This is a genomic window from Cellulophaga baltica (assembly GCF_018861125.1).
GTDB lineage: Bacteria > Bacteroidota > Bacteroidia > Flavobacteriales > Flavobacteriaceae > Cellulophaga > Cellulophaga baltica_A.
The window spans coordinates 594,270-651,940 of record NZ_JAHKQN010000013.1 but is presented as its reverse complement, the minus strand read 5'-3'; the positions used below and the strand labels follow the sequence as shown (position 1 = coordinate 651,940).

The 57,671-nt window shown below is 30.0% G+C and carries 48 protein-coding genes and 1 tRNA gene; 18 read left to right on the top strand and 31 right to left on the bottom strand.

What is annotated here, in order from left to right; all coding sequences use genetic code 11:
* The first annotated feature begins 32 nt into the window (after positions 1–32).
* From rpiB to KO500_RS05575, 3 genes are read left to right on the top strand one after another with little or no spacing between them, the layout of a single operon-like run.
* Positions 33–461 carry a ribose 5-phosphate isomerase B gene (rpiB, locus tag KO500_RS05585; protein WP_215955513.1) on the top strand — a complete coding sequence of 143 codons (429 nt, stop codon included), beginning with the start codon at positions 33–35 and terminating at the stop codon, positions 459–461.
* A 16-nt stretch (positions 462–477) separates the two neighbouring features.
* The gene (locus tag KO500_RS05580; protein ID WP_215955512.1) at positions 478–927 is read left to right on the top strand and encodes a GNAT family N-acetyltransferase; all 450 of its coding nucleotides are present in this window, start codon (positions 478–480) and stop codon (positions 925–927) included.
* Entirely contained in the window at positions 927–1,700 is a 774-nt protein-coding gene (locus KO500_RS05575) for a hypothetical protein (protein WP_215955511.1), read from the top strand. The genes KO500_RS05580 and KO500_RS05575 overlap by 1 nt, the downstream gene beginning before the upstream one ends.
* A gap of 78 nt (positions 1,701–1,778) precedes the next feature.
* On the opposite strand, the gene KO500_RS05570 is transcribed toward KO500_RS05575, so the two are convergent.
* Entirely contained in the window at positions 1,779–2,153 is a 375-nt protein-coding gene (locus tag KO500_RS05570; protein ID WP_215955510.1) for a hypothetical protein, read from the bottom strand.
* A 127-nt stretch (positions 2,154–2,280) separates the two neighbouring features.
* Here KO500_RS05570 and KO500_RS05565 point away from each other — a divergent pair, with 127 nt between their 5' ends.
* Positions 2,281–3,510 (top strand): C40 family peptidase, encoded by a 1,230-nt coding sequence (locus tag KO500_RS05565; RefSeq protein ID WP_252732429.1) that lies wholly within the window; start codon positions 2,281–2,283, stop codon positions 3,508–3,510.
* Here the strand turns inward: KO500_RS05565 and KO500_RS05560 are convergent.
* The 27 genes from KO500_RS05560 to KO500_RS05430 all read right to left on the bottom strand — a co-directional run bounded on the left by KO500_RS05560 (position 3,503) and on the right by KO500_RS05430 (position 31,690).
* Positions 3,503–4,222: a hypothetical protein gene (locus KO500_RS05560; protein ID WP_215955509.1), complete on the bottom strand. Its 720-nt coding sequence runs from the start codon at positions 4,220–4,222 to the stop codon at positions 3,503–3,505. The genes KO500_RS05565 and KO500_RS05560 overlap by 8 nt on opposite strands.
* A gap of 94 nt (positions 4,223–4,316) precedes the next feature.
* Positions 4,317–4,955, bottom strand: a complete 639-nt coding sequence (locus tag KO500_RS05555) for a toxin-antitoxin system YwqK family antitoxin (RefSeq protein ID WP_215955508.1) — start codon at positions 4,953–4,955, stop codon at positions 4,317–4,319.
* Positions 4,956–4,972: 17 nt separating this feature from the next.
* Positions 4,973–5,629 carry a peroxiredoxin-like family protein gene (locus KO500_RS05550; RefSeq protein WP_215955507.1) on the bottom strand — a complete coding sequence of 219 codons (657 nt, stop codon included), beginning with the start codon at positions 5,627–5,629 and terminating at the stop codon, positions 4,973–4,975.
* A 79-nt stretch (positions 5,630–5,708) separates the two neighbouring features.
* The gene (locus KO500_RS05545) at positions 5,709–6,704 is read right to left on the bottom strand and encodes an MBL fold metallo-hydrolase (protein WP_215955506.1); all 996 of its coding nucleotides are present in this window, start codon (positions 6,702–6,704) and stop codon (positions 5,709–5,711) included.
* Positions 6,705–6,787: 83 nt separating this feature from the next.
* Entirely contained in the window at positions 6,788–7,261 is a 474-nt protein-coding gene (locus tag KO500_RS05540) for a GNAT family N-acetyltransferase (protein WP_215955505.1), read from the bottom strand.
* Positions 7,262–7,835: 574 nt separating this feature from the next.
* Positions 7,836–8,852 carry a M56 family metallopeptidase gene (locus KO500_RS05535; protein WP_215955504.1) on the bottom strand — a complete coding sequence of 339 codons (1,017 nt, stop codon included), beginning with the start codon at positions 8,850–8,852 and terminating at the stop codon, positions 7,836–7,838.
* Positions 8,853–9,020: 168 nt separating this feature from the next.
* Entirely contained in the window at positions 9,021–9,386 is a 366-nt protein-coding gene (locus KO500_RS05530) for a BlaI/MecI/CopY family transcriptional regulator (protein WP_215955503.1), read from the bottom strand.
* A gap of 341 nt (positions 9,387–9,727) precedes the next feature.
* Entirely contained in the window at positions 9,728–10,531 is an 804-nt protein-coding gene (locus tag KO500_RS05525; RefSeq protein WP_215955502.1) for a tetratricopeptide repeat protein, read from the bottom strand.
* A gap of 5 nt (positions 10,532–10,536) precedes the next feature.
* A complete protein-coding gene (locus KO500_RS05520; protein WP_215955501.1) occupies positions 10,537–11,034 on the bottom strand; it encodes a hypothetical protein in 498 nt (165 codons plus the stop codon).
* 226 nt (positions 11,035–11,260) lie between these two features.
* The gene (locus KO500_RS05515) at positions 11,261–12,274 is read right to left on the bottom strand and encodes an NAD-dependent epimerase/dehydratase family protein (RefSeq protein ID WP_215955500.1); all 1,014 of its coding nucleotides are present in this window, start codon (positions 12,272–12,274) and stop codon (positions 11,261–11,263) included.
* Positions 12,275–12,335: 61 nt separating this feature from the next.
* Positions 12,336–12,905: a Crp/Fnr family transcriptional regulator gene (locus KO500_RS05510; RefSeq protein ID WP_215955499.1), complete on the bottom strand. Its 570-nt coding sequence runs from the start codon at positions 12,903–12,905 to the stop codon at positions 12,336–12,338.
* 123 nt (positions 12,906–13,028) lie between these two features.
* The gene (locus KO500_RS05505) at positions 13,029–13,844 is read right to left on the bottom strand and encodes a sialate O-acetylesterase (RefSeq protein WP_215955498.1); all 816 of its coding nucleotides are present in this window, start codon (positions 13,842–13,844) and stop codon (positions 13,029–13,031) included.
* 26 nt (positions 13,845–13,870) lie between these two features.
* Positions 13,871–14,785 carry a sialate O-acetylesterase gene (locus tag KO500_RS05500; protein WP_215955497.1) on the bottom strand — a complete coding sequence of 305 codons (915 nt, stop codon included), beginning with the start codon at positions 14,783–14,785 and terminating at the stop codon, positions 13,871–13,873.
* 101 nt (positions 14,786–14,886) lie between these two features.
* Positions 14,887–16,515, bottom strand: a complete 1,629-nt coding sequence (locus tag KO500_RS05495) for a S41 family peptidase (protein WP_215955496.1) — start codon at positions 16,513–16,515, stop codon at positions 14,887–14,889.
* A 34-nt stretch (positions 16,516–16,549) separates the two neighbouring features.
* Positions 16,550–16,984: a ribonuclease P protein component gene (gene rnpA, locus KO500_RS05490; protein ID WP_215955495.1), complete on the bottom strand. Its 435-nt coding sequence runs from the start codon at positions 16,982–16,984 to the stop codon at positions 16,550–16,552.
* Positions 16,985–17,088: 104 nt separating this feature from the next.
* On the bottom strand, positions 17,089–18,936 hold the full coding sequence (locus KO500_RS05485) for a M1 family metallopeptidase (RefSeq protein WP_215955494.1): 1,848 nt from the start codon (positions 18,934–18,936) through the stop codon (positions 17,089–17,091).
* Between the two features lie 98 nt (positions 18,937–19,034).
* Complete coding sequence (locus KO500_RS05480; protein WP_215955493.1) at positions 19,035–20,675, bottom strand: S8 family peptidase; 1,641 nt, start codon at positions 20,673–20,675, stop codon at positions 19,035–19,037.
* Positions 20,676–20,750: 75 nt separating this feature from the next.
* A complete protein-coding gene (locus KO500_RS05475) occupies positions 20,751–21,617 on the bottom strand; it encodes an MBL fold metallo-hydrolase (protein ID WP_215955492.1) in 867 nt (288 codons plus the stop codon).
* 101 nt (positions 21,618–21,718) lie between these two features.
* On the bottom strand, positions 21,719–22,756 hold the full coding sequence (arsB, locus tag KO500_RS05470) for an ACR3 family arsenite efflux transporter (RefSeq protein ID WP_215955491.1): 1,038 nt from the start codon (positions 22,754–22,756) through the stop codon (positions 21,719–21,721).
* A gap of 6 nt (positions 22,757–22,762) precedes the next feature.
* On the bottom strand, positions 22,763–23,386 hold the full coding sequence (locus KO500_RS05465) for a low molecular weight phosphatase family protein (protein WP_215955490.1): 624 nt from the start codon (positions 23,384–23,386) through the stop codon (positions 22,763–22,765).
* 10 nt (positions 23,387–23,396) lie between these two features.
* Positions 23,397–23,888, bottom strand: a complete 492-nt coding sequence (locus KO500_RS05460; protein WP_215955489.1) for a GNAT family N-acetyltransferase — start codon at positions 23,886–23,888, stop codon at positions 23,397–23,399.
* 1 nt (position 23,889) lies between these two features.
* Positions 23,890–24,357 carry a DUF6428 family protein gene (locus KO500_RS05455; RefSeq protein ID WP_215955488.1) on the bottom strand — a complete coding sequence of 156 codons (468 nt, stop codon included), beginning with the start codon at positions 24,355–24,357 and terminating at the stop codon, positions 23,890–23,892.
* A 40-nt stretch (positions 24,358–24,397) separates the two neighbouring features.
* Positions 24,398–24,730, bottom strand: a complete 333-nt coding sequence (locus KO500_RS05450) for an ArsR/SmtB family transcription factor (protein WP_215955487.1) — start codon at positions 24,728–24,730, stop codon at positions 24,398–24,400.
* 78 nt (positions 24,731–24,808) lie between these two features.
* A complete protein-coding gene (locus KO500_RS05445; RefSeq protein WP_215955486.1) occupies positions 24,809–25,213 on the bottom strand; it encodes a response regulator in 405 nt (134 codons plus the stop codon).
* A 157-nt stretch (positions 25,214–25,370) separates the two neighbouring features.
* Complete coding sequence (locus KO500_RS05440; RefSeq protein ID WP_215955485.1) at positions 25,371–28,466, bottom strand: PAS domain S-box protein; 3,096 nt, start codon at positions 28,464–28,466, stop codon at positions 25,371–25,373.
* Positions 28,467–28,620: 154 nt separating this feature from the next.
* Positions 28,621–30,828, bottom strand: coding sequence for a SulP family inorganic anion transporter (locus KO500_RS05435; protein WP_215955484.1), 2,208 nt, complete (start codon positions 30,826–30,828; stop codon positions 28,621–28,623).
* Positions 30,812–31,690, bottom strand: a complete 879-nt coding sequence (locus KO500_RS05430) for a universal stress protein (protein ID WP_215955483.1) — start codon at positions 31,688–31,690, stop codon at positions 30,812–30,814. Before KO500_RS05430 ends, KO500_RS05435 begins: the two co-directional genes overlap by 17 nt.
* Positions 31,691–31,888: 198 nt before the next feature.
* Between KO500_RS05430 and KO500_RS05425 the strand changes: the two genes are divergently transcribed.
* Positions 31,889–33,769: a cation:proton antiporter gene (locus tag KO500_RS05425; protein WP_215955482.1), complete on the top strand. Its 1,881-nt coding sequence runs from the start codon at positions 31,889–31,891 to the stop codon at positions 33,767–33,769.
* Between the two features lie 179 nt (positions 33,770–33,948).
* Positions 33,949–36,321 (top strand): outer membrane beta-barrel protein, encoded by a 2,373-nt coding sequence (locus KO500_RS05420; RefSeq protein ID WP_215955481.1) that lies wholly within the window; start codon positions 33,949–33,951, stop codon positions 36,319–36,321.
* A 58-nt stretch (positions 36,322–36,379) separates the two neighbouring features.
* Here the strand turns inward: KO500_RS05420 and lepA are convergent, their stop codons facing one another.
* Positions 36,380–38,176: a translation elongation factor 4 gene (gene lepA, locus KO500_RS05415; protein WP_215955480.1), complete on the bottom strand. Its 1,797-nt coding sequence runs from the start codon at positions 38,174–38,176 to the stop codon at positions 36,380–36,382.
* A gap of 201 nt (positions 38,177–38,377) precedes the next feature.
* Here lepA and KO500_RS05410 point away from each other — a divergent pair, with 201 nt between their 5' ends.
* Positions 38,378–40,804, top strand: coding sequence for an outer membrane beta-barrel family protein (locus KO500_RS05410; protein ID WP_215955479.1), 2,427 nt, complete (start codon positions 38,378–38,380; stop codon positions 40,802–40,804).
* A 96-nt stretch (positions 40,805–40,900) separates the two neighbouring features.
* The gene (gene dusB, locus KO500_RS05405) at positions 40,901–41,893 is read left to right on the top strand and encodes a tRNA dihydrouridine synthase DusB (RefSeq protein ID WP_215955478.1); all 993 of its coding nucleotides are present in this window, start codon (positions 40,901–40,903) and stop codon (positions 41,891–41,893) included.
* Positions 41,894–41,898: 5 nt separating this feature from the next.
* On the opposite strand, the gene KO500_RS05400 is transcribed toward dusB, so the two are convergent.
* Both KO500_RS05400 and rbfA read right to left on the bottom strand, forming a co-directional pair.
* A complete protein-coding gene (locus KO500_RS05400) occupies positions 41,899–43,101 on the bottom strand; it encodes an ABC transporter permease (protein WP_215955477.1) in 1,203 nt (400 codons plus the stop codon).
* A 2-nt stretch (positions 43,102–43,103) separates the two neighbouring features.
* The gene (gene rbfA / locus KO500_RS05395; RefSeq protein ID WP_215955476.1) at positions 43,104–43,496 is read right to left on the bottom strand and encodes a 30S ribosome-binding factor RbfA; all 393 of its coding nucleotides are present in this window, start codon (positions 43,494–43,496) and stop codon (positions 43,104–43,106) included.
* 303 nt (positions 43,497–43,799) lie between these two features.
* Here rbfA and KO500_RS05390 point away from each other — a divergent pair.
* The 10 genes from KO500_RS05390 to KO500_RS05345 all read left to right on the top strand — a co-directional run bounded on the left by KO500_RS05390 (position 43,800) and on the right by KO500_RS05345 (position 57,597).
* Positions 43,800–43,873 (top strand) — tRNA-Ile (locus KO500_RS05390).
* Between the two features lie 311 nt (positions 43,874–44,184).
* Positions 44,185–44,850, top strand: coding sequence for an RNA polymerase sigma factor (locus KO500_RS05385; protein ID WP_215955475.1), 666 nt, complete (start codon positions 44,185–44,187; stop codon positions 44,848–44,850).
* Positions 44,851–44,985: 135 nt separating this feature from the next.
* Positions 44,986–46,032 (top strand): FecR family protein, encoded by a 1,047-nt coding sequence (locus tag KO500_RS05380; protein WP_215955474.1) that lies wholly within the window; start codon positions 44,986–44,988, stop codon positions 46,030–46,032.
* Between the two features lie 134 nt (positions 46,033–46,166).
* Positions 46,167–49,499 carry a TonB-dependent receptor gene (locus KO500_RS05375; protein ID WP_215955473.1) on the top strand — a complete coding sequence of 1,111 codons (3,333 nt, stop codon included), beginning with the start codon at positions 46,167–46,169 and terminating at the stop codon, positions 49,497–49,499.
* 15 nt (positions 49,500–49,514) lie between these two features.
* Positions 49,515–50,924 (top strand): RagB/SusD family nutrient uptake outer membrane protein, encoded by a 1,410-nt coding sequence (locus KO500_RS05370; RefSeq protein ID WP_215955472.1) that lies wholly within the window; start codon positions 49,515–49,517, stop codon positions 50,922–50,924.
* Between the two features lie 93 nt (positions 50,925–51,017).
* Positions 51,018–52,160 (top strand): FG-GAP repeat domain-containing protein, encoded by a 1,143-nt coding sequence (locus KO500_RS05365; protein WP_252732428.1) that lies wholly within the window; start codon positions 51,018–51,020, stop codon positions 52,158–52,160.
* Positions 52,161–52,183: 23 nt separating this feature from the next.
* Entirely contained in the window at positions 52,184–54,217 is a 2,034-nt protein-coding gene (locus KO500_RS05360; RefSeq protein WP_215955471.1) for an amidohydrolase family protein, read from the top strand.
* 15 nt (positions 54,218–54,232) lie between these two features.
* Entirely contained in the window at positions 54,233–55,192 is a 960-nt protein-coding gene (locus KO500_RS05355; RefSeq protein WP_215955470.1) for an MBL fold metallo-hydrolase, read from the top strand.
* 60 nt (positions 55,193–55,252) lie between these two features.
* On the top strand, positions 55,253–56,119 hold the full coding sequence (locus KO500_RS05350; protein WP_215955469.1) for a creatininase family protein: 867 nt from the start codon (positions 55,253–55,255) through the stop codon (positions 56,117–56,119).
* Positions 56,120–56,148: 29 nt separating this feature from the next.
* Positions 56,149–57,597 carry an SLC13 family permease gene (locus KO500_RS05345; RefSeq protein WP_215955468.1) on the top strand — a complete coding sequence of 483 codons (1,449 nt, stop codon included), beginning with the start codon at positions 56,149–56,151 and terminating at the stop codon, positions 57,595–57,597.
* The last annotated feature ends 74 nt before the right edge of the window (positions 57,598–57,671 follow it).

Here is a 57,671-nt window from a genome sequence, read left to right as displayed (position 1 = left end):
GTATTATTACTAATATTTTAAAGTCAAATAAAATGAAAATAGCTATAGGTAATGATCATGCAGGAACAGAATATAAAATTGCTGTTGTTGATCTTTTAAAATCTATGAATATAGAAGTTATTAATCATGGTACAGATAGTAATGACAGTGTTGATTATCCTGATTTTGTTCACCCAGTGGCAAAAGATGTTGAAGAAGGTACTGTAGATTTTGGTATTATTATATGTGGTAGTGGTAACGGTGCTTCTATTACTGCTAACAAACACCAAAAAGTACGTTCTGCTTTATGTTGGACAAAAGAGATTGTTGAACTGGCTAGACAACATAATAATGCAAACATATTAAGTCTTCCGGCACGTTATATTGCGTTACCACAAGCTTTAGATATGGTAAAAACATTTTTAGAGACTGATTTTGAAGGTGGCAGACACGAAAGAAGAGTTGAAAAAATACCTTGTTAATAACATATACCTTTAAATGATTGAATTTGTTACTAAAACTTTTGATGATTTAACAACTACCGAATTGTATGCGATATTACAATTACGAAGTGAGGTTTTTGTTGTTGAACAAGACTGTGTTTATCAAGATTTAGATTATAAAGACCAAAAAGCTTTACATGTTATTGGTTATAAAAATGATAAAGTAGTTGCCTATACTCGAATTTTTAAATCAGGTATTTATTTTAAAGAAGCTAGTATTGGTAGAGTAGTAGTGGCTAAAGCTGAACGTGAATTTAGTTATGGTAAGTTATTAATGAAAGCTTCAATAACTGCTATAGAAAAGGAGTATAACGAAACTTTAATACGAATATCTGCTCAAAAATATTTACTTAAATTTTATAATTCTTTAGGTTTTAAAGAAGAAGGTGAGGAATATTTAGAAGATGGTATTCCGCATATTAATATGTTGTATAATTTTAAGTAATGTATAATCCGTATAAAAATTATCTAGATAGTTTCTTTGAAACCATAACAGAGTTTAAACACACTTCAAAACGTCTTAATACAGTTCTTCAAGGTGATGCTAAAAAATATACAGAAGATGGAGCTCGATATTTTTCAGGAACTAAATTATTTATCAGTGACTGGACTGGTCCTTTAGATAATGGATGGAAAATACCTTTTTCAACTGGTGTAAAAAGAGAAACTTTTAAAGAAAATTATGCTATTGAAATTGATAAAATACTTTCTCGTGAATTTGGATTAGCTTATGCGCAATGTTATGAGGCATTTGAAACTGTTTTAAAAGATTTTATTGATATAAAAATCAAAACTGATCAAAATTTTAAAAAATCTTTACCTATTGATAAAAATTATTCAAGAGAATATTTAAGAGGTAGTTATGAAATTTTTAAAATTGTTAAAAAAGCAGGTGGTAATAAATTTAAAGAGTATTCTAATCAGAATAATAATAATTTTAAATTTAGTGAATTATTCAAAATATTTACTGAAATAAGACATGCCATTACTCACTCTAAGGGAATTTTGAATTCATCAAAAATTCCGAAAGATGAATATTATCAATCACTTTTTGAGCACCTACTAAAACTAAATAATTTTGAAGGGGATTTAATTCAACTAAGATTTGATTATGTAACCCTTGAAAAACTTTTGATATATCTTTCTGAGTTTGCTTATCAGATATTTAAAATATTAAGTGAAGAAGATAATTATGAATGGAATTATAAGTTACTCTGAGAGTAATAAAATATAATTAAACTAAAAAAGAGATGCATTTTGCATCTCTTTTTTATTATTTCAAATTTTTATTTTTTACTATAGTTTAATAGGTTCTTTGTTCATAAGATTAATATCTTCTAACATAGATTCTGTGAACTTATAATGTCCTTTAGTAGTTATAATTCTAAATCGGTCTGATTTCATTCTACTTATTGTATCTAAAAACAACCATTTACTTTTTAATAACTTAGGTTTTGCCGATTTTAAACTGATTTCAAAAAAATATTTTTTACCATTTTTTAAAGCAACAATATCTGGTGTAATTTTAGAGTCACTTCCCTTTTTTAAATACGATTTAGGAGTTTCATATCCTTTCATATCCGCTTTAATATTTTCGAAACCAGTGGCTTCTAGGTGTTGGACAGACTTTTCAATTAATTCGGTATTTTCAATTTTTTCAGATGCTATCATAGATTATAGTATATAAAATAGATTTGTATTTTACAAATAAAAACTATTGATTAACAATACTTTAGCGTTATTTAATGCCGTATTATCTTTAAAATTTCTTACATTTTTAGCCATTAAATACTTTAAAATGTATAATTTACATTTTCTTATAAATACATTAGAAATGGTAAAGCATCTCACTAAAATATTTTCAATACATACAATTTTATTAATAGTAATATCTTGCTCTTATACCCCAAAAAATAATGCTGTTTTAATTGATGAAATTATAAATATTAAATCAGAATTTGCACCAGATAAACGTGTTGCATTGTTTAATATTGAAGCAACAAAAAGTGGAGATTTATATATTCTTCGTGGCGAAAGTAATTTACCTGATGCTGTTGATAAGTTAAAGAAAGATTTAGAAAAACAAAACATAAACTTTATTGATAGTGTTCAAATACTACCATCAAACAAGTTAAACGGCGCTACTAAGGGATTAATATCTAATTCAGTTTCTAATTTACGTAGTAACCCAAAACATTCTGCAGAATTAGGGACTCAAGCAACTTTAGGCACACCAGTAAATGTTTTAAAACAAGATGGAGAATGGTATTTGATACAAACACCTGATATGTATTTATCATGGGTTGATCATGGTGGTATTACCTTGTTAACAACAGATGAATTTACCATATGGAAAGATGCAAAAAAAATAATTTATACCAATGTTAGCGGTAGTTCTTATGCAACTGCTACTGAAGATGCTCAAATAGTATCTGATTTGGTTGCTGGTGATGTTTTAGAATTAATATCTGAAGATGAAGATTTTTATGAAGTAAAATACCCAGATGCGCGTACAGCTTTTGTTAATAAGTCTGAAGCTATAGACTATTCAAAATGGTTGCAATTGGTTAATCCGTCAGCAGAAAATTTAATAGCAACTTCAAAAAAATTAATGGGTTTACCATATTTATGGGGCGGAACCTCAACAAAAGGAGTGGATTGCAGTGGTTTTACAAAAACAATTTACTTTTTAAACGGATTTGTTATTCCGCGTGATGCCTCACAGCAAGTACATACTGGTGAGTTAATTGATGATGATAAAGATTTTAGTAAACTAAAACCAGGTGATTTACTTTTCTTTGGAACACCTGCTACACCTTTAAAAAAAGAAAGAGTAGTACATGTTGGTATGTGGATTGGTAATAATGAATTTATTCATTCATCAGGTAAAGTTAGAATTAGTAGTGTTGATAAAAATGCACCTAATTTTGATACTGAAAATTTGAACCGTTATTTGCGTACAAAAAGACTTATTAACACTACTGATAATGCTATTTTAAATTTAAAAGAAACTGCTGTTTTTAATTAGTAATCGGGTAATATTCTACAATCTCTAAAGTATCATCTAATAAGTTAATATATTGGTAATGAATAGTATCGTCTTTATCAAAAACATCGTTTCCATTAGTGTTTTCAATAGATTTAAAATAAAGTCTATCTACAGTAGTTAAAATATTAAAGTCTATAATTTCACTGTTATCAACAACTAGTTTTTTAAAGTTGCTACCATCTATTTTACTTATGTACATAGTTTGTATATCGTCATAATCAAGTTTACCATCATTATTACTATCAATATCAATTACATGGTATAAAAAGAGTTTTTTTCCAGTCTTTTTATACAAATCTGATAAAAAATTGGCGCTTGTAATTCTCAAATTCTTTTGTGTAAGCGGTACAAGTTTGTTAGTTCCTATTTGTTCAAATTGTAGATTTGTAAGTTCACCTGTAAACGTATAGTTATTGTAATTTGAAATACTAAAATTGGTCACATTCTCATATTTAAAAGAACTTTTTAATGAATAATTTCTAGTTTTTTCATAGAATTTTAATTTACCAATTGGGTGGATCAAAAATGCTGTACTATCAATATGTATGGGTAAATCAGCAGATAAAATTGACATAGAATCTTTAATTATAGCTTTTTTATCATCACCTCTATGAATAACTTTAATACTTGGTTCTTTAGTTGAGCATGATGCGGTAAGAAGTACAAATAATAGTATTACAAGGTTTTTCATTATTTAGTTTTTAAGTTGAACTCAAAACTAATTATGCTACAATATATTTAAAAGCTTAAAAGAGTGACTGCTACTTTACAATGAGTGAAGTCTATTATTTCTTAGATAATTTTATATCCTTTTCATAAATAATGGTCCTAATAAGTTTCTTATTCTCATCATAATATTTCCAAATTCCTTCTTTTTTTCCAGCTATTTTTTCACCGTAGCTCATTAAATTACCTTTTTTATTATAGGTTTTCCAAGTACCATTTGGTAATCCATTTAAGTAATTTTCTTCATGAATAATTTCACCAGTATCATAATACGTTTTCCACTCACCAGTAGCTTTTCCTATGCTATCATATATTTCAACGTATTTTAAAATACCATTTTCGGTATATTTATTCCAAGTACCAACTTGATTATTATTGCTGTGCTGACCTTCAGTTCGTAATTGCCCATTTGGGTAATATAACCTTAAATTACCTTCTAATTTATTATGTTCATAATTTTCGGTTCGTAGTACTTTTTCATTACTCATATACCAAATCCATTCTCCAGTTTTTTCATTATTTGTATATTGGCCAGTAACTTTTAAAGAACCGTCTTCAAAAAAATCTTTAAAAACAACAACGTCACTTTCAGTAGCTATTTGAATTCCGTTTTTAGTAGCCTTACTTGTACTTTCTTTGCAGTTAAAAACTAAAAGAATGGATATTAGTACTATTATTTTTAATGTGGTATAGGTCATTTAAGTTTTTTATGAGGTTACAAATCTTTTAAAAAGTCTGTAATTTCAGTTGGCTCTGCTCTTTTTTTGTAATCAACATCTAAAAAAGCATAAGTAATTTTACCATCGGTGTTAATAACATAAGTAGCCGCTAAAGGCAACTCATTAGAATCGTTACCGTTGTAATTTTCAAGTCCGAATTTTTCATTGTAAATTTTGGCAACATCATCGGTAAGTTTAAAAACTACACCATACTCTTTTGCTACCTCGTTGTCAATATCACTTAAAACTTCAAATTCTAAATTATTTTTCTCTTTAGTACTTATAGATTTATCTGGTAATTCAGGTGATACTGCAATTAATTTAGCACCTTGTGCTTTAATATTTGGCAATTCATCTTGTAAATGATGTAGGTTTATATTGCAATATGGGCACCAACCACCACGGTACCAAACTAGTACAACAGGTCCTTTTTTTAAAAAATCTTTTAAAGTAACTTTAGTACCAACAGCATTTTCAAGTGTAAAATCTGGAGCAATATCTCCAACTTTTTTTGCTTTATCAATTATATCTGTTTCATTTAAAGCTTCAAAACCTTCTTTATATACTTTTTTAGTAGTACCATCAGCATTGGCTTCAAAACTTGATATTTTAGCCTCTATAGCTTTTGATTGTTCAGATTGTATTTTTCCCATAATTATTTCTTTTCCAATTACTCCCAATTTAAGGATTAGAAAAGCGAGATTAAAGTTTTTAACTATAGTTTAATACAGGTTATAGATTATAAACATCATTAATTCTGGCAATGGAAAAGCCTTGTTTAACCACCAATTTTGTAGCTTCACTCTCAATGTTAATAACTGGGTTGGTGTGGTTAAAATGAATAAAGATTATTTTGCTTTTATCCTTTTTACTTAAATCTTTAAATTTTTCAAGACTCTCAACAATAAACGGGTGCGGAATTTGAGAAATATCTCTATTATTAATTTCTTCACCGCTATAAAAAGTAGCATCAAGAAATGCATAATCTACCTTTTGTATTTCAGAAATAATATCATGATCCCATTTTTCCCACTTGTCAATATCAGGAATAAACAAGGCTGTTTTATTAGGACCTTTTATTTTATAACCTACAGTTTCAGAATATTCATCTCTATGTGGAACTATAATTGGGGTTACACTAATAGAACTAGATAGTTCGATAGGATTTTCAGATGCTATACTTTTTAAAACAATGTTTTCTCTTTTTACAAGCTGACTCCACGGACCGTTTGTTGTTAAAAATTCTTTCATTTTTGGCATGGTATAAACTGGTGCTTGTTTGGCATCCATAGCCTCTTTACCTAAAAACATTAAACCAGTATAATGCCCAATATGCGCGTGTGTTAAAAAAATACCATCAGCAACTTCATTGCTTGTATCTTTCTTGTACCGTATAAGTGATTTCATTTGTGTTACAATATCAGGTGTAGCCTCAAATAAATAGCTTTTATCATTTTCAGAATCTAATAAACCTAATGAGGTAATTTGTCTGTCGTTATCTGGGTGTTCAAATAACCCAGCACAGCAGTCTTTTTTACAACCAATTTGCGGAGATCCTGCATCTTGTATGGTACCCAATATAACTATAGCAGTATTATTTATTTTGGTATGCTCCGTTGTTGTTTCTTCTTGTGGTTCTAAAATAACTTCAGTAGTTTTTTTAGAAGATTTTTTCTCAGCACACGAAAAAATAAATAGGATTGAAAGTAAAGTGTAAAATAATCTCATAGCAATAATTAACAACTATAAACAAATTAGTAGCTTATTTATAAGTTCAAATGTATCAATTATTAACTGTTTTCTATTTCGTTTTAACCTTCAGTATTTAATCTCATTTTTAAAGTATCAGGTTTAAAACCTCTTCTGGTGTAAGCACTTATAGCACTTTTATTTTCAGCATAAACATCTAACTGAATTTCAGTAAGGTTTCTATTTTTTGCTTTTGTCATTAAAACTTCAATTATTTTACCATTGATTCCTTTACCTCGGTATTCTGGTAATACATACATAAAGCCCAAATAAGCATATTTAGAAGGTTTTTTATACGGTTTAGAATCTTTTACCAGTAAATAGCCAGAACCTACAACAACATCATCTATAACGGCAACTATTAAATCTGATTCTTCATTTTTAATTAACCCTTCAATATCATAATATGAAATTTCGCCTTTAATTAAAGTTGGAGAAAATGCTCTTTCATATTCAACTACCCCTTGTTCAAAGTCTTTTAAAATTTTTAAATCTGATAGTTTAGCTTCGCGTATATGAATATTGATTTGTTGCATGTTTTTCACCAATTTTTGTTGCTATTAAAATAGTAAACTTTAATTAGTTTTTTCTGTAAGAGCCATAATTTAATTATCAAATACTGAAATAAATTTAATATAAAAATTAACATCAAAATCAGCCATTCTTTTTTCTAAATTCAGCATATCATTTTTTCAATTGATAAAAAACTTTATTAAAATGAATCGGTTCATCATTAATAACTCATTCTTCTTTTAATTAAAGAAATACGCTGTCATTTGATTTTGTTATCTGTAATTGATCATATTTACTCCACATTCACATTGATAATGATACTCCAATATTGAGAGTATCACTATTTTCCATTTTTTTTGAGAATTCAGTGTAATCTTGAGCTACTTTAAATTCAGATTTTTTTCGGTTTAGTCTTTTGCTTGCAACCATAAATTAGTATTGTAAAAACTAAAATTAATATGTTGTACTTTTTGTTTCTCATATGTTTACCAAAGGACATAGTTTACACGAGTTAAAGATTGGACTTTACACTAAATTAGTTTCTAACCTTGTAGATTGTTGTTCTGTAAATCTGAGAATAAGTCTTTATTATTCAGATTATTTAATTTTATGACCTTGAACAACTGGTTTTTGACCTCTATTAGTAATAATTTGCACAACACCAGACTCTACAGCTCCTTTACCATATCTTTCTTCAATATATTCCTTTTTTATGATTGCAATTGTTACAACCTGATTATTAGGTAAATCTAATATTGTTTGTCTATTTTGTAAAATATAATCTACTAGGTACAAAGGATTAGAATCCTTACCGTATCCAGGAGTACTTTCAACAAGTTTATCGACGGTTTGAGCAACAGAACCTTCCACTTTTTCTATAACAATAATTGATTTATCATCACTATAGTTTTGTGCTACTGTTTTTGTATTAAATAGTAAAAAAAATGTGATAATTGCAGGGACTACTACTAATGATTTCATAAGGTTTAATTTTTTAGATTTATTTGAATTTATTAATGTGATTCTTTTTTTAATTAGGTGATCGTAAAAATTGTTTACTAATAGAATTTTAGATGAGGGGATACTAAGCTTTAACATGGTATTTTGATAATTTACTCTATTATCAGCTTTTTTAATAGCTTTAGTATCTGCAAGAAATTCAAGATTTTGGACAATACTTTTTTTATATAACCATGCCACAGGATTTAACCAGTTAATAGCTTTATATATTTCCATTAAAATTATATCATAACTATGCCCTTGGAGTGAATGCTCTTTTTCGTGATTTAATATATCTTTAAGTTCTGTCGTAGAAAATTGTTTAGGATTATAAACAATGTTTTTCATAAAAGAAAAAGGAGAACCAGTCTCTTCACTTTCAATATAATTTAAGCCATCTTTTTTATATTTTTTAAGTGGTCTTATATATCTATAAAATGAATTAATGTTAATTATTAATCGAATAATAAAGACTAACGAAACGACAAGGTATACGTAATGAAAATGTTCTAATATATTTAGAGTATAAACTTCATTACTAGTAGGAAATTTAAGGTTTGTATTTAAATTTTCAAGTGATACAATTCTTGAAGTTATTTTTTCATTTAGATACATTTTATACTTTATAAATGGAGCTATTAAAGATGAAATTAGTCCAATATTTAAAAAGTGTCTATTAAAACATACAAATGTTTCCTTCTTTAAAAAGAAGATATAAACCAAATAAAAAGAAATTAGTATGAAACCAGATTTTAGTATATAAATGAAAAAAGACTCCATAATTTAGTTTTTTTTATTCTTTTCTATTTGCTCAATAACCTCCTTTAATTCCTCAATACTAATTTTTTCATTTTTGGCAAAAAATGAAACAACATTTTTATATGAGTTTTCGAAATAGCTTTCTATGGCGTTACTCATAAATTTCTTTCTATATTCTGCTTTTTTTATAATTGGATAATAACGATGAGTATTACCAAATGTCTCATGATTTACGTATCCTTTATCTTCAAGTTTTCTAATTACGGTAGATAAAGTATTATAGTGTGGTTTCGGGTTTGACATTTTTGATGCAATTTCTTTAACAAATGCCTTTTCCAAATCCCAAAGAATTTTCATCAATTCTTCTTCTTTATTGGTTAGTTTTTCCATTATATAATTTTTAATGGAATGAATATACAACTATTTTTTTAGTTGTAACAACTATTTTTTTAGTTTTTTAATGAAGTAAAAATTAATTACGATTATTTATGTATAACATAAGTATTGTGTATATTCAAATTTAGCCAATGTTTATTTATAAGAATAGTGTATGGCTTTGTGCGAATATTTTCCGTAAGAAAATCAGGCGTAGCAAACAGGCAAAAATCTCTGGTTAAGCTCAAAAATTGAGAAATATAATTATATATATCTCAAGTCTAAAAACTATTAAATTTAGCTATAAATCAGAAAGAATATAGGATTTTTTTACCTCAGTTCTTTGTTTTAACCAGTTATTTTAAGTTCAAACTTTGTTTAAAATCCAATATTTCAGATAAATATATTTCATTAAGAAACTCATTATACATATCATCTCTCTTGTAACTTATATTACTTTCTGCTTTTAAAATATTTTCTTTTGCATTATCCACTTGTCCAATTTTTTGGTAGGCTCTTGCCATTCCATAATAGGATTCTGGTGTAAATTCAGATTGATTTAAAGCTCGTTGAAATTCCGATATAGCTTTTTCGTAATTCCCGAGTTCGTATTCACAAAGTCCAAGATAAACGAAACTATAAATATCAACCCAACCCTTTTTTTGGTTTTTAATATTTTGTTTAAAAAATTCAATCGCTTTTTGATAGTCTTTTTTTCCGAAATAACATTCTCCTCGCAAAAAGTCAATATCTTCTCCCCAAGGGGCATCTACAAATTTTGGAGTTAAACTATCTAAAGTATTAAAATCACTTAACGCATTGTCAAAGTCTCGTAATTTTCTCAATTTGATCCAACCTCGATATCCTAAATGCAATTTTGGGTCAAGTTCTACAGCTTTATCTAAAAGTTCAAAGCCTTTTGCGTATTCACCACTTTTGTTGAAAGCTACGGATTGTTCAAAATACGCATCTGAATAATCTGGATTTTGTAATTTTAAAATGTCAAACATACTTTGTGAAAAATAAAGACTTTGAAGATTTTCAGCAATTTCCAATCTTCTTTCTTTTGGTCCTAGTGCTATAAAGTATGCAATTGCTATTAAAAATGCGAAAAGCAAAATTGTGAAAATCACTTTAATTATTTTGATAAAATTTTTCATTATAATTAGAATATATCTGTGATTTTACCATTTTTAATTTTAAAATTCAATATATAATAACTATCAACGAATTCACCTTTCCATTTGCCTGCTTTCCAACCATTCAAATTTTTTATTGATTCTTGAATTTGTTTTATATTATTAGATTTAAAACTGTTTTCTTTTAAGTCTTGATCAATCATTTTTACTCGAAACCTACCTACTTTATTTTTGCAATTAATTACAAATCTGTAAGTTATAATACCTGATTCATTAAAACTCATATAATTTATAAGTTCATTTAGTTCTTTTTTTATAGTTTTTTCTCCACCTTGATAATTAGTACCTACAGAGTAGTATTGTTTAATTCTATTTTCATTACAAACTATAAAGTCGTAATTGTCAATATTTTCATCAAACACAATATCTCCAATTCTATGAGTTGTTTGGTAATAAATCCAAATAACAAGTATTATAGCTAAAAGAAAACTTGATAGTAAGAGTAAATTCAGTTTATTTTTCAATTCAGGTTTTTGTTTTTAGTGGTAATTTGTTGTAATGTTCAGCATAAAAAACATAGGACAGGTGATAAGCACTATTCTTTCAATTTATTATTTAGTCTACTTTTTTGATTTTCACAGAACTTTCGGTTAAGAATTAATACTCTGTTTTTTTATACCTCTTAAGACTAAAAACTATTAAATTTAGCTATAAATCAGAAAGAACATAGGATTTTTTTCCTACAGTTTTTTATATACTGTTTTCTTTTTTCCAATCGTTTTTTAAATAAGCCAAAGCATCTTCCAAAGCTTTTCTTGAAGATTTTGGGTTGTAGTCTAATTCTTTTCTAGATTTACTAATATCATAATCTTGTTTTAAGCCATAAAACATATCTATGTAATGTTTCATTAATAAAGGTTCTTTTCCTGTCAATTTACTGCTAAATCCCATTAATCCTGCAACAGAATACAATAAACATTTCGGTACTTTTTTAGGTGTTTTTAATTTTAGTTCAGGGTATAATTCTGATGCTATTTTTACTGTTTCTTGTACCGTAGTGTGGTGTTTGTTGGATAAAATGTAACGTTCTCCATTTCTACCTTTTTGCATGGCTTGATAAGCACCAAAAGCAACATCTTTTACATCTACCCAATTTAAAGTCATATTTGTATCTACAGGAATCTCTCCATTTAAAGCTTGATGTACTAAGTTATTACTGTAACTTAATTTGTGAGCTTCACTTCCAATCATAGCAGAAGGCAAAATTAAAACGGTTCTGATACAGTATTTTTCACCCAATTCTAAAGCTAATTTATCTGAATCGTTTTTAGAGTTATAATACCAATTTCTGCGGTCTTTATTATAACCATTATCAACATTTGCGGGTAATTTGGTAAAATCTAAAGATGCAACAGAACTTACATAAACAATGTTTTTAACTCCACATTCTTTTGCCATATCGAATACATTTTGAGTTCCTTGCATGTTGTTGTCATAAATTTCCTCTTTTGGATTTTTTGCCCACATACTAAAGTTTGCAGCCACGGCATATAAGTTGGTAACTCCTTGAAATGCTTTTTTAAGTGATGCCCTATCCATAAGGTCTGCCTGTACAACTTCGCATTCTAAACCTTCAAAAGGTTTAGTGTTTTTAGTGTTTCTAACAGTAGTTCTTACGGTTTGATTATTTGAAAGTAAAAACCTAACTAAGTTGTTTCCTAAATGTCCTGTTCCTCCTGTTACTAATGAAATTTCGTTGCGCATAATTTTTAAATTTTGTTTGAGCAAATTTCGATAGATATTAAGAGGTTAGAAATAACATTTGTTAGAAAGCGATTTGTTTTCTGATACGACTTAAGGATTGAGGTTCCATTCCTAAAAAAGAAGCGATATTGTCAATAGATACATTCAAAGCTAATTTTGGATGCTGATTTACAAATTTTAGATAACGTTCTTTTGCCGTTAAAATTTGAAAATCTTTAACACGCTCTAGTTTGGAACTTAAATGTTCGTTGGTTACTTCTTTGACAAATATTGCCCAAAATTCTGTTTCCTTTTGTAAAATGTCAAAATCCGGTTTCGATATTTTTAAAACTCTTGACTCTATTACAGTTTCGTAATAATCTAATGACGGTGTTTCTGTCATAAAACTATCTAAAGATGTGAAGAAATCTTGTTCTGCTACAAGATGCTGTATGATAATCTTCCCGTCAATATTTTGATATCCTTTTACAATTCCAGTATCTAAAAAATAAATATATCGCTCAACTTTTCCTTCTTTTAAAAGATTAGTTTGAGCTGGTACTTCTTCAGAGACAAAGTGCTTTTTGATTAAATCAATATAATTTTGAGTTAAAGGAATTCTGGATTGTATGTAATTAATTAGATTTTCCATTTTCTTTTGTAATGGTATATGACGTACGTGTACTAGTAAGTTTAATAGTACACTTAAATTTATAAAAAAACACTTTACAAATATTATTTGCAAGGTGTTTTATTTAAAAGAAGGGTAAGTACTTTATTCTAAAAATTTTTCAGCATATCGTTTCCCTAATATTCGAATGCTTTTAGCGTTAAAATGAAGTTGATCACCTTTGTGTGTTAAGTCTTGTGTAGCAACAACTTTTGTAAAAACATCAGTCTTGACATAAGCCCATATTTTAGAGTTTAGTTGTTTCCAGTTCTCCTTATTTTTAGAATAACTCCCAATTTCTCCAATTATTACTGGTAATCTATCGTTATTAGCAACTGTTCTGAATCTGGTAAGTAATAAACCAAGGTTTTTGTCATAGTTATCAATTGTAGTTTGTTTTGCAGTATTACTTTCTCCTTGGTGCCACAAAATACCTTTTATGGTTCCGTACGTTTTACCTAATGTTACTTTTTTTTCAAAATTTTCAAAAAGCGAGACACTCCTGTGATTTTTGTTTTCTAACCATTGTTCAATGGAACTTCCACCAACCGCAGTTGGTAGTATTAAAATAGAAACAGAATCGGGTATTTTGGCTAATAATGTTTTACTGAATGACATGCCTAAATCTAAACCTTTCATCTTCGATTCATAAAAATGAAAAGGCTCTTTGGCATATATTAAATCATTAGTTTTATTTATTGTTAATATTCTTTTGTTTGTTATGGTGTCTTGCGGAGCTACAAATGCTCTACCAGCCATGTTTGATTGGCCCGCCATTATAAATACCCAAACATTTTCTTTATTTGGTATTTTGATTATTTTAAGTTCTTCCTTCGGAAAGTTTTTATCCCATGGTTTATGTTGTGCGTTGAGGTTGTGAGTTACTAATAGGAATATAAAAGAGATTACTAAATATTTCATGTACCGTAGTTGATTTTTGTAATTAATTATTCGTGGTTCAGTTGGTAAATTGCATCAGCAAATTTTTCACCTAAATCAATATAACCTTCACTATCATAATGCCATTTATCAGAATATTTGTAGTTTTTTGTACTCCTAACAATTGTAGCGTTCTTGTCTGTAAGAGCAAACTTTTCTTGTGCATATTGCACTAATTCTCCGTATTCCCAAACCTTTCCATTTTTGTTGTTCCCTGAGTCTGAAATTTTCCCAATTACAACCGGCATATCACCTGTTCTAAATGAAGCACGAACTAAATCTAGTAGTCTTTTTAAGTTATCGTAATAGCGTTTTGCTACCTCTTCATTATGCGCATCACTTTCGCCTTGCATCCAAATAATCCCGCTATGTACAAGAACATCTGTTATACCATTTTTATCAATATCGTTTGTTTCAGTTGCTAAACGGACTGTGTTTAAAAAATGATCGTATTGGTTAATTCCTGTTTTGCCATTAAAATCCGGTTCCCAAGTGCCAGCATTTCTTGATGCTAAAGTATCAATTGATGTACCGCCTTTTGAATATTTTATTAGTGCAATTTTATCGTTAGGGTAAAGGGTTTGTAGTTTTTTTGCAAAAGACAATTCTATACCAAAATAATTAGAAAGTTTATTTTCTTTAAGGTTTGATAAAAACAGTTTTCCATGTCCTGGTTTTAATTTATCCCATACACCTTGTCCACCATTTTTATTTTCATCTGGTGCAGGATTTCCATGAAATATGTAAACATTTTCAAATTCAGATTTTAGTTCTTTTGGCAAGTCAGACAGACTTCCGTGACCATCCATATTTGATTGTCCGCCTAAATAGAAAACTCGAATAGTATCTTTTTTTGCTAGTTGAGAACTAACTATTGTGGGTAAGCTTAGTAAAATTAGAAGTATTAATAGTGGTTGTTTCATCATCATCATTTCTCATTAAGAATAATGGAACTAAAAATATCAAAAAACACCTTACAAATATTATTCGCAAGGTGTTTTTATTAAAGTATGCTGTGTAATAGCTACTTTAAAATAGAATTGTATTTATTTTTATCGTTTAACAATTCGCTAGCGGTTAAAATAGCTTCATCATGTGTTAAATAATAATCGTATAAACCTTCATTATAAAAATATCGGGTAACAATTTCGTCTTCTAATTGTTTAATAATTTCTTTTTTAGAAGTATCAAGTCCAGTAATTTTTTTTGCATTTATTTCAGTTAATAAATCACGGTATTTCTCTTGTACATGATCATCTAATAAATCACTATCATTCAAACTCATCGCTTTATTCAACGCTTTTTCAGTTTCTGTTTCAAACGTAAAACCTGATGATTTAATACGGCTTTTAAATACTTCAAAATCAGCATCTGTAAATTTAAAATTAGCAACATCTGTAATCTCATGTGCAAAATAGTAGTCAGTTGCATAGTCAAAAATGGCATTCTCGTTTAATAAGGCAGTTGTTAGTGTATTTGTTTTTAATGCTTTTATTTCCACATCGGGCAAAACACCACCGCCGTCTTGTACTTTACGACCATTACGAGTTTTAAAGTCGTGAATATCGCTTGTTTTTACGGCATTACCAGCCTCATCTCTATGCCAATAGTCTAATGCTTGAATACACCTACCAGATGGCGTATAATATCTTGAAATAGTAACTTTTAATTGTGTACCATATGTTAATTTTAAAGGACGTTGCACCAAACCTTTACCAAAACTACGTGCACCAATAACAACGGCTCTATCTAAATCTTGTAAACTACCTGATACAATTTCACTTGCAGAAGCACTACGACCGTTTACCAAAACAACTAACGGAATTTCAGTATCAACAGCTTTATTTCTTGTTTTGTATTCAGAATTGAATTTTTTGACTTTTGATTTAGTAGTAACAATCAATTCCCCTTTCGGAACAAATAAGTTGGTCACATTAATAGCTTCTGATAACAAACCACCAGGATTACCACGTAGGTCTAAAATAATATTTTCGGCACCTTTATCTTTTAAATCTATTAAAGCGGCTTTTGTTTGTTCAGATGCTTTTTGGTTAAATTTTGATAAAACAATATAACCTGTATTGTTATTCACCATTTTAAAATATGGAACAGCATCAACTTCAATAGCTTCCCTAGTAATTGTAGATGTTTTAATTTTTCCTTGACGTTTAAAAGTTACATCAACACTTGTGTTATTAGCACCTTTTAAAAGCTCGGTAGCATTTTCATTTACGTCTTTTACATCAATATCACCAATTTTTATAATTTCATCACCCGCTTTTAAACCTGCTTTATCTGCAGGATTATTTTTATAAGGTTCTACAATAACAAGCTTGTCTTTATAAGCACGAACTATTGCACCAATACCTGAGTATTCACCGGCATTACTAATTTTATAAGCTTCAACGTCTTGTTCGTTTAAAAAACGAGTATAAGGGTCTAAATCTTCTAACATACTTTTAATGGCAGTATCCATTAAAGCAGCAGGATTTGTTTCATCAACATAGTTCATGTTGAGTTCTTTAAATAGGGTAGTGAATATCTCTATTTGTTTAGCAATCTCAAAAAAATCACTTTTAAAACTACTTCCAACAACAATAAATACTAAGGCAAATACAGGAATTATAACTTTTTTTTGAATCAATTTTTTCATGTAATTATGCTCTTTATTGCTTAAAATTAGTTTTTTAATCCGTTTCAGTACTCGTTTCAATAGCTGTTGGTTTTTGTTTAACTACTGCTATTTTTTTATTAAACTTGTTAAGTAAGGAAACCATACACGTATTTATTTCTGAACTTTTAGGCATTTCTTTCCCTAAATATAAAAATAACAACGCATACTTATCTGTACTATTGTTGTTTATTGAAGATTTGTTGAGTCTGTATGCTTCTCGTAAAACTCTTTTAATTCGGTTTCTTTTTACAGCACTTTTAAATTTACGTTTTGATACAGTTACACCGGCTTTAATTGAAACTTCGTCTTTAATTAAATCAGTTTTTGCATACACCAAACGAATTGGGTATTGTGTGACACTTTTGCCTTCAGAAAATAGTTGTTCAAAGAGTTTTTTACTCTTCAATTTTTCGGTGCTACCGTACGTAAAGTTTGTTTTATTATCCATAAGGGTACTAATACTGCAAAGATAGTATTCTATTTGGTATGCACTTAAAAACAAAAAACCAAGATACTAGTGCATCTTGGTTTTTAATTGTTATTTTTTTGATCTTAATTTTTTTGCCAAAAACTATTTTCAGGATCTACATCAGCCATTAATTGCGACGGATCAATTACTACTGCTTTTATACTTGATAAAGGTTTATCTATAGTAAAGTCGTAAGTAGGGTATGCCCATGCCCAATTAGGTAAAATAGTTCTTTTTAAATTAGGGTAAGGGTTTTCTTTTTCGCCATGCATCATTCTTAATGAAGCATAAAAAGTTTCTTGTGTACCATCTTCATAAACCACTAAAACATCAATAGGCATTGGCATTTGACCAATACGTTCTAATGTAATTTTTGTTTTTTCTCCTTCTGATGCTACTTCTTTTACCGCATAATCAATAGTATTTGTAGTTTGTGTCCAATCCGTCAAATACCAATCTAATTCCATATTAGATATTTTTTCAGCAGTACGCTTAATATCATTAGGTATTGGATGTTTAAATTTGAAGTCTTCATAATATTTATGAAGTGTCTCCATTAATTTATCTTGCCCAATAATATAACCCAATTGTGACAAGAAAATAGACCCTTTACTGTAAGCTGCAATACTATATGGCATATTTTCTGCGTAACGATCTGCATGCGTAGTTTGTGGTTGTTCTTTACCTGAATTTACCAAGTAGTAATAGCTTTTGTATGAATTTTCTAAAGGATTTTCTTTATTTTCATTCATAATTTCATTCTCACATAATGTAGAAATAAAAGTGGTAAAACCTTCATCCATCCACTCGTGTTTAGATTCGTTACTAGCTAATATGTGTTGAAACCAAGAGTGTGCTAACTCATGAGCAGTTACACCTACTAAACTACCAAACTTACGTTCACCAGTAATTAAAGTTAGCATAGCATACTCCATACCACCGTCGCCACCTTGAATAACTGAATATTGATCGTAAGGATATTCACCAACATTTTTATTGTAAAACTCCATCATTTCAGCTGTTTTTGGCTGTAGTTTCTTCCAGTTTTCAGCAATCTCTTTTTTGTCTTTGTATAAAAAGTGAAGCATAGGCCCGTTAGGTACTTGTAATGTATCGTGTACATATTCAGGATCTGCTGCCCATGTAAAATCATGCACATTTGGTGCTTTAAAATGCCATGTAAGTGTTTTGCCTTTTTGCTTTTTTATTTTAGAATCAGCAGCTTCATACCCATGACCAATTTCTTGTGGGTTTTGTAAATAACCAGAAGCACCAACAGTATAGTCTTTATCAATAGTAAGTTTTACATCAAAATCTCCCCAAACGCCTTGAAATTCACGAGCGATATATGGGTCTGCATGCCACCCTTCAAAATCATATTCAGCTAATTTTGGGTACCATTGTGCCATTGAAAGTGCAACACCTTCTTTATTGTTTCGGCCAGCTCTACGAATTTGTAAAGGTACTTGACCTGTAAAAGTCATATCAAAAGTTGCTGTACCACCAGCAGGAATAGTTTCTGCTAATTTTACGATAAGAATAGTACCTTCTTCTTTAAACTCTAAAGGTTTCCCATTTTGAGTAAGAGTAGCAATTTTTAAGAAACCAATTTCATCAGGAGATAAACTTGCAATTCTACTTTTACCATTCTCCGTCATTCTACCATCAGGGTCAGCAATAGTCTGTAACCTAATATCCATTTCACTACCTGGCTGAAAAGCATTAAAAAATAAATGGTAATATACTTTGTCAATAGCATCAGGAGAATTATTAGTATACACTAATTTTTGAGTTCCTGTATATTGGTATGATTTTACATCCATAGTAACATCCATGGTGTAATCTACATGCTGTTGCCAGTAGCTTGTATTTTGTGCAAAGCCAGTAATACCTGACAATAGCACTAAAAATGATAAAATTCTTTTCTTCATAGTCGTTTTTTATTTTAGTCTAAAGTTATTAAAAAGAAAAAGATCAAAGAAATTATATATTTCAGTGATCTTTTTCTGTATAATTTATGAGTATTTGTTTAAAGTTTTACTTTTCCGTTTGCTACTTGACTAGCCAAAATAAGTGCATTGTAGGCATTTACCATTTTTCCTGATTTAGTAAGTTTTGAAAACTCAGTAGCTTTTGAAGCTTCCCCAGCAACAACAACTGATGTTTTTGTTGTTAAACCAGACTGCATGATGATTTTTTTAACCTCAGCAGCTTTTAATTTAGGGTATTGCGATCTTATTAATGCAGCAACACCAGCAACAGCAGGTGCTGCCATTGATGTACCACTATTATAATCATACTCATTACCAGGAACTGTAGAATAAATTGCGCTACCAGGTGCAAATACATCTACATTAATAACACCGTAGTTTGAGAATGATGAAACTAAGTCAGCACCATAGTTACTAGTTATAGAACCTACAGTAATAACATTATCTGCAATTTCAGCACCGTTATCTACTTGATCATTAGGGAAATTAGGGTTTGTTGGGTTGTCTAAATCTAAACCATCATTACCTGCAGCATGAATAAAAAGGACATCTTTTGAAGCCGCATATTTAATAGCATCATATACCCAATCAGCATTAGGTGAAAATGATTTACCAAAACTACCGTTAATTACTTTTGCACCATTATCAACTGCATAACGAATACCTAAAGCAATATCTTTATCATACTCATCACCATTTGGTACTGCTCTAATGCTCATTAGTTGTACATTATTTGCAACACCATCAGCTCCTTTTCCATTTCCACGTTGTGCTGCAATAATACCAGCTACATGTGTACCGTGACTTTCATCTTCAACACGGTTTTGAGGATTTCCATTACCGTATATAGTATCTTCTAAATCATAAGGGTTGTCACCAACAGGTGTTCTACCATCAAATTCTACATTATAATTATAGTTTAATGATTCAGTCATTGAAGTAATACCACCAGTGATATCTTTTATAAAACTTGGAACATCTTCAGCAAAAGTATATACTTGCTTAATCATGCTAATATTTTGAAGTAAAGTAGCATCTTGTGTTTCAATTGCAGCAACGTCTTCTTTTGTATAAGTACCTTTTCCTAATTTCTCTTTTACGGCAGTATCAGCAGTAGTTACAGTTTGTAAAATTTGCTCATAATAAGTTTTGTTTTTTAACGTCTCATTGTATTTTTCATCGAGAGCAGCTTTCGCTTTTGCTTGGTATGCAGCATCTCCTATCTTTAATTTTACAATACGAGTCATTTCTAACAACTCATTGTATGATTCGCCTAAAAAGTTATAACCATGAATATCATCAACATACCCATTTTTATCATCATCAATGTTATTCCCCGGAATTTCTTTCGTATTTGTCCATAGTACATTTACTAAATCTTCATGTTCTAAATCCATACCAGAATCTAAAACGGCTACAATAACAGTTTCTCCTTTATTTCCTTTAATAATATCAGTATATGCTTTATTAACTGACATTCCCGGAATAGTATCTGTTACTAAATCAAGGTGTCCCCAATTTTTCTTTTCTGAATCAGTTAAATCAGATACTTTTAATGGTATTGCGTCTATATTTTCTACTGGAGTACTAACCAATACTGGTGATGAACTGCCACAGCTTGATAGTAATAATGAACCAAATGCTAGTCCAAAAACTGATTTTGTAAAATTAAATGTCATGTATGTGTTTATTTATTGAGTGTTTATGAAATAATTAAAAAGTAATTTTATTAAAAATGAGGAAGTAAGTTGTTGTTAATCAAATATTTCTTCGAATGTATGACTATTTTTCAAGCGAATACCTTTTTCTGTTTCTTGTACCGTGCATATTTGATTGTGAGCATCATGTTCTAAAAACAGATAATAATCGTTCTGCGCTGCAATTTTCAAGAATTTTTCTTTTTCCTGAAGTGTCAATAGTGGTCGTGTATCATAACCCATTACGTAGGGTAGTGGTATGTGACCAACAGTAGGTAGCAAATCGGCCATAAAAACCAATTTTTTGCCTTTATAGTTTATATGCGGAATCATTTGTTTATCCGTATGACCATCAACAAATAAAACATCAAAATTCAATGCTGTATTTTCTAAGAAATCAGACCCAGCCTTTGGAGAGTCTATAAAATTTAGTTGTCCGCTATCTTCCATAGGCAGTAGATTTTCTTTTAAAAAAGATGCTTTTTCTCGGTTATTTGGTTCCGTTGCCCATATCCAATGCTCTTTATTGGTCCAAAACTTAGCATTTTTAAAAACAGGCTCATAGCCTGTATGGTCTTTATTCCATTGTATACAACCACCACAATGGTCAAAATGAAGATGCGTCATAAAAACATCAGTAATATCATCTTTATGAAAACCATATTTAGCTAAAGACTTATCTGTAGAAAAATTTCCCCACATATTATAATAACTAAAAAACTTATCTGATTGTTTGTCACCCATTCCAGTGTCAATAAGTATTAACTTATTTCCATCTTCAATAAGTAAACTACGTGCGGCAAGATCAATAAGGTTGTTGCTGTCAGCAGGGTTTGTTCTGTTCCATAATGTTTTTGGAACAACGCCAAACATAGCACCACCATCTAATTTAAAATTGCCCGTTTCTATTGGGTATAGCTTCATTTATACTGTAATAATCCTGAAATTTAAGAAAATCAAAAATCAATCAAGATTAATTAAGAATTTTTAACGAAAACCTTATAGAAACGGGCAATATATATACGTTATGATTTTGTAAAATATTTTTTACGTAACCAGAATGATACACGTACTAAAAGTATTAGCGCTGGCACCTCAACTAAAGGTCCAATAACGCCTGTAAATGCTTCTCCTGAATTTAAACCAAAAACAGCAATAGCAACTGCAATAGCAAGTTCAAAGTTATTACCAGCAGCTGTAAATGCTACTGCTGCAGTTTTATCATAAGTAGCACCACTAGCTTTTGTTACAAAGAAGCCTACGATAAACATAATTATAAAATATACTAATAATGGAAGTGCAATTAATAAAACATCGCCAGGTATGGTTACAATTAACTCACCTTTTAATGAGAACATTACAATAATTGTAAATAATAATGCTATTAAAGTTAATGGAGATATTTTAGGTATAAATTTTTCGGTATACCACTTTTCTCCTTTCAATTTTACTAAAATAACTCTACTTAAAATACCCAAAACAAATGGAATACCTAAATAAATGGCTACACTTTCTGCAATTGTTGCTATTGAAATATCTACAATTGCACCGTTAAAACCAAAATAAGGAGGTAGTACAGTGATAAATAACCAAGCATAAAAACTGTAGCCAAATACTTGAAAAATACTATTTAATGCCACTAAACCTGCACCATATTCACTACTACCTTCCGCAAGGTCATTCCAAACCAATACCATTGCAATACAACGTGCTAAACCAATTAGTATGAGACCAACCATATAATGTGGATGATCTTGTAAAAAGATGATTGCTAGAAAAAACATTAATACAGGTCCAATAATCCAATTTAAGATTAATGATGTGCTTAGTATTTTTATATTTTTAAAAACCTTGGGCAGTAATTTGTAGTTTACTTTCGCCAAAGGCGGATACATCATTAATATTAATCCAATAGCTATAGGAATGTTCGTAGATCCGTTACTGGCGCTATTGATTAAATTAGGAAATGAAGGTATAAAATAGCCTATGCCAACCCCTAAAATCATGGCTATAAAAATCCATAAGGTTAGGTAATTATCTAAAAAACTCAATTTTTTTTGCATTACTTTTTATTTTTTTATTTCTGAAAAAACATAAAATAGTTCCGTTGCAATTTGAATGCTTCTTTCTTGATATTTTTCTGTTTGTTGAGGTGTATTATCAAAAGCTTTAGGGTCATCAAAAGTTATTGGTATTCTTTTTTCAGCACCTGCTATAAATGGGCACCCTTGATCAGCAGAAGAACAGGTCATAATTGCAGCAAACTCTGATTGAGGGTTAAACGTATCATCAAACCTTTTTGAAAACCCAATAATAGGAGCCTCATTAGTAGTGTATTTTATACTATAAACAGGATTGTCAGTATTTGAAAGTTTTTCAATTGAAAACCCTGAATTAGTTAATGTTTCAGCAACTTTAGGAAATAGTGCGGTAGCTTCAGTACCACCAGAATAACAAAATACATCTTTAATACCAAAATAATGTGCAATAGCTTGTGCCCACACTTGCGATAAATGACTTCTACGTGAATTGTGAGTACAAATAAAGTTTAATCGAATTGTAGCATTATTAGATACTTTTACCTGAATAAAATCGACTAAAGGTTGTAATACTGCTTTACGCTCTTCTGAAATTTCTTGTGGTTGTAACTTAGCAACAATTGTATTTATGTTACTAAAATGTGTTGTTTCCATTTTGTGTTGTTTATTTAATTCCTATAGTTTTACTTCTTCGTTCAAGTAATATATTATCAAGCCAAACACCGTTTAATTGTCCAATTTTTTCACGGTATCCAATTTCTCTAAAACCACAATTTATATGCATTTGAATACTTGCTTTATTATCTCTCATAATACCAGATTGTAGGGTCCAAAATTTATGTGCTTCGCTAATTTTTATAAGTTCTAGTAATAATTTTTTACCGATGCCTTTACCTCTGGATTTTTCAGAAACGTATACACTAACCTCAGCAACACCACCATACACACATCTACTAGATACGTGTGCTAATGAAGCCCAGCCTAAAACTATATCACTGTCTTGTAATGTAATTCTCCCAATTGGTAAGTGGTTTTCATCCCAAGTTTTCCAATCAACAGCTGCAGTTTGAAAAGTGGCCATACCAGTTTTTATACCTTCTTCATATATTTTTGAAACCTGAGAATAATTAGCTTCTGTAATAGCGTGAAATTTCATACTAACAGCAACCTGAATTAGGGTCGCAACTACTTCCAGTTGGTAAATCTGCCATTTTGAGCTTCGGCTTACTTTCAGGAATTCCGCAATTTTCTTTTGCTAAACAATCTGTTTGTTTTGTAGTTAAAAGAAAATTAGTACCATTAAAACCTAAACCAAATTTTCCAATAGTGTCTCCTTGATATTCAACTTCAATATCTAAATCTCCAATACCTAAAACTTTTTCTGATAATTGTATAATATCTAGTAATTTTTCAGGATGTAATCTGTGATCATAATCATCAGCATTCCATAATTGAAAATTTACAACTTCTTCATTTCTAACAGTACCACCGCAATCAATAAAGTTTTTAGTTACTTTCCCTACTTCAGTTACATGAAAATGACTAGGTACTAATGATCCGTTTGGTAATTCAAAAGCTATATTTTCTAAAGCTTTTAAGTGATTTTTAATTTCTGATAGTTTCATATTATTGTAATATTACGATTAATAGATTCAAATTTTTTTTCTAGCAACAACTTCCTTTTTCTGTAATGTCTTGGTTTAAAAAAGCGTTCATTACATTTTTCATTGCCAACCAGTTATCTTTGTCAATACAATAGCAAACACTAGTGCCGTCAATAGTTCCTTTAATCAAACCCAAATGTTTAAGTTCTTTTAAATGTTGTGATATTGTTGGCTGTGCTAAACCAATTTCGTTTACCAAATCACCGCAAATACAAGTATCTATTTTAAACAGGTGTTCCAGAATAGCAACCCTTGCTGGGTGGCCAAAAACTTTAGCAAAAAGAGCAATCTCGTTTTGTTTTCTAGTAAATATTTCAGATTTGGCTAATCCCATTTGTTTTAATTAATTTGTTTATTGCAATATTACGATAAATATGATTATGGAATTATTAAAAAAAGTTAAATTAAAATTTTAAACCGATTTTAAATTGAATATATCGTCTACTAGAGTTTTATTAAGAGGTTTTGTTAAATGACGGTTTACTGCCGGACATTTTTTAGCTCGTTTAATATCATCAGGATTTATTGATGAACTTAAAATATATACACTACAAGAGGCTTTTATATCTTCAGGAAACTTCATGTATTCTTGTAAAAATCCAAAACCATCCATATGAGGCATACATAAATCTAAAAATATAATTTCAGGAAATTTTTTTGCTTCATCATTAATAAGATTTTTTAATTTTTCAATACCATCAAAACCAGATTTTGCTGTAATGATAGTATCGGTAATATTAAATTTTTCTAATACAGACTTATGTATGAAGTTGTCTATTTCTGAATCGTCTATTAGCATTATAGAGTTGAAATGCATATTGGTTCTTATTAAGTTGTGGTGTGGTTTGAGGTATAATAACGTATGAATTACGTTTATATTTTTACTCACAATAACTAAAATGCTGTCTTTCAACGAATAAATAAGTAGTTGGTACTTTATTTCTATTTAAGCACCTTCAAATTAAGCTTTTCGATTAATTTTTATTAAGGTCTAATTCAATTTTCTTTTTAATAGTCTTTAAATTTTGATGCGGAATATTAATTATAAATTTTGTGCCTTCATCTAATTTAGATAATACTTCAATAGTACCATTTAACTTGGTAATAATTTCTTTGATAACGAATAAACCAATTCCGGTACCCATTACTTTAGAGGATACGCGGTGAAACATATTAAATATTTTAGCTAAATGATCTTCCGGAATACCAGTACCGTTGTCTGCTATTATTATAGTAACACCCTTATCAGAAGTTTGAACATCTATATTAATAATTGGTTTTTCAGTATTAATATTGTGGTATTTAATAGCATTACTTATTAGATTATTAAAAATAATTGAAATACGTTTTTTATCAGAATAAAAATCCAGAGCATTATCAATATTACTTTTAATACTTATATGTTTTCTATTTTCTAAATACCATAAATCTTTTATTGAGTCTTCAATTATCTCACGAAAATCAATGACGTTTGTACTTAATTCTAAGTGTTTGTTTTGTGAATACTGTACAATATCTTTTATAAAATCATCTAATCTTTTTACAGATTCTTTCATCATTTGTAACTTAAATACTAGATCATTTTCATGTTTTTCGGTTAAAATTAAATTGATTAACCCCATAATTGAAGTCAATGGTGCTCTTAACTCATGTGAAGCACTATATACAAACCTATCTAATTCTGAATTTGTCTTTATCAACTCTAAATTTTGAGTCTCTAGTAAAGACTCTGCTTCTTTTCTCTTTGTGTTATCCATAACACTAATCAAATAGTTTATTTTACCCCTTATTTGTAAGGGTTCAACAGATACCAAAGTTGGTATGTGTTTACCATTTTTAAGTGTAAAAGAAACTTCTTCATCTAGCAATATACCTTCATCATAAAGTTTGGTCCATAAATTTTCTCTACGTCTTTTTTCTTCGGGTGTTTTAAATTCAAGCACATTTGCTTGAATAATTGTTTTCCCTAATAAATTCTTTCTATCAGAATTTAAAAGTTTTGCTATAGTTTCGTTTGCTTCTAAGAGAACTCTATTTTCATCAACAATTACTTTACCAACTAAATTTGAATGAAAAGACTTATAAAATTTTTCTTGGCTAACTTTTAATTCTTCCTGTGTTTCAATTGTTTCAGTAATATCAATAACAGTACCCTGAAGTTTAGATATTTCATTATTCTCATTTTCAATAAACTCAAGCTCCAAAGAAGCATAATGAACAGAATTGTCTTTGTGAAGTATTCGATATGAAATAGGGGTATTATCTTTATTTTTTATTTTTTCTTGTATAATTGCTACGTGTTCTTCCCTTTCATCAGGGTGAATACAATCAACGGAGGTTTCTTTTGTAACTGCTGTATTTCTGTCTAAACCATATATGGTATACATTCTATCTGACCATTCGAGAATATCTTCTTCAATATCCCAACTCCAATAGCCTATTTTTCCAATGCGAATAGCATTTTCCATTTTTAATTGAGCGGCCTTTACTTTATCGTCAGCCTCCTTAATTTTAGTTATATCACTAAAATATGCACTAATACCATTTTTAGAAGGATATAAGCGATACTCAATCCACTTATTTAAGCCTTCACTATACCTAACGTCAGTTATTGATTTTTGTAGTTTTAATGCACTTAAACTATTTTTATGTAGTGATGTATCTTTTAAGTGGGAGAAAGTTTCCCAAATATTTTTTCCAATAATGTGTCCATTATGTGGTGGAATAAAAAATTTAGCTTTTGTGCTTATGTATGTGAAATTCCAGTCAGTATCAAAAGCAATAAAGGCGTCAGAAATACGCTCTGTTAATTCTCTATATTTAAGTTCACTTTCTCTGAGTAATTTAGAGTTTTCTTCTCGTTCAGTAACATCTTGTACTATACCTTGAATAAGATTGTTTGGCATTATTTTTACGCTACTTTCTATTAAAAAAGTACTTCCGTCAGTTCTAATGGCTTTTCTTAATGTTCGTATTGTATCACCATTTAAAACTTTCTGATATTCTAAAGGTTTACTTTTTAATTCTTCAGGTTCAATTGCTACAGCAATACTTTTACCTATAAAATTCTCTTTAGAACTTTTAAATAGTTCACAAAATTTGATGTTTACATCAACAATGTTAAATTCTTTATTAAGTACAAAAATACCATCAGATGCTTGGTTTAAAAGTGTTCTATACTTCTCTTCGTTTTCAATTACTTCTTTACTTTTTTTATCTACAAGTCTATTTAACCTTTTAGGTTGCATTGCTAAATACCAAGCTATAACTCCTGATAGAATTGAAATAAATAAGCCAAAAAAAGCAAAAAGTATTACAGGGTTAAAGAGTTGACCTTTTTTTGCATAAATATATAGTTTCCACTCACCATTTGGCATTGCAACTGTTGTTGAATAAGAATTTGCTGAAGGATTTTTAACATTGGAAAAATAAGTCTCTTCAGAGTTATCTACATTAACTTTTGTGAATTTATATTGATGTCTTGGATTTGTGGTAATATTAGCGGCCTTTAAAACATCTGATAATTTTATAACAGTTGCTGTAAAACCCTGAAAAATATCTTTTTTAAAAATGGGCGTTCTACATACAAAACCTACACTACCTTGTTTTAAGTTAATTGGTCCGCTTACAAAATAACTTCTTCTTTTTATGGTTTCGTATGCACCTACTCTTCCTACAGAATCTTTTAAAATATTAAAACCAATCATATTGTTTTTTTGAAGAGGATACATATGTGTTATAACTCCTTCTTTACTAACAATTTCTAAAGCAGTTATTTCTTCATTACTCTTTTTAAGAAGTTTAGCAATTGAATCAAAGTTTTTTGGAATACCGTAGTTCTCAACTATAAATGCTAAGGTTTGAGTAGTAGAAAAACCTTTATTTAAAATCTCTTGAATCTTATCTTCTATTTGATTTGATTTATTTACTAAATTTTTTTGTTGATTAGTCTCAAGTATTAGGTGCCGTTGGTATGTTAAATATTGAGTTAATAATAAAGTTATGGCAAAAACAATTACACCAAAAGATATTGGAGAGTTATAAAAACTAAATTTTTTTTCAAGTTGCATTGCAGTAGTACTTTATAATTTTTCTTCTTTGAAAGAAGAAATTTCACTAAAAAGTGTATATATAAGTTAAACTACAACTCTAAAAAGATATTTCCTACAAAAAAAATTATTTTTTTGCATTAATAGCCTAAATATTAGTGGTATAATTAATTATTTACTTTAAAAAAGTATATAATTGTTCTCCAAAATAAATCATAGCTTTAATTTCTTTTACACTAAGCAGACGCTCTTTTTTGAAAATCATAATTGAACACCCGTTAGATTCTATATGGTAATATGGATTACTTTCTAAAAAAAGAATTAACTCATCAGTAAATATAGACTTGATTTCTTCTTCATTTTCACCACTTAAATAAAAGCGTTTACTAAAATCAGGATGGTTATTAATTGTGATGTCTTTAAAACCGGCAAGGCTGTAAATCATTTCTAATAAGCCTTCTTTATCTAAAGTAAATACCGGGATTTTATGATCTAGTTTTATGTGAAATATAGTTGTTTTGACAATTTCTTTGGCAATAAACTCACCTTCAGTAAATTCAACATCAAAAACACTTTTGCAATTGTTTTTATCAAAGAGATTGTTGTAGTAGTAACTAATTTTTCGTGTTTTAAAAAATACAAAATCAGATAAAAAATGTGTGTCTTTATTCTTTTTAGGTACATAATTCCACTTATATTCCTTAGCTGTAATTTTAATATTTTTTTGCCTTTTTGTAAAGTAATTTTCAATGGGTTTTAACGCCATTGAGGGTATCATTTTACGTATGGCAAATGGGTGTTTTGAATCTGTATCATGTTTGTCTAAGCCAACTAACTCAATACTTCCGCCTTTTTTATCAAAAGTTTGTACATAGTTCTCTACACCTTCAAAAGAAGTATGGTCAACAAAACTACACATAGAAAAATCTAAAATAACATTTTCATTTTCAGGAATAGCATCTAACCTATTTTTTAACCTGTAGAAATTTATAAAACTGCAAAAATGTTTGATACTTACATAGTAATTCCCACCATCAGGCTCTTTAAACATTAAAATATTAGGCTTAAATATATGGCTGATAAATAGTGATAAGCTTCGGTTTATTACAACGTGAATAATAAACGTAATTAATATTCCGGCACCAATACCTGTCATTAAATTGGTAAGCAATGTAGTTATTAAGGTTGTTAAAAATATAAATATTTGCTCTTTACCAATCTTTGAAATTTTTAATAACGTAGTAGGTGTTGCAAGTTTGTAACCTGTAAAAACTAAAATTGCAGCTAAAGCTGCTAAAGGAATAGTTTTTAGCTGTGCTTGAAATACTAAAATAAATATCACTAAAAATAATGAATGAAAAAAGTTAGCAGATCGGTTGGTTGCATTATTATTTACGTTTACTGAACTTCTTGCAATTACAGTTACAACATTTAAACCACCTAATAGACCACTAACGGTAGTTGCTAAACCAAGCGCTTTTAAATCTCTATTTACATTTGATCTTCTACTTTCAGGGTCTAATTTATCAACAGCTTTAATACTTAATAAAGATTCTATACTTGCAATAAATGTTAAAGCAAAAACTGCCATTAAAAATTCTGATTTATACATAATTGAAAAATCTGGAAAAGCTAATGAACCAAAAATATCATCAGGTATATTCACTAAAAAGCGAGATTCCATAGGGTATGGAATATCAAGGCCAACGTAAACGTAGCTAAAACCAATGGTTAAAATTAATATCCACATTGGTGCAGGTATTAATTGAAAATATTTATTTCTAATTTTAGAATAAAAAATCATTATTAGCAAACTCAATACACCAATAGTAGCGGCTATTTTTTCACTTGTTGTACCTGTAGTAATTAGATTTATAATTGCTTCTGGTATTTGCACTAATAATGAAAGTATACCACCACTTGCATTATTATGACCAATCATAATATGAAATTGTTTTGATAAAATACCCAAACCAATTGCAGCAAGCATCCCTTCAATAGCTGATGCAGGAAAAAAATCGGCTAAACGCCCCATTTTTAAGAACCCTAATAATAAAATTAAAATACCTGACATTACAATTGCAGCAAGAGTATACAAATAACCTTGGTATAAATCGCCAGCACCAAGAGTAGTAATAGCACCAAGAACAACTATTACGAGGCCGTTTCCTGGTCCTGCAATAGTTACATTTGATCCTCCTAAAACAGATACAATTATACCTCCAACTACAGCAGCAATAATACCTGAAATAGGTGGAGCTTCACTAGCAATTGCTAAGCCCAAACCAAGTGGCAAGGCTATTAATGATACTACAAAACCAGCAAAAATATTTTTAGGTAAGCCTTTTAAAAATGTATTGGAATCTTTATTTTTTTGTTTCAAGATGGTCTCTTCTTATAATTAATAGATCTGTTGGCAGATCAGAAAGAATATGCTCAATATCGTGCGGAAATATTCTATCAATTAAACGTGTTTTTTTTGGTGCATTCATTATTAATAAATCTGCACGTACTATTTCAGCATAATGACCGATACAATAACCACGTTGTCCAAAAATATTTTGAGTGTTAATACGAATATTTTGAGTGTATTCTTCACACTGGTTATTAATAATTTTTCTAATTCGTGATTCTTCTCGGTTGGTTAATCGCTCTTTCATGATGGTCGCTTTTTTTAGCGATTTATCATCTTCAATAGTAACATCAACTTCTTTTTCTCTAAGTTCTTCAACAATTGTTATTTGTTGAGAGCCCAAAGCATTTGCTACATAAAAAGCATCGGTTATTGCTAACGGAGTATCAGGTTCGTCAAGTCCATTTACAACAATATTATTACATACTATTCTTTCGGCAGATGGCTTAATTAATAGCAATACAGAACAACAAACTTTTCGGGTTAATTTCCTGGCGATTGAACCAACATAAAACTGATATACATTTTCGCGTTGTAAAGCGCCAAGTATTAGCAAATCAATTGCTGCTGTTTTACAAGTTTTTGTAATTACATCAATTGGATTTCCTTGTTTCCATTGAACTTCAATAGTAACATTATCTTCGCTACATTCATTAAGAATTGTATTAATTTGTAATTCTTTTTCAGCAGTTTTTTCGCCAACGTGAAGCAATAGTAGTTTTGCATTAAAAAACTTTGCAATCCGACTAGTTTCAAGTACGTTTATTTCAAGTTTTGGTGAAAAAGCAAATCCAAACAGTATGGTTTTAAATGGGAGGATTCTTTCGTTCATCTAATCAGTCGTCTTTTTATTAAGATTACAATAATAGTCATATGTAAGCATTACTAATAATTTATGTCGTGTTTAACCCTTATTTATTACTATTTACCACTAATAAGTATCCGTTTTTCGATTAAAATTATTGCGTTGACACCTAATTTTGATTCTTAAATTAAGAATAAAAGCAGTATTTTTCACAAAAATTGAATTATGGTAGAACTAGCAGGAATAATTGTTTTAGGGATTATAGCGCAATGGGTTGCATGGCGATTAAAATTGCCAGCAATTTTACCGTTAATTCTTATTGGTCTTTTAGTTGGTCCAATTGCTAGTTTATATACTGAAGATGGTCTTAAGCTTATTGAACCTATATTTAATGGGCAAAAGGGATTATTTCCTGGTGATGGTTTATACTATTTTGTTTCCTTAGCTATAAGTATCATACTTTTTGAGGGTGGTTTAACACTTAAAATGTCTGAAATAAAAAATGTAGGACCTGTAATTACAAAATTAATTACTTTAGGTAGTGTTGTTACCTTTTTTGGTGCTGCAATATCAGCATATTATATTTTTGGCTTAAACTGGCAAGTATCTTTTTTATTCTCTGCACTTATAATAGTTACAGGACCAACTGTAATTACACCAATTTTAAGAAATATACCTCTTAAAAAAGATATATCAACAGTATTAAAATGGGAAGGTATTTTAATTGACCCAATTGGTGCTTTGGCGGCCGTATTAGTTTTTGAATTTATAAGTGTTGGTGAGGGGCAAGCATATACATTAACAGCATTGGTTGAGTTTGGTAAAATTGTACTTTTTGGTACTACTTTTGGTTTTACTTTTGCGCATGCTTTAACTTACTCAATTAAAAAGAATTTTATTCCCCATTACTTATTGAATGTTGTTTCACTTTCATTAGTGTTAATGGTATTTGTAATGTCAGATCTTTTTGCTCATGAATCTGGTTTATTGGCTGTTGTAGTAATGGGTATGGTTTTAGGAAATATTGATTTACCAAACCTAAAAGAGTTGCTTTACTTTAAAGAATCTTTAAGTATACTTCTAATATCAATTCTTTTTATATTATTAGCAGCTAATATTAACATTAGTGATTTAGAATTAATCCTTAATTGGAAAACCGTAGGTTTATTTGCTGTAATTGTATTTGTAATAAGGCCTTTGGGCGTATTTTTGAGTACCCATGGTTCAAGTCTAAAACTAAAAGAAAAGTTATTTATTAGTTGGGTTGGGCCTCGTGGTATTGTTGCCGCAGGTATTGCATCATTATTTGGCTCTAAACTTTTAGCAAGGGGTGAAGCCGGCGCCGAATATATTACGCCTTTGGTGTTTATGATTGTATTAGGTACTGTCTTACTAAATGCTACAACTGCTCGAGTTTTTGCAAAATTAGTGGGTGTATTTCTTAAAAAATCAAACGGTATTTTAATTATTGGCGCATCAAAAATGTCAAGATTGATTGGTGAATATCTTCAAAAAAACGGAAGACATGTTGTACTTATTGACAATAACCAAACTAATGTTGCTAAAGCAAAGAAAATAGGACTTGATGCTATTGCGGCAAATATTTATTCTGATACTTTAAGTGATAATATAGAGCTTAATGATGTTGGTTTTTTAATGGCATTAACGGGTAACTCTGATATTAATAAGTATGTTATTAATAAGTTCACTAAGCATTTTGGTGAAAATGGTTCTTTTAGATTGATTACTGATGATGAAATGAACAATCCAGAAAGTAATCCAAAAGATGGTTTGTTCTCCCAGACTGATGATTATATTAAACTCACGGAAACCGTACGTGAATATCCTTCAATTAATGAAATTGAATTAGAATCTACAGAGCATTATAATAGCTTAATAGATATCACAAATAAAGATGGTAGAATAATTCCTATTTTCTTAAAAACACCAGAAGGTGAATTACAAATAATTTCATCACACAGCGATGTACATGAAGAAATTACTGATGGTTTTATACTTGTTTATTTAGGTAAAGTATTTGATATTGAAACTGATAATGTAAAACAGATTTCAAACGAAGAAGAAGAGGCTGATGATAGTGAGTAAAAAATAACTTTCTATTACTAAAAAAAAATCCTGAATAACTTTATTCAGGATTTTTTTATGAATATAGATGATGTTTTATCCATTTAGAAAATATCAATATAATTTTTTTATAAAATACTGTAACAAATTGGTCACTTAAGTAGTCTATATATGTAATCAATCAAATCAAAATCAATCAAATGAGACTTCTTATTACAAGTATATTTCTTTTTTTACTATGTATTACTTCAACTTTTGCACAGCATGATATTAAAGGCAAAGTTACTGACGAACAAAATCAACCGCTGCCTTTTGCCAACATTATTGTGTATACTTTAGGAGATGTATCTCCACAAAAAGGAACAGTGTCTAGTGATAATGGAGATTTTAACTTAAAAAATATTCCTGAAGATGAATATATCGTAGAGATTTCAATGCTTGGCTTTGAAACAAAAAAAATTGAAGCTTTTCAATTAAAAAGTGACAAAATCATAAACGTAATTTTAAAAGAGGAAAGTCACGTTTTAAATGAAGTGGTTGTAAAAAATAAGCGACCAGTTATAAAACAAACAGCCGAAAAATTGGTAGTTGATTTAGAAAACTCAGAAATGGTCAACACCAATTTACAAGATGTGATGCGTAAAGTTCCAGGCGTTTTAGTGACGAATAACGGGATAACAATTGCAGGTAATTCAGGCGTTAGAATTCTAATTAATGGAAAAACAACTGAATATATGGATGTTGAAACCTTATTGCGTGATTTTCCTGCAGATAATATTGCTAAAATTGAAGTTGTAGAGCAACCTGGTGCCGAATACGAAGCTTCTGGAACTGGTGCTATAATCAATATTATTCTTAAGAAAAACGTGCAATTGGGTACTCATGGTAGTGCAAACGCATGGATTGGTGAAGATGAAGGCTTTGAATACGGAGCAGGATTTTCAATGGCGAGTTATAAAAACAAGCTTAATTGGCAAACAAGTGCTAATTTTTCTAAACCAACTTGGCGAGATGATCTTTCACTAATTAGAACAGTAGGTGACGAAACTTATGACCAATTTACCGAAGAACCTTATGACCCTTCTAACTTGAGCTTAAGCGCTAGTGCAGATTATTATATTAATGACAAAAATTCATTTGGAATAGGCGGTAGTTTTAGTAGTCGAATTTCTGATAGAACTACACGTAGTGAAACGATTATATCTGATGCTGATAACATAAACACCTTATTTTCTGAAAATAGCTTTGACAGAGAACGATATAATTTTAACATCAACCCATATTACGAGTTTAAAACAGAGAAAGATAAGCTTGTTATCGATTTTAATTATGTTGACTATTCAAACGATAATACTAATTTTTTATATGATACAGAGGGAAGTACGATAGATTTTACAGATAGAAAATACATTCAAAATGGTGAGTACAATATTAAAACGTACAAAGCAGATTATTCAAAAACTATTTCAGATAGTTTAAAAATAAGTGCAGGTACTAGGTATGCAGCTGTGAAAACAGATAATGACTTACAGTCATTTATAGAAAATAATGGAGATTATGATTTAGTTGTTGATGAAAGCAGTCAGTTTTTAATTGATGAGACTATTTTTGCCTTATACACAAAGGTTAACGCCACTTTGGGTAGATGGTCTTTTTCAGGTGGTTTGCGTTATGAAGATAGCAATACTGATGGCACTTCCACATTTATGAGTGATGATGAGTTGGTTACTTTAGTACAAAAACGGCCGATAAAAAAAGTATTCCCGAGTGCTTCTGTTAGTCGAAAATTAACAGAACAATTAGGAGCTAGTGTTTCATATAGTTACCGAATTCAAAGACCATCTTATAACAGTTTAAATTCTTTTACTACATTTTTAGATCCGTTTTCTGCAGGTGAAGGAAATCCGAATTTAACGCCTTCATATACCAATAATTATCAATTCAATTTAACGTATGATGGTCAGCCATTTTTTACTATTGGATATAGTAAAACTGATGATGTTATTTTTGAATTAATTTCACAAGATAATTCCACAGCTCAAATTCGCCAACAAGATGTGAATGTTGAAGAGAATTCAAATTGGAATTTTAGATTGTTTGCACCACTGAGTTTCACTAAAGGCTTAGAAGGTTATACAGGTATAATTGTTACCAATACAGATTTTCAATCATCAACTTATGGGATAGATTTAAACAAATGGAATTTGATTTGGTTTACGCAGGCAAGTTATCAATTACCATTAGATATTAATTTTGAAGTTAGTGCTAATTACGGTACAGGAGCTTTAGAAAGCCAAATAGATGTAGACTGGTTTGCAAACCTAGATTTTTCTTTTGGTAAAAAGTTTTTAGATGATAAGTTAAAGTTGAATTTAGGGTTTAATAAGATGTTAAATAGAGGTTTTGTTGGTACAATTGATTATGGGAATGGGACGGCTTTTGTAGACAGTAACGGTTCAAGGCAAAATATACAATTGAGATGTATTTATAGTTTTGGTTCAAAATTTGGTAAAAAATCAACATCAAGAAACACAAATAATGATGAAGAGAATAGAATTGGAGATGATAACTAAAAAATAGAAACTATAGAAAATAAAAAAGCTACTTAATTATTAAGTAGCTTTTTTAATATTAATCATTCAGTTTTAAAACTGCCATAAATGCTTCTTGTGGTACTTCTACATTACCAACTTGTCGCATACGTTTTTTACCTTTTTTCTGTTTTTCTAAAAGCTTACGCTTACGAGAAATATCACCACCATAACATTTTGCAGTTACATCTTTACGTAATGCTTTAGTTGTTTCTCTTGATATAATTTTAGCACCAATTGCTGCTTGTATCGGAATATCAAACTGCTGTCTTGGAATAAGTTCTTTTAACTTCTCGCACATTTTTTTACCAATATGAACAGCATTATCGGCATGTATTAAAGCTGAAAGTGCATCTACAGGTTGTGCATTTAGTAAAATATCAACACGCACTAATTTTGAAGTTTTCATGCCAATTGGCGTATAATCAAAAGAAGCATAACCTTTTGAAACTGTCTTTAGTCTGTCATAAAAGTCAAAAACAATTTCAGCTAATGGCATGTCAAAAGTAAGTTCAACACGCTCAGTTGTTAAATAGGTTTGATTGGTAATTTGCCCTCTTTTTTCAATACAAAGAGACATTACATTACCGACAAAATCTGCCTTTGTAATAATTGTAGCTTTAATATATGGTTCTTCAACACGATCAATACTAGAAGGGTCAGGTAAATCTGTTGGGTTGTTTACAATTAAAGCGGTGTCTGGTTCTTTACGAGTAAAGGCATGGTAACTAACGTTTGGTACCGTAGTAATAACCGTCATGTTAAATTCACGCTCTAAACGCTCTTGAATAATTTCCATATGTAACATTCCTAAGAACCCACAACGGAAACCAAAACCAAGTGCAGCACTACTTTCTGGAGCAAAAACCAATGAAGCATCGTTCAATTGTAGTTTTTCCATTGAAGCACGTAACTCTTCAAACTCATCAGTATCTACAGGGTAAATACCAGCAAATACCATAGGTTTTACATCTTCAAAACCATCAATAGCATTTTGTGTAGGCTTAGCAGCATCGGTAATAGTATCACCAACCTTTACTTCTCTAGCATCTTTAATTCCAGTAATTAAATAACCAACATCACCAGCTTTTATACTTTTTTGTGGGTGTTGTACTAATCGTAAAGTACCTACTTCATCAGCAAAATAGTCTTTATCAGTAGCAACAAATTTTATTTTTTGTCCCTTTTTTATTTCACCATTTATAACTCTAAAATACGTTTCTACACCACGAAAAGGGTTATAAACAGAGTCAAAAACTAATGCTTGTAATGATTCATCAGGGTTTCCTTCAGGCGCAGGTATTCTTTCAATAATTGCAGCTAAAATTTCTTCAATACCAATACCAGTTTTAGCACTTGCAGGTATTACTTCTTCAGGTTTACAACCTAATAAATCTACAATATCATCAGTAACCTCTTCTGGGTTTGCACTAGGTAAATCAACCTTGTTTAAAACAGGAATAATTTCTAAGTCATTTTCAAGAGCAAGATATAAGTTACTAATAGTTTGTGCTTGTATACTTTGTGCAGCATCAACAATTAACAATGCTCCTTCACATGCAGCAATTGACCTTGAAACTTCATAAGAAAAATCTACGTGGCCAGGAGTATCAATTAAATTAAGTATGTATTTTTCACCTTTATAGGTGTAATCCATTTGAATAGCATGACTTTTAATAGTAATACCACGCTCTCGCTCTAAATCCATACTATCTAATAATTGTTCTTTCTTTTCACGTTCTGTGACAGAACCTGTAAAATCCAACAATCGGTCAGCTAATGTGCTTTTACCATGGTCAATATGTGCAATTATGCAGAAGTTTCTAATGTTTTTCATTCAATATCTTTTCAAACACCTGTTTTAGAGGTGTACAGCAATTGCAAATATAAATTATTTGTATCCAATGCTTATGGTATCTTTAGAAATATAAAGTAAAAAGGTATTATTAGCTAAAAATCAGTAAAATATTACAAGTAATATAGATGAAAACTTATTTTTTTTATACATTGATGACCTAAACATAAACCTACTTGATCTTTGAAAAAAGTAATCATTACCATTCTATTATTCCCTTTTTTGGGTATACAGTATTTATCTGCTCAAAACGTTGAAGTTTCCGGTGTTGTTAAAAACGATACTGATGAGACTATAGCTTTTGCAAATGTTTTTTTGCTTAAAAAAACGGACTCCACATTTATTAGTGGATCTTCTACCGATGAAAAAGGAAATTTTATAATTAAGAATATTAAACCTGACTCTTATTTATTACAAGCAAGTTATGTGGGTAATACATCAGAAATTCTGCCTGTTAGTATTTTAAGAGATACTGTAGTAGGCGTACTAAAAATAAAAAAAACTACAGAAGAGCTTGATGAGGTTGTGGTAAACTTTAAACAACCAACGATGGAGCGTAAGTCAGATCGCTTGATTTTTAATGTTGAAAATACAGCGATATCTCAAGGAGCTTCATGGGATATTTTAAAGCATACGCCTGGTGTGATTGTTTCACAAGATAATCTGCAAATTAGAAATAAGGATGCCACTATTTATTTAAATAATAGAAAATTACAGCTTTCAAGTGATGAAATAAAAACCTTATTAGAAGGGTTTTCAGGGGTTAATATCAAATCTATTGAGGTAATAGCAAACCCTCCTGCAGAGTATGAAGCTGAAGATGGCCCAATATTGAATATCATTACTAGTAAAAACTTATTACCTGGTTATAAAGGGAGTGTAAATGGCACCTATACGCAAGCAAATTTTGCTAAATATTCATTAGGTACAAGTCATTATATAAAGGGTGAAAAGCTTAATTTTTTTTTCAATTATAATATTTCACCTAAAAAGCAGGTAAAATTTGATGAAACTCATGAAGAGTATACTAATGATGCTGATGAAGTGTATGCTATTTGGGATTCTAACTTTAAAAGAGTAACAAGATCAACTACACACAGTGCAACTACAATTATCGATTATGATTTTAATAGTAATAATAGTTTAAATGTAACTTCTAATTTAACCTTAACACCTAATAAAACATATGATAATAATTTAGATGTTATGATGAACAATGGTGCTCAAATATTAGATTCAACTTTAATTACTACCAGTGATTTAGATGATGATGCTAATAACTTAGGAATTGATGTTACTTATAAACATAAATTTAATAAAGAAGGAGCTTCACTAAGCCTAAGTGCACATTATACAACATATAATAAAGATATTAATCAATATGTTTATTCTCAATATTTTTTACCTGATGAAAGTTTGAGTAATGATTTTAACTTTAGCACAGATTCAAAGCAGGATATTCAAATAAAAACAGCTCAGTTAGATTATACAAGTCCAATAAACACGGTATCATTTAGTAGTGGTTTTAAAGTATCTGATATTGATTCTGAAAGTGGAATAGATTTTTATACTATTGAAAATGGCTTAAGCACTTTAAACAATGATTTTTCTGATGTTTTTAGGTATGATGAGACTATATTTTCAGGTTATGTATCTGCTTATAAAGAATGGGAAAAATGGTCAACAAAAATAGGGTTACGTGGAGAGTATACTGACGTTGTTGGAGTTTCAAATTCAGTTTTAGCTAGTAATACACAAGAGTATTTTAAGCTTTTTCCTTCAGCTTATTTAAATTATGTACCTTCTGAAAACCATAGTTTTTCATTTGATTACTCTAGAAAAGTGGTAAGACCAAAATATCAAGAGTTGAACCCTTTTAGTTATTTTATAAATGAGAATTATTTTAATACAGGTAACCCTAATTTAGTTCCTGCATTTAGCTCAAATTTTAATTTCAATTATACTTTAAAAGACACCTATTATTTTGATTTATATTTTAGAGATAATGGTGAGAATATAAGTACATTAAGTTTTCAAGATAATGTTAATCAAACAATACAAAATGTTAGTAGAAATGTTATTGACAGCTATTCTTACGGTTTTGATTTTAATTATGGAAAATCAATATCAAATAATTGGTATTTAGCTTCTTATATTTCAATTTTTCATGAAGATGTTACTTTTATTGCAGAGCAAAGTGATAATGTTGAATATACTAATGGACTAGAGGGTGTTTATGCATATTTAGCCAACTATTTAACTTTGTCTAAAGACGGGACTTTTACAGGAGATATAGGTGTAACTTACTTATCAGGTTTTATTAATGGAGATAAAAAAATGGCTAGTACCACTGATCTTACTATGGGTTTACGAAAATCATTGTGGAATAAAAGAGCAGTGGTAACTATAGCTGCAGAAGATGTTTTGAGTTTGGTAAATTATAAAATGACAACAAATTATTTGAACCAAAATTTTATCTCGTATTTAAGACCAGAAACTCAATTTGTAAGATTTGGATTTACCTATAACTTTGGTAATTTTAGATTAAAAGAAAATAATAGAGAGCTTAATAAGAACGAACGTGATCGATTAAAAGGAGAGAGTTTTTAAATCGTTTTAAATTTTAACAGTTAACCTGATTATAACTTAAAATTAATTCTTTCTAAAAAATATGTAATTTTGTTGCTTCAATAAATACATAAGATTTTGCCAAAAATAGGAGACATACAATTACCAGATTTCCCACTTTTACTTGCACCAATGGAAGATGTTAGTGATCCTCCTTTCCGAGCTTTGTGTAAAGAGCAAGGTGCTGATGTTGTGTATACAGAATTTATATCTTCAGAAGGATTAATACGCGATGCTGCTAAAAGTGTTATGAAATTAGATATTTACGAAAAAGAAAGACCTGTCGGAATTCAAATTTTTGGTGCTAATTTGGATTCTATGCTACAATCTGTTGAGATTGTAGAAAAATCAAATCCAGATATTATTGATATTAATTTTGGTTGCCCTGTAAAAAAGGTAGTGAGTAAAGGTGCCGGTGCCGGTATTTTAAAAGATATTGATCTTATGGTTAAGCTGACCAAAGCAATGGTTGAGCATACCAAATTGCCAGTTACTGTTAAAACCAGGTTAGGTTGGGATAATGATTCTATAAAAATAGTTGAGGTTGCTGAGCGTTTGCAAGATGTTGGTTGTGCTGCAATTGCTATTCATGGTCGTACGCGAGTTCAAATGTATAAAGGTGATGCAGATTGGAAACCAATTGCTGCAGTAAAAAATAATCAACGCATGCATATTCCTGTTTTTGGTAACGGAGACGTAAATACTCCTGAAGCAGCAATGAAAATGCGCGATGAATTTGGTTTAGATGGTGCCATGATTGGTAGAGCAAGCATAGGAAATCCGTGGTTTTTTAAAGAAGTAAAGCATTTTTTTAAAACTGGAACACACTTAACGCCACCAACAATGCAAGAACGTGTTGATGCTGCTCGTCGTCACCTGCAAATGTCAATAGATTGGAAAGGTGAAACATTAGGTGTTTTTGAAACACGAAGGCACTATACCAATTACTTTAAGGGTATTCCTAATTTTAAAGAATATAGAATGAAAATGGTAACAAGTGACCATTCGGTTGATGTTTTTAAAGCTTTTGATGAGGTATTAGAAAATTTTGGTGATTACCAATTTTCTTGAAAAAGTTAAGCTAATAATTTTTTATTAATTCTACTACTTGCAATTTTTGAAGCTATAATTCCTAAGATAGTAATTGTTGCTAAAACAATAACAATATTTATCCATTGGTAAGCTACTGGATAAGCTAATTCTGGAGTTATTTTTAACCATTCAAAAGCTAACTGTGACCATATTAATAACGAGCCTATTAAAACTCCTATAAAACCTCCTAAAAAGGTCACAATAACCCCTTGTACAAAATAAATTCTTCTTAGTTCTTTAATAGTTGTACCTAAGCTATATAAAGTTTTTGAGTTGCCTTGTTGATCTAAAATCATCATGATAAAAGCACCAACAACATTAAAAAGGGCAATTATTAATACCAATGTAAAAATTAAATATGTAGCTAAATTTTCTGTATTTAACATACGGTATAGTGTGCTATTCAACTCTTTTCTATCTTTTAAAATAACAGCGCCACCTAATATTTTTTCAATATTTTGTTGAACTTTTTCAAGAGTTACAGTATTTGAATATTTAAAATTGATACCAGAAATTTGCGTATTTTCTTTCTCTAATAAGGCTTGTACAAAAGGTAAACTAGCAAATATATATTTGCTGTCTAGCTCTGCTTCAACAGAATATACACCGCTTATTACTAATGGTGCTGTATTAAAAAATTTAGCATTTATACCTTGTTGTGATAAAGAACCTGTACCTGCTCTTGGGACCAATACTTCTAGTGGACTTCTATAATTATTTATTGTTAAGCTTAATAAATTAGCAATGCCGATACCTGCAACTGCTTGTTGTTCATTAAACCAAGTGCCAATATACAATGTGCTATCAATACCTGTTACAGTATTGTAATTTGCATCAACTCCTTTTATATAGGCAATATGATCTTTTTTTTTATGCGTTAAGTAAACACGATCTTCAATCTCTTTTGAATATGAAGTGATACCTTCAAGAGCTTTTAATTTCGTTTCCTGTTCTTTAGTAATAGTGAAAAACTTTCCGATACTTGGTAAAGCTTTTAAATCTGGGTCAAAAGAATTGGTATATGCTAAGCTAAATGTTTTTAGACCTGCAAAACCAGATAATACAATAAATAGTGCTGCCGATCCAATAACAATGACACAGAATGTAAACATATTTATAATATTTACGGCACTCTGTTTGCTTTTTGATCTAACATATCGCTTAGCGATGTACAGCGGAAAATTCAATCTTAAGCTTTTTTTCTTTTCTCTAATAAATCAGGATTAGAAATAGGGTTGTCTTGACCTTTCAATGATTTTTCAATACCATCAATATATTCTAATGAGTCATCAATAAAAAACAATAATTCAGGCATACGTCTTAATTGATTTTTAGTACGTTGTGCTAATTCATGTTTAATTAAAGGTTGATTTGACTTGATACCCTTTAATAATTCTTCTGCATTTTTATTAGGGAAAATACTAACATAAACCTTTGCGATAGATAAATCTGTCGTAACTAATACTTTTGAAACTGAAATTAAAGTTCCTTTTAATCCGCCATCTGTAGCCGCTCTTTGTAAGACATCCGCGATATCTTTTTGTATAACGCCAGCAATTTTCTTTTGTCTTTGTGTTTCCATGGGGCAAAAATACGCAGATTATTGTGTAATTTATAAGTATAGCCATACATACTGCTATAAATTAACGATAAATGAATAAAATTGAACATATAGCTTTTACAGTTTATAATAAACTAGTAGCTTTCGTACATATTTAAAGTACAAATGAAGTTTTAATTGAGTTGAGTTAGTAGGTATTTAACTATTTGATATTCAGTTATTTATTTATTTATTTTAAATCAAATTATTAAAAAGTGAGTTTTTTGTAAAAGAGAATCTTGCAACGTATAAAAATAAGTAGTAATATTGCATCCGCAAATTGCGGGTCCTATAGCTCAGTTGGTTAGAGCACCTGACTCATAATCAGGTGGTCCATGGTTCGAGTCCATGTGGGACCACTTTTACAGTTTGTTAAGCCTTTCGATATTTCGAAAGGCTTTTTTTGTACTTAAATTTTTGAATAGGGCTTAAATATTATTTTTTATAATATTTAATTGTATTAGTTATTTTTTCATAACTTAGGTTTTAAGTATTATATATCAAATCAACAGTAAATGTAAGTTATATGTAACAATACTTAAATATATGTGTTGATAATTTTGAATTTAGTAATTTTTAATAAAAACTTAATAATACTGTCTATATGTTGGCTATATAATACTTAATGAATATAGACTATGTAACTCAAAATTAATTAAATTCAAATTTCATGCAAGATTATGGAGAATTAGCCTTGGCTATAGCGACGGAGAGAAATCTTGATACAGAAGAAAAAATTTTTAGGCAACAACCAGAATTTAATGCTACTAATCTTTTTGTAGAAAGAGATGAAGATATTTTAATTTGGGAAAAACTTATTGAAGGTGATAAGTTGGCGTTAGGCAAACTATATGATAGGTATATTAATATATTGTTTTCTTATGGTATGTATCATTCAAAAGATAAAAGCTATGTACTTGATTGTATACACGACTTATTTGTAGATTTATTTAAGTATAGGAGTAATTTATCAAAAACTGATAATGTAAAATATTACCTTTTTAAATGTTTAAAAAGAAAAATTAATAAAAAGTACAGAACTAAGAATGTTTCTGTTTCTTTAGAAGACTTTCAATCTAAACCAGATTTTACAAGAAAAAACCACACGAATTCTTGTGAAAAATCAATTATAAAAGAAGAGCACTCATCAGAAAGAAATGCTAAATTGGCTAATGCACTTAAAACATTAACTGATAAGCAAAGAAAGATACTTTTTTTAAGGTTTAATGAAGAGAAAACTTACGAAGAAATAGCTGTTATTATGGAAATTTCTATCCAGACTGCTAGAACTTCAATCTACCGCGCAATCAAAACCTTACGAAAGCTAGATTTTTAATTAATTTAAAAGATTGCGAAAATAAGTGTCTATAAAAATTATGTTTTACACTTATTTAGAATAGAACGATTTAAAAAACCAATTCTTACAAATCTTAAAATTTAAAGTTTAAGATTATTGAATCTAAATAATAAGATGAAAGATATAAATTCACATTCTAACCGACTTTCAGAATTAGAAAAAAAACGTCTGAAAAGAAATATTTTTGCTTCTATTGATAACCAATCTAAAAGAAAAAAAAATTATAGAACTGCATTTTCTGTTGCTTTTACCACTGTATTAATTTTTACAGGCCTTGGTTGGTTTTATTTAAACGAAGAACCTGAAACTTCAATTACAGATTTCGTAACGTCATCAAAAAATATAGATGTAAATAATTCTGACAAAGTTGTTTTAATCTTAGGGGAGGGTGAAAATTTACAAATAGACAAAAACTCGTCTACAATTAATTACTCAACTACAGGGCAAAAAATAACAGTAGGCAATTCAAAACAAATTAATCAAGAAACTTCAAAAGATAATAGAGCTGTCTATAATACTCTATTAGTGCCTTATGGTGAACGAACTAAAATTAACCTATCTGACGGTAGTACGGTTTGGTTAAATTCTGGAACTAAAATGATTTATCCTGCAGTTTTTAACGGTGATAGAAGAGAGGTTTATTTAGAAGGTGAAGCAATTTTTGATGTGGCTCACAATAAAGAAAAACCATTTATTGTGATGAGTGAAGGGCAGGAAGTAAAAGTATTAGGTACTGTTTTTGGTGTTACAAGTTATGCTGATGAAAATACCATAAATACAGTCTTAAAAAGTGGAAGTGTGATGATTAGTTTTAACAACGCTACATCTAACAATATAGATAAAGTCAAAATTACTCCAGGCACCAAGGCTAGTTTTAATAAGAATAACAAAAGTATTTTATCAGAAAAAGTAAATGTTGATAATTATTTTTCTTGGAGAGATGGTGTTTTTATTTTTAAGAATAACGATTTACAATATATTATAAAAAGAGTTGCTAGGTATTATAATGTTGATATTGTTTTAGAAAATGAAGAGCTAGGTTTAGAAACTTTTTCGGGTTATTTAGACTTGAATGAGAATATAGAAAATGTAATGCAAAACATTAAGGCAAGTACAAATATGAACTATAACTATAAAGAGAATACAATAATTATTAATTAAATGTAATACTATATGAATTAAACAATTTGCAATTTGAATTAGTGAAAAAACCAGAAGATGCTCCAACATCTTCTGGATATTTAAAATCAACATCACTTTAAATAAAGTGACATTAATTAACCAAAATCAAAAATATGAAAAAAACTTTAAGTTTAGGAATTCTTACGCTTATGAGAGTGTTTTTATTATTTATTACTATCGGTCTTTCAACAGCTTATGCAAATTATGCAATAGGTCAAAATAAAATAGACGTAGCGCTTAATGAAACTTCAATGGAACAATTTTTCAATGAAATTCAGACGAATAGTGACTATATCTTCTTTTATAAAGATGACGTGATTAAAACCGGTAAAAAAATTACTTTAAATCTAAAAGACGTAAACATTTCTACGATTTTAGATCAAGCTTTTTTGAACACAAGCTTAATCTATAAAATTGAAGGAAAACAAATAGTAGTAAAAAAAGTACATACTGCTAAGGCAACTGAAGTAGAGGATGAGACTTCAGCTCAAGAAAAAACAATCACTGGTACCGTTTACGATGTTGATGGAGTGCCATTAGTTGGCGTTAATATTTTAGTCGAAGGTACAACTAATGGAACTCAAACAGATTTTGATGGTAATTATGCTATTAAAGCTGAAGAAGGATCGGTATTGGTATTCTCTTACATAGGTATGCTTGCAAAGAGCGTTTCTGTTGTAGGTAAAAATGTAATTAATGTAACCTTAGAAGAAAACGCAGCAACTCTAGATGAGGTTGTAATTGTTGGTTATGGATCTCAGAAAAAAGAAGCTTTAACAGGTGCTGTTTCAGTTGTAAAAGGTGTTGAGTTAGAACAAGCACCAACGTCAACTTTCGAACAATCATTAAGAGGTAGTGTTGCAGGTTTACAAGGTGCTGCTTCTGATGGAGCTCCTGGAGCAAACACACAAATTAGAATTAGAGGTATTGGCTCTATAAACGCATCAAGTGAACCTTTATACGTGATTGACGGAATTCCTGTAGCAGCAGGAAGTCAAGGTACAAATGATAACGATGGAGCAAGTTCTAACGTTATGGCTTCTATAAATCCAAATGACATAGAAAGCATAAGTGTATTGAAAGATGCAGCTTCAACAGCAATTTATGGTTCAAGAGGTGCAAATGGTGTAATTCTAGTAACAACAAAACAAGGTAAGTCAGGTAAAGCTGTTATTGAGCTAAAAACACTTACAGGTTTTGTTTCTCAAGCCTCTAAAGATATATTAAAACCATTAAATGCAGCACAATATAAAGAGCTTTATATTGAAGGGTATGTAAATGATGGTCTTACGGCTGAAGAAGCTCAAACTCAAATGGATAATTTGTATACACAACAAACAGATCCTACAACAGGTGAAGCAACAGATACAAATTGGTTAGATGCTATTACACGTACAGGTGTTACTCAGAGTTATGATTTAAGTGTAAGAGGAGCTACTGACAGGGTAAAATACTTTATGTCAGGTGGTTATATGGATCAAGAGAGTTATATTATTGGTTACGGATTTTCAAGATTTAGTGGTCGAACAAATTTAGAATATAAAGCAACAGATTATTTAACAATTTCAAATAATATTTCTGTTTCAGATATTAAATCTAGTACAGCACCAGATGCTGGTTCATGGAATAACCCATTTAAAAGTACATTAGAATTATCACCACTTATTCCTATTTATGATGCTGATGGTGAATATAATGCAGAACATGTTGCTTACTTTCCAATAGGTAGTAATCCTGTGGGAAGTTTAAGTGGAGATGATTTATGGGATACTAAAACAAACCGAATTATTGACAATTTTGCAGTTTCAGTTACGCCAATAAAAAATCTTATTTTTAGATCACAATGGAATTTTGATTTATTAAGTATTAATGAGTCTATTTACTACAACAGACGTTATGGATCTGGATACGAAACTAATGGTTATGCATATGAGGCAAATACGACCAATAAAACTTGGGTTGGTACACAAACATTAGATTATAGTTTAACATTAAACGATAATCATAATTTTAATTTTTTAGCAGGTTATGAAGCACAGCAGACTATACGTGAATCATTTTCAGCTTCAGGAAGTGATTTTCCTAATGATGTAGTTAAAACATTAAGTACAGCAGCCGCAGAATATGCTATCAGTGGTTCAAAATCAGAATATACATTTAGCTCGGCTTTCTTAAGAGCAAATTATAATTTTGATAATAAATATTTCCTTTCAGGGAGTATTAGAAATGACGGTTCTTCAAGATTTGGTTCAGATAATAAATATGGTACTTTCTATTCATTTGGTGCTAGTTGGAATATTTTTAAAGAGAACTTTTTAGATGATGTATCATTTATAAATTTACTAAAATTAAGAACGTCATACGGTGTAACAGGTAATGCTGCGATTGGTAATTTTGCTTCATTAGGTTTATATGGTTATGGAGATGATTATGATGGTTCTCCAGGAGGTACACCAAGTCAACTTGAAAACACAGATCTTACCTGGGAAACGCAAGAAAATTTTAACATAGGTTTAGATTTTGGGATATTTGATAAAATTAACGGTACTGTTGAATACTTTGACAGACTTTCTTCTGATCTTATTTTAGATGTTCCAATTTCTCCAACAACAGGTTTTACAGAGCTCACTCAGAATTATGGTTCAATGTCTAACAAAGGTTTAGAACTTACCTTAAATGTTGAGTTGATTAGTAAAAATGATTTTAATTGGAATGTTGGTTTTAATACAACTTTTATTAAGAATGAGATTACTGAGTTAGATGAAGATTATACAGACGGTGCTTACAGAAGACAAGTAGGGCAAGATTTTCAATCTTATTATATGTATGGTTGGGCTGGTGTAGATCAAACAAACGGAGATGTTCAATATTATACAGACGCTAGCGAAACTACAATAACAAATGATATTGGCGATGCAGAACGTTACTTAGTAGGTAAGTCTGCGACACCAGATTTTTATGGTGGGTTTAATACAGCATTCTCATATAAAGATTTTAGTTTAAGTGCTAATTTTATGTATTCTTCAGGTAACTACTTATTTGATAGTAGAGCAAGAGGTTCATTAGGTGATGGTAGACTTACACCAAGAAGTACAGCAACTTATTTATATGAAAATAGATGGGTTGAAGGAAAAACTGATGCACTATTTCCTAGATTTCAATGGGGTGGTCAATCAGGTAGTAACCAAGCAAACGTTACTAGATGGTTGTATGATGGTAGTTATATTCGTTTAAAAGATTTAACGGTTGCTTATAGGTTTCCTGAAAAACTTACGTCAATACTTCACTTAAGTTCAGCAAGATTATATGCTAGAGGAACAAATGTCTTGACTTGGACAAAAGAGAAAGAGTTGTATATAGATCCAGAACAATCAATTAATGGTAGTTACAATGGACTTACTCCAGCAATGAAAACCATTTCTTTAGGATTAGATATTCAACTGTAAATTAAAAAAAGACTTATGAAAAATTATAATAAAATTATATTATTAGTTATGATAGGGCTTTTCTTATCATGCTCAGAATCATTTTTAGAAATTACTCCTCAAGATTCTGTTTCTACAGATGAAGCTATAACTAATTTAGAAGATCTTGAGACTTCAGTAACAGGAGTATACGATGAACTTCAAAGTGCTTATTATTATGGTAGGTATATGTTTTTAATTCCTGACGTTTTAGCAGATGATGTTAAACAGAATTTATCAGCGAATAGAATTGTTGATTATGCTGAACACGTACAACAAGTTGATGATGCACAAGCAAGCGCATTATGGGAAGGAATGTATTTTGCAAATAACGCATTGAACAACATTATTAATTCAGATGTTGAGGTTTCAGATTCATCACAAGATGATAAAGACCATATTATAGGTGAAGCTTATGCTCTAAGAGGATTGATTTATTTTGATTTAGTTAAATTGTTTTCTCAAACTTATAATTTTACTGATGATGCAAGCCATGCAGGTGTACCTATAATTACTGAATTTGATCCAACATCAGAACCAGAAAGAAGTACCGTTGAAGAAGTTTACAATCAAGTAATTTCTGATATGACTATGGCTCTTTCTTTAATGAGTGATACTTCTAGAACTTCAAACTCTAGTACTTTATCATCTACATCAGTTAAAGCATTTTTAGCAAGAGTTTATTTGTATAAAGAAGATTGGACAAATGCTGAAGCTATGGCAACAGATGTGATAAATGGAGGTTACAGTTTAATTGATAATGAGAACTATTTAAATGTTTGGAATGTAGATAATACTTCTGAATCAATATTTGAAATCTCTAATACAGAGACTGATAATGTTGGTGGTAACGCTATATCTGGTTTATATCTTTCCGCTGCAGTAGGTGGTTACGGTGATTATTTACCTTCTGATGATGTCGTTTCTTTATATGAAGAAGAAGATGCCAGATTACAAACTTTTATTATTGACACATTATTAACAGGTGATTATGCTCCTTACAGAGTAAATAAATACCCTGAAGTACTTGGATATGATAATGTAAAAGTTATTCGCCTTCCTGAGATGTATTTAATTAGAGCAGAAGCAAGAGCAGAAATTGGTACAGATGTAGCGGGTGCTCAATCTGATTTAAATACAGTGCGCCAAAGAGCATTGCCAACAGCTGAAGATGTTACAGCAACTGGTGATGATTTAATTGATGAAATTATGTTAGAAAGAAGGTTAGAACTTTGTTTTGAAGGACATAGACTTTGGGATTTAATGCGTAAAAATGAAGATATAGTTCGTACACAATGTACATCTAGTATTTGTTATATACCTTTTGGTGATGACACTAATATTTTACCTATTCCACAAGACGAAACTGATGTTAACCCTAACATTGAACAAAACCCAGGATATTAATTAGTCTAGTTTTCACAAGTAGAAGAAGCTGTGTATAGCAGCTTCTTTTATCTTGTGTTTTTTAAAATATATGTTGTAATAAAAACAAATCAAATGAGGTTTTCTATATTCTTTATATTTTCTCTTATTTTCTGTACTAGCTATAGTCAAGAAGTAAAATTTCGTAGCAGCGGACGTTTAATTTTAGGCATTCTAAAAGAGCGTACAGCATCAACAGGTGCAGGTGATATTGATGGTGATGGCGATACAGACTTAATTGTTGCAAATGGTAGACATTGGCCTGGTCAAAACAGAATTTTTATTAATAATGGTCGAGGTATTTTTACAGTATCAAAATTATTAGGTGACGAGAAAGAAACTAGTTATTCTACAGAACTTGCTGATTTTGATGGTGATGGCGATTTAGATATTGCGGTTGGTAATGATATGGCTCCAAATTTTATTTTTATTAATGACGGTAAAGGTAACTTTACTAAAGCTTCACAATTTGGACAAACATATGCACCCACAAGAAATATTGTAGTAGCTGATATTGATCAAGATGGAGATACTGATATTTTAATTACAAACAGAGGACGAGAAAATGAAATTTGTTTAAATGATGGTAAAGGAAATTTTGCACCATCTATAGGATTTGGAACTAAAAATGATTCAACTATTGATGTTGAGATTGCCGACATGAATAATGATGGGCATATGGATTTGATTTTAGCAAATCGTGAAAGTGAGCGTAATAAAACTCCTGATGGAGAACAAAACGCGATCTACCTTAATGATGGGAATTTAAACTTCAATAAAAAATTAGGTTTTGGTACGGGTAAAGATAGTACAAGGTCTGTAGCTATTACAGATTTAGATAATGATGGTTATTTAGATATTATTACAGCGAATATTGGTAGTCCGAATGTTATTTATTTCGGAGATAAAAAACTAAAATATAAAGAACGTCTTGTTTATGATTCGTTAAATGGAAATTCATTTGCTGTTGCATTAGGTGATATTAATTTAGATGGTGAATTAGATATCGTAATAGGTAATTACGAACAACCTAATATGGTATTTATTAATAAAGGTGCTGGTAAAAAATGGGAAGCTATTCAATTGAATAATGAAAACTTTAATACGTACGATATTTTAACTTCCGATTTAAATAGTGATGGCCGATTAGATATTATTGAAAGTAATTCTGATGAATTAAATCAATATTATTTTTCTCAAGAAAACAAAGACAAATAATTTTTTAAATTAAAGAGTGCACTATGAAATTAAAATTCACACTAAAATTAGCTTTATTAACGCTAGTTTGTAGTTGTTCATCTACACCATCAAAATGGCAAGATATAAATGAAGAAGGTAAGTTTTTAGTTTATAGAAGGCAATCACAAATAGGAGAAGAAACCTATAGTATTACTTCCAATAAAGATACTATAACAGTTACCTCTATACAAGGTGAAAATGAGAGAGGTCGTATTAGTGGTGTAGAATCAAAATTATATTTAACTACTGATTTAGAACCATTATCATATGTAAGCAGACGTATTTCTAATAAGGATACAACCAACATATTTAAAATGGAGGTTGATGGAGATCAAGTCTCAATATGGGAAAAACATTTTGATGTAGTTACTTCAAAGAAAAAAGATGTTTTTTTTGGTATAAATAGTAATATTCCTGCAGGTATTGAAATGATGCTTTATCATTTTTATTTAGATAAAAATATTAAAGGAGGTGTTTCAACCTTACCAAGAGGCGAGGTTTCTATGACGTTTAAGAAAAAAGATACTGCAGTTATAAAAGGAGCTAAAATTCCTTTAGACAGGTATGTTGTTGAAGGTGTTAATTGGGGTGGTCGTACTATTTGGTTAGATGAAGATGAAAATTTAATTGCTATAGTAAAAGCAAACACACAAATAAGAGAACTAATACGTGAAGGTTACGAAGAAGCAAAATCACTTTTTATTGCAGGAAATGTAGAAGAACAAATAAGTGCTTTACAAAAATATACTTCAGATCTAAAAGGTGATCAAGCCAATATAAAAGCGCTAGTAGGTGGTGATATAATTGATGGTGTAAAAGGTGCTATTCAAAAAAACATGACCATAATTATCGAAAATGGAAAAATAAAGGAAATAGGAAGTTCTCCCGAAACTAAAATTCCTGAAAATGCTAAAGTTATTGATGTAAAAGGTAAAACCTTAATGCCTGGTATGTGGGATATGCATGCACACTCTAATCAAGTACAATGGGCACCAGCGTATTTAGCAGGTGGTGTAACTACAATTAGAGATAATGGTAATGAATTAGAATTTGCTACAGCATTTAGAGATGAAATTGCAAAAAATGGTGCCTTAGGCCCTGATATTCTTTTAGCAGGTATGACTGATGGTCCTGGTCCAAAAGGAAACGGAATAATTAGAGCTAGATCCGTAGAAGAAGCTAAAGAAGTTGTTGCCTTATATCATAAAAATGGATATGAGCAAATTAAAATATATTCATCTATAGAACCAGAAATTTTAAAAGTTTTGGCAGAAGAAGCTCATAAAATAGGTATGACAGTTACGGGTCATGTACCAAATCCAGTAAATGATACTCGTATGGCTGTAGAAGGGGGGATGGATATGTTAAGCCACTACAATAGAATATTAGCTGCTTTATTTACAGATAAAAAAGTGTCTGATATTGGCCCATATTTTATGGTAGATAATGAAGTTACAGATGATATGGTAAATGATGCTATAGCATTTTACCTAAAACACGGTACTGTTTTAGATGTAACTTTTGGGTTAGGTGTAATGCGTACACTACCAAAAGGTAATTTAATGGAAACAATAGAGCCAGATGCTTATAGAATGGCATACGAACTTTTTGAAGGTAAAAGGTTTAGAGCTGGAACAAACCCATTACTTGCCAATAAATCAAAACTTAATATAATGAGATCTGGAGAGGTTATTGGAAAGTTTTATAAAGCAGGTATACCTATAGTTGCTGGAACAGATAATTTTGCGCCAGGTTTCGCACTTTTCTTAGAGTTAGAATCTTATGTTAAGTTTTGTGATTTAACACCTTTAGATGCTATTAAAACAGCAACTATAATTCCTGCAAAAGCTATGGGTTATGGTGATGTTACAGGAACTTTAGAAGTTGGTAAAGAAGCTGATATTGCAATTCTAGAAAAAAACCCTCTTGAGAATATCGAAAATATAAGAACTGTTGAAGCTGTTATTACTAATGGTAATTATTATGAGAGTGAGCCTTTATGGCATGCAACAGATTTTAAAGCTAAAAACGATTAAAAAAACATATTTTGCATGTTTAATTTATCAAATAAAAATAATAATATTAAAAATATGGGTTTTAAAACATTGTTTTTAGGGCTCATATTTTTATTTTTTCAGAATATAAACAGTCAAGATCTTAATCTTAAATACTTGGGTGTTGCTGGTTGGGAAATATCTGATGATAGTCTTACTATTTTGGTAGATCCTTATATTTCAAGATTAAAATTTAAAGGTAACCCTCGTTTTTACGGAAAAGGAGATAATCGCCCAGTAATTAATAGTACTGATGTTTACGTATCGGATACTGTTGCAATAAATAAGGTTATTACAAAAGCAGATTATATTTTAGTTCACCATTCGCACACAGATCATTTAGCAGATGTACCCTATATTGCCCAAAAAACAGGAGCTGTTGTTATAGGTACAGAAACTACCAATACCATTTTAAAAGCTTATGGAATACCGCAAGAACAATTGATTACTGTTAAAGGAGGTGAAGATTTTCAGTTTGATAAATTTTCGGTCAGAGTTATACCTTCTATTCATTCTGCTTTAGGAGATAAGCGCTACTTTGATGCAAGAACATATACATATGCTACGAAACTAAAAGTTCCTTTAAAAGACGAAGAATTTATTGAGGGAGGTTCTCTTATGTTTATGTTGCGAATTAATTCGCATAAAATACTTACTTCAGGTTCAATGAATTTTATAGAAAGAGAAGTAGCCGGACTTAAACCTGATGTATTAATACCAGGCATTAATCTTTCTAGATTAGAAATTTATAAATATACAGAGCGATTATTAAAGTTAACCGATTTTCCGAAAACGGTAATACCTACGCATTGGGATAATTTTAGAGTACCTTACGGTTATTCTCAAGAAAGTGCCATAGAAAAAAAGGTTAAGCCTTTTATAGAAGAAGTTAAAGCTGTTTCTCCTGATTCAAAAGTTATTGTTCCTGTTCATTTAGAAACAATTATAATAAAATAATAATTTATTTGACTAAGAGTTTTTTTGCAAAACCAAGTTGTAATACGCCTTAATATTTTTATGAAAACTAATGCCCAAATAAATCCGCTTTGGAACGAAAAAAAGATTAAGAATTATTTACCTCATATGACAGTTCCTGAGGTTGATGATTTTTTAAGTAAATCTGACTTAGTTATTATTCCAATTGGTGCATTAGAACAACATTCAAGTCATTTACCAATTGGTACTGACTTTATAAATGGGGTAGAACAATGTAAGTTAATTGCACAAGAACGAGATATTTTAGTAGCTCCAGTATTAATGGCAGGGCAATCACCTTACCATATGGCTTTTGCAGGATCTATTACCTTAAGTGCAGAAACTATTGTTCAAGTGCATATGGAAACTGTAGAGTCATTAATTAAACATGGTTTTAAACGTTTTGTTTTTATGAATTCTCATGGTGGAAATAGAGCAATTACTACGTTTTTAGTTGACCAAATAAATCAAAAAACAGCTGGTGTAGCTGTTGATTTTGGTGTAGCAATAAATCCGTTTTTAAAACCAGATATTTCTGAAGCACCTCAAGTATTAGATCGTCATGCAGGTACAGGAGAAACATCAGATTCTTTGTATTTAATGCCAGATTTAGTACAATTAGAAAAAGCTACGGCTACAAAATTAACGCTACCTAAACATTTAGAAAATATGATTCCGGGTGTTGTTGATAATGACCCAACGGCTAAATTGTTATTTCTTTCTGAAGCCTTAAAAGCAGAAGAAACTGGTAAAAAAACGTCAACAATTGAAATGACCGAAACTGGAGTTTGGGGAGAATTAAACCCTAAAGAAGCAACAGTAGAAAGAGGTAAAAAGAATATAAAAAACGTAGTTCAAGCAAGTGTGAAATTCATTGATAAATGGAATGAATCAATAGCGAGTTCTTAAGTAAATAACAAAATATAATTTCTGTAATAATGAAAGTTTCAAAAAGTCAAATAGGATTAGTTTTAGGCCCACTTGCATTTATTTATATATTTTTCTTTTTTAATGCTGAAGGCTTGTCTGAAGCTTCAAAAGCAATTTTAGCCTCTGTTGCCTGGATTGCTATTTGGTGGATTACTGAAGCTATATCAATTGCTGTTACAGCACTACTACCTATTATACTTTTTCCTCTGTCAAATGGTATGTCCTTAAGTGAAACCACAGCATCTTACGGGCATAAGTATATCTATTTATATGTTGGAGGTTTTATTTTAGCTATCGCAATTGAAAAGTGTAACTTACATAAACGAATAGCACTTTCAATTATAAAAATCGTAGGAACAAATATTACCAATATTATACTTGGTTTTATGATTGCTACAGCACTTTTGTCTATGTGGATTTCTAACACAGCGTCTACAGTAATGATATTGCCAATGGCAATGGCAATTGTTACTCAGTTAAAAGACAATCCGAACACTATAAAAAATGAAAATACGTTGTTCGGTAAAGCATTAATGTTGGCAATTGCATATAGTGCTTCTATTGGTGGTATTGCTACTTTAATAGGTACGCCAACAAACCTTGTACTTGCAGGAGTTGTTCAAACAACTTTTGGGGTAGAAATTACTTTTTATCAATGGTTTGTTTTTGGCTTTCCTATTGCAACTGTTCTATTATTTGTATGTTGGAAATACTTAACAACTTATGCTTATAAGTTTGAGCAAAAAGAATTTCCTGGAGGTAAAGAGGAAATTAACCAGCAGTTAAAGGCATTAGGTAAAATGTCACATGATGAGAAAATGGTTTTAATTGTTTTTTGTTGTACTGCATTTGCATGGATTACAAGATCGTTTTTGTTACAAAAATTTATCCCTAGAATTGATGATACTATTATAAGTATATTTTTTGCGGTACTTTTATTTGTACTTCCTTCTAGTAAAAAAGAAGAGCGCTTAATTTCATGGGAGGATGCTGTAAAATTACCTTGGGGGGTTGTTCTTTTATTTGGTGGCGGTATGGCATTAGCTTCAGGTTTTGAATCTAGCGGATTAGCACTGTGGATAGGTAATAAATTAATTGCCTTAGAATCGGTTCCTTTTTTCTTTTTACTATTGATATTAATTTTTGCAGTCAACTTTTTAACTGAAATAACCTCAAATATTGCAACTACAGCAATGTTATTACCTGTTTTATTATCCTTAGCGCCAACTTTAGGTGTTCACCCTTATTATTTAATGATTAGTGCCACTGTAGCTGCTTCATGCGCCTTTATGTTGCCTGTTGCAACACCACCAAATGCCGTAGTATTTGGTTCTGGCTATTTAAAAATTGAAGATATGGTTAAAAAAGGTATTTGGATGAATTTAATTTCTATTATTATTCTAACCCTTTTTGTATACTTTATGCTTCCTCTTATTTGGGATTTAAGTGAGTTATAAGCTTAAAATTAATAAGGAAGTTCAAAAATGAGATTAAAAATTGTTTAAATAAAAAAACGTCTCTGTCAAAAAAT

What these genes read in the sequence shown, in the direction of transcription:
- rpiB (WP_215955513.1), top strand. Translation starts at nt 33, where the DNA reads ATGAAAATAGCTATAGGTAATGATCATGCAGGAACAGAATATAAAATT.
- KO500_RS05580 (WP_215955512.1), top strand. Translation starts at nt 478, where the DNA reads ATGATTGAATTTGTTACTAAAACTTTTGATGATTTAACAACTACCGAA.
- KO500_RS05575 (WP_215955511.1), top strand. Translation starts at nt 927, where the DNA reads ATGTATAATCCGTATAAAAATTATCTAGATAGTTTCTTTGAAACCATA.
- KO500_RS05570 (WP_215955510.1), bottom strand. Translation starts at nt 2,153, where the DNA reads ATGATAGCATCTGAAAAAATTGAAAATACCGAATTAATTGAAAAGTCT.
- KO500_RS05565 (WP_252732429.1), top strand. Translation starts at nt 2,281, where the DNA reads ATGTATAATTTACATTTTCTTATAAATACATTAGAAATGGTAAAGCAT.
- KO500_RS05560 (WP_215955509.1), bottom strand. Translation starts at nt 4,222, where the DNA reads ATGAAAAACCTTGTAATACTATTATTTGTACTTCTTACCGCATCATGC.
- KO500_RS05555 (WP_215955508.1), bottom strand. Translation starts at nt 4,955, where the DNA reads ATGACCTATACCACATTAAAAATAATAGTACTAATATCCATTCTTTTA.
- KO500_RS05550 (WP_215955507.1), bottom strand. Translation starts at nt 5,629, where the DNA reads ATGGGAAAAATACAATCTGAACAATCAAAAGCTATAGAGGCTAAAATA.
- KO500_RS05545 (WP_215955506.1), bottom strand. Translation starts at nt 6,704, where the DNA reads ATGAGATTATTTTACACTTTACTTTCAATCCTATTTATTTTTTCGTGT.
- KO500_RS05540 (WP_215955505.1), bottom strand. Translation starts at nt 7,261, where the DNA reads ATGCAACAAATCAATATTCATATACGCGAAGCTAAACTATCAGATTTA.
- KO500_RS05535 (WP_215955504.1), bottom strand. Translation starts at nt 8,852, where the DNA reads ATGTATCTAAATGAAAAAATAACTTCAAGAATTGTATCACTTGAAAAT.
- KO500_RS05530 (WP_215955503.1), bottom strand. Translation starts at nt 9,386, where the DNA reads ATGGAAAAACTAACCAATAAAGAAGAAGAATTGATGAAAATTCTTTGG.
- KO500_RS05525 (WP_215955502.1), bottom strand. Translation starts at nt 10,531, where the DNA reads ATGAAAAATTTTATCAAAATAATTAAAGTGATTTTCACAATTTTGCTT.
- KO500_RS05515 (WP_215955500.1), bottom strand. Translation starts at nt 12,274, where the DNA reads ATGCGCAACGAAATTTCATTAGTAACAGGAGGAACAGGACATTTAGGA.
- KO500_RS05510 (WP_215955499.1), bottom strand. Translation starts at nt 12,905, where the DNA reads ATGGAAAATCTAATTAATTACATACAATCCAGAATTCCTTTAACTCAA.
- KO500_RS05505 (WP_215955498.1), bottom strand. Translation starts at nt 13,844, where the DNA reads ATGAAATATTTAGTAATCTCTTTTATATTCCTATTAGTAACTCACAAC.
- KO500_RS05500 (WP_215955497.1), bottom strand. Translation starts at nt 14,785, where the DNA reads ATGAAACAACCACTATTAATACTTCTAATTTTACTAAGCTTACCCACA.
- KO500_RS05495 (WP_215955496.1), bottom strand. Translation starts at nt 16,515, where the DNA reads ATGAAAAAATTGATTCAAAAAAAAGTTATAATTCCTGTATTTGCCTTA.
- rnpA (WP_215955495.1), bottom strand. Translation starts at nt 16,984, where the DNA reads ATGGATAATAAAACAAACTTTACGTACGGTAGCACCGAAAAATTGAAG.
- KO500_RS05485 (WP_215955494.1), bottom strand. Translation starts at nt 18,936, where the DNA reads ATGAAGAAAAGAATTTTATCATTTTTAGTGCTATTGTCAGGTATTACT.
- KO500_RS05480 (WP_215955493.1), bottom strand. Translation starts at nt 20,675, where the DNA reads ATGACATTTAATTTTACAAAATCAGTTTTTGGACTAGCATTTGGTTCA.
- KO500_RS05475 (WP_215955492.1), bottom strand. Translation starts at nt 21,617, where the DNA reads ATGAAGCTATACCCAATAGAAACGGGCAATTTTAAATTAGATGGTGGT.
- arsB (WP_215955491.1), bottom strand. Translation starts at nt 22,756, where the DNA reads ATGCAAAAAAAATTGAGTTTTTTAGATAATTACCTAACCTTATGGATT.
- KO500_RS05465 (WP_215955490.1), bottom strand. Translation starts at nt 23,386, where the DNA reads ATGGAAACAACACATTTTAGTAACATAAATACAATTGTTGCTAAGTTA.
- KO500_RS05460 (WP_215955489.1), bottom strand. Translation starts at nt 23,888, where the DNA reads ATGAAATTTCACGCTATTACAGAAGCTAATTATTCTCAGGTTTCAAAA.
- KO500_RS05455 (WP_215955488.1), bottom strand. Translation starts at nt 24,357, where the DNA reads ATGAAACTATCAGAAATTAAAAATCACTTAAAAGCTTTAGAAAATATA.
- KO500_RS05450 (WP_215955487.1), bottom strand. Translation starts at nt 24,730, where the DNA reads ATGGGATTAGCCAAATCTGAAATATTTACTAGAAAACAAAACGAGATT.
- KO500_RS05445 (WP_215955486.1), bottom strand. Translation starts at nt 25,213, where the DNA reads ATGCATTTCAACTCTATAATGCTAATAGACGATTCAGAAATAGACAAC.
- KO500_RS05440 (WP_215955485.1), bottom strand. Translation starts at nt 28,466, where the DNA reads ATGCAACTTGAAAAAAAATTTAGTTTTTATAACTCTCCAATATCTTTT.
- KO500_RS05430 (WP_215955483.1), bottom strand. Translation starts at nt 31,690, where the DNA reads ATGAACGAAAGAATCCTCCCATTTAAAACCATACTGTTTGGATTTGCT.
- KO500_RS05425 (WP_215955482.1), top strand. Translation starts at nt 31,889, where the DNA reads ATGGTAGAACTAGCAGGAATAATTGTTTTAGGGATTATAGCGCAATGG.
- KO500_RS05420 (WP_215955481.1), top strand. Translation starts at nt 33,949, where the DNA reads ATGAGACTTCTTATTACAAGTATATTTCTTTTTTTACTATGTATTACT.
- lepA (WP_215955480.1), bottom strand. Translation starts at nt 38,176, where the DNA reads ATGAAAAACATTAGAAACTTCTGCATAATTGCACATATTGACCATGGT.
- rbfA (WP_215955476.1), bottom strand. Translation starts at nt 43,496, where the DNA reads ATGGAAACACAAAGACAAAAGAAAATTGCTGGCGTTATACAAAAAGAT.
- KO500_RS05385 (WP_215955475.1), top strand. Translation starts at nt 44,185, where the DNA reads ATGCAAGATTATGGAGAATTAGCCTTGGCTATAGCGACGGAGAGAAAT.
- KO500_RS05380 (WP_215955474.1), top strand. Translation starts at nt 44,986, where the DNA reads ATGAAAGATATAAATTCACATTCTAACCGACTTTCAGAATTAGAAAAA.
- KO500_RS05375 (WP_215955473.1), top strand. Translation starts at nt 46,167, where the DNA reads ATGAAAAAAACTTTAAGTTTAGGAATTCTTACGCTTATGAGAGTGTTT.
- KO500_RS05370 (WP_215955472.1), top strand. Translation starts at nt 49,515, where the DNA reads ATGAAAAATTATAATAAAATTATATTATTAGTTATGATAGGGCTTTTC.
- KO500_RS05365 (WP_252732428.1), top strand. Translation starts at nt 51,018, where the DNA reads ATGAGGTTTTCTATATTCTTTATATTTTCTCTTATTTTCTGTACTAGC.
- KO500_RS05360 (WP_215955471.1), top strand. Translation starts at nt 52,184, where the DNA reads ATGAAATTAAAATTCACACTAAAATTAGCTTTATTAACGCTAGTTTGT.
- KO500_RS05355 (WP_215955470.1), top strand. Translation starts at nt 54,233, where the DNA reads ATGTTTAATTTATCAAATAAAAATAATAATATTAAAAATATGGGTTTT.
- KO500_RS05350 (WP_215955469.1), top strand. Translation starts at nt 55,253, where the DNA reads ATGAAAACTAATGCCCAAATAAATCCGCTTTGGAACGAAAAAAAGATT.
- KO500_RS05345 (WP_215955468.1), top strand. Translation starts at nt 56,149, where the DNA reads ATGAAAGTTTCAAAAAGTCAAATAGGATTAGTTTTAGGCCCACTTGCA.